Source organism: Streptomyces sp. NBC_01197 (genome assembly GCF_036010505.1).
Taxonomy (GTDB): Bacteria; Actinomycetota; Actinomycetes; order Streptomycetales; family Streptomycetaceae; genus Streptomyces.
Genome location: NZ_CP108569.1, coordinates 3,865,237 through 3,922,073, shown reverse-complemented (window position 1 = coordinate 3,922,073; position 56,837 = coordinate 3,865,237). Strand labels below are relative to the sequence as shown.

Below are 56,837 nucleotides of genomic sequence, written 5' to 3'. Positions count from 1 at the left end.
GTCCGGGTCACGCACGTAAACCGACTGGGCGCGTCCCCGGGCGCCGAACCGCTCACCGGGGCCGTCCACCACGGTGAACTCAGCCAACTCTCCCGCCTCAATGGCCTGTCGCCAGTCGAGCGGCTCGACGACCAGACAGATGTGGTCGACATTGGCACCACCGACTACCCGGCCCGGTCCGTTCCCAGAGCTCTCCGGCGCACGGACGATATCGATGATCGTCTCAGGACTGACCCGTACGGACGGAAAGGGCACTTTCCCCGCACGCCACTCCTCCACCCTGACTGGTTCGAGACCGAGCGGGCCGCAGTAGAACTCAAGAGAGCGCTCGACATCGGCGACGCTGAGGACAAGGTGGTCGAAGCCAGTCACACGCACGGGAACTCCTTCTCATGACGGCCCATGAACGGCATCTCATGAACTCCATCTCGCCTGGTGTGCCCCTCTTTCCACTCAACATAGTGCGCACCGGGCAAGCGGATCAGCGACCGCTCCGCGCCACTCGATTGACCTCCGCACTGCCCAAGGCATGCTCGCCTGACCCCCGTTACCCGGCCACTGCAACCACCGTCTGCGCCACACTCTCGAGCTGGTCACATGATGGAGGGGAATCACCCGTGCAGAAACAGACAGAGCCAGGAAATAGCTGCATACATCTACCGAATGGACCGGCATCCCCCATACCTGCCGTGTGAAATCACTGCGAGCGACGAGAAATCAGCGACTGCGAAATCCTGACGCGCGCCGAATGAGTCCACTGCCGCGACGCCAACAGACCGGTAAGTACTAACAGACCGCCGTTTCGGTATGAAGAGAGGGCGACCGCTTTCCCGCTCTCGTATGCTGACCGAGTCATGCCATCAGAGAGTTTCCTCCGGGCCCGCAGACCGGAGCAGAAGCAGCAGCGGCGCGAGAGCATTCTCGCGGCCGCCCGCCGTCTTGCACTGGAACACGGGGTACGGCGGGTAACCCTGGGCAGCGTCGCCGACGCCGTGGGGCTCGCCAAGTCCAATGTCATCCGGTATTTCGGGACCCGCGAAGAGATCTTCCTGGTGCTCGCTGCAGAGGACTGGCAGGAATGGCGGAATGAGGTGGTCGCGCGGCTGGACGCGGGTGAGGAGGCCATCGGCGCGCTCGCCGAGAGCCTCGCCGAACGGCCGCTCTTCTGCGATCTTCTCAGCCAGACCGCGACGATCCTGGAACACAACATCTCGCTCGAAGCAGCTCGTACCTTCAAGCACACCGTGCTCGCCGCCATCTCCTCGCTCAGCGCCCAGATCGCGCGAGCCCGCCCCGGGCTGACCGAACACGAGTGCACCGACCTGGTGTCGACCGCCGGTGCTCTCGCCGGCACCCTCTACCCGATGGCCACCCCGTCGCCCGTACTGGCCGAGCTGTACGCCCAGGAGCCACAACTCGCAGCCGTCCGCCCCGCACTGCTCCCGACGTTGCGGCGCACCCTGACCGCGCTGGCCGCCGGGCTGCCCGCCGTGCGCTGAAGCCCCCTCTACCGGCACCCGAACGCCACACCGGCGTTCGTGGTGCGCGGTCGCGCGGAAAAGATCCCGGGTGACCACGACACGCATCAGCGCAACACACCGCACCGCCGGCGCCATCGCCGCCTCCGCAGCCCTGGCCTCCCTGGCCCTGGCCTCCCTGGCCCTGGCCCCTCTGGCTCTGGCCTCGACAGCCGCGCCCGCCACCGCGGCCCCGCACCCCGTACGCCCCGATCCGGCAAGGCAAGCCGCACAGCTGTCCCGGGAGCTGGTACGGGCGTCGTCCGCGCGGGGCGCCTACCGGCAGCTGCTGAAGTTCCAGTCGCTCGCCGACGCACACCACTCCACGCGCGCCGCCGGGACGCCCGGCCACGACGCGTCGGCCCAGTACGTCCACGACACCCTGCGGAAGGCCGGCTACCGGGTCTCGTACCAGCCCTTCCCCATCACCTACATCGAGACCCGGGCCGAGAAACTGGCCGTCGTCACGCCCGCCCCGCGCGAACTTGCGGTCTCGGCGCTCTCGTACACCAGGTCCACCCCGGCGGGCGGGACCACGGCCGCACTCGCCGTCGTACCGGTGGACACCACCACGGGGTGCGAGCCGGCCGACTACGCCGCGGGGGCGTTCACCGGCAAGATCGCGCTGATCCGCCGTGGCGGCTGCACGTTCACCCAGAAGCAGAAGGCGGCGGCCGGTGCGGGTGCGGTGGCGGCGCTCATCTCCAACAACACCGTGGGCACGCTGTCAGGCACCCTCGATTCCCCCAAGGGCGTGAAGATCCCCACCGGCGCCATCTCTCAGGCCGACGGCGCAGCGCTGGCAGCCCAAGCGAACCGCGCCGCTGCCCGACCGCACACCAATCCCAAGCCCAACCACGGCCCCAGCCCAAACCCCGACACCACCCCCAACACCAAAGCGGTGACCGTCTCACTGGAGATCCGTCAGCTTCAGGAGCGGCGCACCACCCGCAACGTCATCGCCGAGACCAGGGGCGGCGACCCGGCCCACACCGTGATGCTCGGCGCCCACCTGGACTCGGTCACGGCCGGACCCGGCATCAACGACGACGGTTCCGGCTCGGCCGGCCTCATCGAGGTCGCCCAGCAGCTCGCCGGCACCCGCCGTCAGCCCGCAAACAAGGTGCGGTTCGCGTGGTGGTCGGCGGAGGAGCTGGGGCTGCGCGGCTCCGAGGCGTACGTCAAGAGCCTCACCGCCCCGCAGCGGAAACAGCTCGCCCTCTACCTGAACTTCGACATGATCGCCTCACCGAACTACGCCCAGCTCGTCTACGACGGCGACGACTCGGATACCAAGGGCGCCGGGCCGGGTCCGGCAGGGTCCGGTCCGCTGGAGAAGGGGATCACCGGCTTTCTGGACCGCAGACATGTGCCGCATGAGGGCACGGACTTCGACGGCCGTTCCGACTACGGCCCGTTCATCGCTGCGGGCATCCCCTCGGGCGGCACCTTCACCGGCGCGGAGGAGATCAAGACCGCCGCACAGGCCAGGAAGTTCGGCGGGAAGGCGGGAGTCGCGCTCGACGCCTGCTATCACCTGGCGTGCGACACCCTGAAGAACATCAACATGAAGGCGTTCGGCATCAACATCGCCGTCATGGCCGACGCCGTGGGGACGTACGCATCCGACGTGCGTTCCCTGACACGGCACACGGGCACCGCGCATCGGGCGTCCGCACCGCGCACCGCAAGCGCCGGCCACGAAAGGCCCGCACCGCGCACGCACCAGCCCCCTGGGAGCCCGCACCGCGCGCACACCCGGCCGCCTGAGAGCCGTCACGGAACGGTCGGCCAGCGCCTCCCGGACTGAGTGCACCAAGTGCAGGAACAGTGAAGGCAAGGTGCCCATCCGCAATCTTGGCCACAGGGTCACCGGAGGGAGTGGTTCCGATCCTGGTTCACTCCCGATTCACTCCCGATATGTCACCAGATAAGAGCTTTGGGCCGCGATGCCGCCGCCCCACCGTGGCTGCGCCCGGAGGCGCTTCCCCGGTAGGCTTTCCGTGTGATCTTCAAGCGCATCGGAAGCGGACGCCCGTACCCCGACCACGGCAGGGAATCCACCCGCCAGTGGGCGGATGTAGCGCCGCGCCCGGTCCGGCTGGACCAGCTCGTGACCACCAAGGGCCAGCTGGACCTGGAAACGCTGCTCGCGGAGGACTCCACGTTCTACGGGGATCTCTTCGCGCACGTAGTGAAGTGGCAGGGCGACCTCTATCTGGAGGACGGACTGCACCGGGCGGTACGAGCCGCACTCCAGCAGCGGCAGGTCCTGCACGCGCGCGTTCTCGACATGGGCTGACGACTCACAGACGAGCGGGGCCAGGCCCTCCGGGGCCAAGCCTGCGGGACCAGCCCCTCGGGACCTGGCCCTCTGACGGTGCGCAGACTCCGGCAGCCGATGGCTCCCGCCGACTCACAACCCCGCCGACGCACAACCCTCGGCGGGGGCCGGGAATCCACCCTGGCCAGAGCCGTTTACTGGTCCTTTTGGGGCCATTTTCGCCCATCCGGCGGTCATCAGATGATCGTTCAGTTCGCATCGCTGCCCGGCCGCACTACGCTGCGCTCATGAGCATGCTCACACCCCCCGGCATGGGCGGAAAGTACCGCATCACGGGCGACAAGTACCCGAGGATGCACCGCCCCCGACGGCGTGGCCGACTCGTTTTCGGGATCGTGGCCGCAGTCGTCGCCCTCGGCCTGGTCGGCTGGGGATCGCTGCAGCTCATCCACCTCTTCACCGGCGGCTCCCACAAGGCGTCGGCCGCGGGCCAGCAGCACGACTGCAAAGCCGGCGCCTCGGCCGCCTCCACCGCGCCGCCGAAGGCACTGCCGAAGCCCGCGACGATCAAGGTCAACGTCTACAACGCGACCCCGCGCGGCGGGCTGGCCAAGTCCACCGCCGACGAGCTCAAGAAGCGCGGCTTCACCATCGGCAAGGTGGGCAACGCCCCCGCCGCCTTCGACAAGAAGGTCCCCGGCACCGCGCTGCTGCTGGGGTCGGCCAGGACCCCGGACGCGTCGTTCTCCGTACTCGGTACGCAGGTCAAGGGCGCCACGCAGAAGACCGACACCCGGAAGACCGGCGACGTCGACCTGATCATCGGCACCGGCTTCAAGGCCCTGGACACGAAGCAGGACGCCGCCAAGGCGCTGACCGTACTGGCCCACCCCCAGCCGACGCCGGCCGGGAAGTGCTGACGCCGTGAACTAGTGCCTCACCCCGCCCCCGCCCCGAAGCCGGAGTCGGGGCCAGGCCCGGGCCAGGACCGAATCCGGAGCCCCGGACCCGGAGCACCGGACCCGTAGCCCCGGCGCGCGACGCTGCTACTCGGCAGACCCGTACATCCGGTCGCCCGCGTCGCCGAGCCCCGGCACGATGTAACCCTGCTCGTTGAGCCGCTCGTCGACGGAGGCGGTGACCACCGTGACCGGCGTGCCCGCCAGTTCGCTCTCCATGACCTCGACACCCTCGGGCGCGGCGAGGAGCACGACGGCCGTGACGTCGTCGGCGCCGCGCGCGATCAGCTCGCGGATCGCGGCGACCAGTGTGCCGCCGGTGGCCAGCATCGGGTCCAGGACGTACACCTGACGCCCCGAGAGGTCGTCGGGCATCCGTGACGCGTAGGTGGACGCCTTCAGCGTCTCCTCGTCACGGACCATGCCCAGGAAGCCCACTTCGGCGGTCGGCAGCAGCCGCACCATTCCTTCGAGCATGCCGAGCCCCGCCCGCAGGATCGGCACGACCAGGGGCCGGGGGTACGACAGCCGCACGCCGGTGGTCGCCGTCACCGGGGTCTCGATGTCGACCTGCTCGGTGCGCACATCGCGCGTGGCCTCGTACGCGAGCAGGGTGACCAGCTCGTCGGCGAGGCGCCGGAAGGTGGCGGAGTCGGTGCGCTTGTCGCGCAGCGTGGTGAGTTTGTGCGCCACCAGCGGGTGGTCGACGACGTGGATACGCATACGACAACGGTAACCGGGCCCCGGACCGGCCCGCGCTGGCATCAACCCGCCCGTCGGAGGGAAGGCGGGCCGGTACGGAGGTGGTGTGGCCGATGCCCGAGTCCGAGCCCGCGAACGCGGCCCGCAGCAAGGCCGGCGAGAAGCCGGCGGGCCGATCCGCTTACGAGGCGGAGAACCGGCCGGAGAACGGGCCCGCGTACGAGCAGCAGAGTGCGCCCGCGCATGAGCCGGGCGCACGGAGCGGGCCCGGCGGCGCGGGCGAGGCCGGCGACCAGGAGAGCGCCGCCGACCGGCGGCGGCGCCGTGCGCGGTTTCTCCGTGAGCTGAACGAGGCCAAGGAGTTGCGCGACCGCGTGCAGCCCAGGCGCGCCAAGGTCGCCAGGCTGCGACATGCCATGCGAATGCGTACGTTCCGCTGGTAGCGGCGTACCAATGTTTTACCGGCTCCCGGAAGCAACACGCAGACCTGAGCCCGAAGACCTCTCGCGAACGCCATGTTTCTGCCACGATTCCCACTGGGCGGCGCACAGCGCCCCTTTCGATTGGCACCCCTAAGACCAGTGGGAGAGTCACGGTGTACTTCGCCGCACTGCTCGCGCGCACCGAAGACGGGTGGGAAGCGAGCGACACGGAGCTCGACGATGTGGAAACCCTCAGTGATCTGACCGATCTCGCCCGGGAAGTCTCCGGGGACGAGGACACCGTCCTCGTCTTCATCGAACAGGAGGGCGCCTGGTTCGGCGTCGTCCGGGTCGACGGCGAGGACGATCCACGGATCTACGTCTCGGACGCCGCAGCCGCAAGCCGTTCCTCGTACGGAGAGATCCTGCTCACCGACGAGCTGATGGGCCGGGACCCGCAGGACCCGGACGCCCTGGAAGAACTTGTCGATCTCGACGGTACGGAGGACGGTGAGCTGGAGGAGGACGGGGACGACCCGGCCGACGAGAGCGAAGCCGTACCGCCGGGACCGCTCGGGGACATCACGATCCTCGCCGACCTCGGCGTGACGGAGAAGGAGCTCCTGACACTCGGCCCCGACGCACTGGCAGACATCGCCGACGCACTGGGCGCCGCCGAGGTCCTGGAAACCGTCCGCTGACCTACCCCAGGTGCCCGGCTGACGTACCCAGTACCCGGCCGCCCCCACCCCAGGTGCCCGACAGCCGGACCCACCGGTGCCGGTACACCGTCATCGGGCACACCATCGAACAGACGAGCAGATGACCGATCCCCTACGTGATCCCTGGGCCGCGCCGATGCGACTGGCCCTGGCCGAGGCCGCGCAGGCGGCGGTGGCCGGCGATGTGCCGGTCGGCGCCGTCGTGCTGGCCCCGGACGGCACGCCGCTCGCGGCGGGCCACAACGAACGCGAGGCGACGGGCGACCCGACGGCACACGCCGAGATCCTGGCGGTCCGCCGGGCCGCGGCGTCGCTCGGCGAGTGGCGGCTGACCGGCTGCACGCTCGTCGTCACGCTGGAACCCTGCACCATGTGTGCGGGCGCGATCGTCCAGTCGCGGGTGGACCGGGTCGTCTTCGGCGCACTCGACGAGAAGGCCGGAGCGGCGGGCTCACTCTGGGACGTCGTACGGGACCGCAGGCTCAACCACCGCCCCGAAGTAGTCGTCGGGGTGCTCGCGGACGCGTGCGCGGACCAGCTGACGTCCTTCTTCCGCGACCGCTAGCGGCCCCTCCTGCCCCCTTCCCGAAGGCCGATTTCTGACCACGGCCGACCTTGGGCTAAGCTCTCTCTCGGTAGCGTGTCCGAGCGGCCGAAGGAGCTCGCCTCGAAAGCGAGTGTGGGGAAACTCACCGAGGGTTCAAATCCCTCCGCTACCGCTCTCACACCCTCCTGATCTGCGGAAACGCAGTCAGGGGGGTGTTTTGCGTGCGGCCCCGTGGCCCGGTCGGCGTCCCGTCTATGGGCGCGAGGCGCGGAAGGTGCGCCGGTACGCCGACGGGGCGACCCCGGCCTCCGCCGCCAAGTGCCGCCGCAGCGAGGTGGCGGTGGCGAAGCCGACCTCGTGGGCTACCCGTTCCACCGGGAGGTCGCTGGACTCCAGCAGGTGCCGCGCCCGCCGCAGCCGCTGCTGGGTCAGCCAGCGGACGGGGCTCAGACCTGTCTCCTCCCGGAAGCGCCGGGCGAAGGTACGGGTACTCATCGCCGCGTGCGCGGCCAGCTCGTCCAGCGACAGCGGCAGGTCCAGTCGCCGCAGCGCCCAGTCGCGGGTCGGCCCGGTACCGGTTCCGCTCGTCGGCGGCAGCGGCCGCTCGATGTACTGGGCCTGCCCGCCGTCCCGGTACGGCGGCACGACGCAGCAACGGGCGACCTGGTTGGCTACCTCGCTGCCGTGGTCCTGGCGCACCAGGTGCAGGCAGACGTCGACACCGCTCGCCGCCCCCGCGGCGGTCAGTACGTCACCGTGGTCGACGAAGAGCACGCCGGCGTCGAACTCGACCCGGGGGAACAGCTCCTGGAAGTGGTCGGTGAGCGCCCAGTGGGTGGTGGCCCGGCGCCCGTCCAGGAGACCGGCGGCCGCCAGCAGGAAGGCGCCGGTGCAGATGGACACCAGACGGGTGCCGGGGCGGACGCGGGACAGGGCGGCGAGGGCCCGCGGGTCCGGGGCGGTGGCCGAGGCCCGGGAGATCGCGTACGGCGGGATGACCACGGTGTCCGCCTCGGCCAGCACCTCGGGACCGTGCCCGGGGGTGATGGTCAGGTCCGAGTCGGTGCGCACGGGCTGCCCGTCCACGCTCGCGGACAGCACCTCGTAGCGGCCGTCGGCGGAACCCAGGATCCGGTGCGGGATGCCGAGTTCGAAGGGATAGACGCCGTCGAGGGCGAGGACCACGACCTTGTGAGCGCCGGGTCGCAGGTCCGGGCTCATCCGGCCGTCCATTGCGGCCGCGCGGTCGGCGAAGTCACGGGCCCAGGAGGGCGCGGCGGAGGCGGGGCGGGCGGCAGGGGTTTCGCAGGCGCCGGGGGCGCGACGGGCGGCAGGGGCGGCGGGCATGGCAAGAATGTATCGGATGATGACCTTCTTGCCATCGCCCCGGCCGGACCGTACGGCAAGGATCAAGGCATGACTTCGACGGACACCCCTGACAAATTCAACTCCCCGGACCCGGCGGCCGCCACGGACTCCACCGGCCCCGCCGCCCCGGGCGACGCCCCCGTGATGCTCGCCCTGCACCAGACAGTCCTCGGCGGCCCGGAGGTCCTGCAGCTGACCGAGCTTCCGCGCCCCGCGCCCGGCCCCGGGGAGATCCTCGTCGCCGTGCACGCGGCCGGACTCAACCCCACCGACTTCAAGCACCGCGCCCTGAGCATGTTCCTGCCGCCTCCGCCACTGACCCTCGGCTGGGACGTCTCCGGCACCGTCGTGGAGACCGGCTTCGGCGTCGCCCTCTTCCGGCCCGGTGACGAGGTGTTCGGCATGTTGCCCTACCCGTACGGGGCCGGCTCCCACGCCGAGTACGTGACCGGACCCACCCGCGCCTTCACCGCCAAGCCCGCCGGAATCGACCACGTGCAGGCGGCCGCTCTGCCACTGGCCGCGCTCACCGCCTGGCAGGCCCTCGTCGACACCGCGGGCCTCCGGGCCGGGCAGCGGGTGCTGGTCCACGCCGCGGCAGGCGGTGTCGGTCACCTCGCCGTACAGATCGCCAAGGAGCGCGGCGCCCACGTCACCGGGACGGCGAGCGCCCCCAAACATGACTTCCTGCGTGGCCTGGGCGCGGACGCCTGCATCGACCACCGCTCCGAGGACTTCACCGACACCGAGGAGCGTTACGACGTCGTCCTCGACTCCCTCGGCGGGGAGACCGCCACCCGCTCTGTCGGCGTGCTCCGCCCCGGCGGCGTCCTCGTCTCGCTGCTGCCGGGCACCGATGACACCCGGGCCGCGGCGGAGAGGGCACAGGTCCGCGCAGTCAACCTGCTCGTTGAGCACGATCAGGCCGGCATGCGCGCCATCGCCGAACTCGCCGACCGGGGCAAGCTCCGTGCCCACGTCTCCGGCACCTTCCCCCTCGCCGAAGGCGCCCGCGCCCACATCCGGGGAGAGACGGGCCGCACCACGGGCAAGCTCGTCATCACGGTGCGCTGAGGCGGGCCGGCTCGGGGGCCGCCACGGCGCCGACCAGCGGCATCGGCGCCTCGTGGGCCCGCGCCCGTACGTTCGCCGTACGGGCGCATCCCAGCGTTTCCGGTCATATCGCCGTCGCGTGTCACGGCTGCCCCACTCCCGTGTCACAGGAGTGTCTTGGTCAGCTCCCTCCGTGAACCCGACCGGTGCCACCCGTATCGGAGTAGGAAGAACGGCCTGCCTGGCAGGGAACCTCGAACCTACGGAGAAGCACATGCGCATCCAGAAGATCTCGGTCCTCACTCTCGTCGCCGTGGCCGCCGGACTCTCACTCACGGCCTGCGACAAGGGCAGCGACAGCTCCAGCGCTCCCGTCGGCTCAAGCTCCAGCACTCCGAACCATTCCGGTAGTTCTGACAGTTCAGGCAGCCAGAGCCAGGCCGGCCCGGCCAAGTCCGAGTCCGCCGTCGGGGTCGGGACCAACGTCACCAACAAGGCCGGCTCCGGCGCGGCGCCGGGCACCGCGCATGCCCCGGGCAACGCCTGCCGGACCGCGAACCTGGGGTTCACCACCTCGGGCGGCATGGCGGAGGGCGAACTGATCGTCAACCTCAAGAACACCGGCGCCGCCACCTGCACGCTGCACGGCTTCCCGGGTGTGGACCTCAAGGGCCGTACCGGCACCATCAGCGCCGCCCGCAGCAAGCTCGCCGCGCACGATGTCAGCGTGGCGCCCGGCCAGGAGACCCGCTTCACCCTGCACTACCCGCCGAACAACACCGGCGGCTCCGGTGTCACGTTCACCAGCCTTGTGGTCACGCCGCCCAACGAGACCCACGCGCACACCATCGCCCAGGCCATCAACATCCCCGCCAGCCAGTCCGGCCCCGCCGTCTCCGTCGACCCGGTCGGCGCGGGAAAGTAACCGTCGCCGCCCGGACCCGGCTCCTCTGCTCCACGACGCGGTCCCACCGCGTACGGTCCCATCGCGCACCACCCCACCGTGTCCGGCCCCACTGCGTACGTTCCCGCCTGGACGGAACCGTGCGCGCCGGGCGGGGAGCCGTATGCCGGGGGCTGATCCGACCCGCGTGCCGTGAGTGGGTGCGGCTCGTATGTCACGGGCGGGTGCGTCCCGTGTGCCGCGAGCGGGTGGAGCGGTGACGCGTGCTCAGGCCCGCGCACACCGGCCCTTGATCCCCCGGCGCCCCGTCCGGTTAGACTCTCGCGACTGCTCAGGGACCCCAGGGGAAGCAGGGCCGAACGGTGCCAGTGAAGAAGATCATTCTCTACATAGCAGTCGTCTTTGTGCTGTACACGATCATCACTTCGCCGGCCAGGTCCGCCGACCTCGTGCAGGTAGGGTTCGAAGGGGTCTCCAACGCAGCGAAAAGCGTCGGCAAGTTTATGACCGAACTGGTGAGCTGAGCCCGTACATCCGTTCCGTAAGGAGTGTCCCTTGATCCGCCACTTGGTCCTCTTCAAGCTCAACGAGGGCGTCTCACGTGACGAACCCCGGGTCGTGGCCGGCGCCAAAGCGTTCGCGGAGCTCGGCGGGCTGATCCCGGAGGCGGAGTTCTGGGAGTGCGCCTGGAACATCAGCGACCGGCCCATCGCCTACGACTTCGCGATCAACTCGGCTGTCCAGGACGCCGACGCGCTGAAGCGCTACATCGAGCACCCCGCCCACCAGGCGGCCGTCGGGCAGTGGAGCGAGTTCGCCACCTGGGTGATCGCCGACTACCCCTTCTGAGTAGATCCCCGCGCCACCCCTGAGTCCTGCTTGAGCCCTTCGGGCGTACGGCTCCCCATCGTTTCCGGTGGGGAGTTTTTTGGCGTTCAGGCAGGTTTAGCGCCCCTTTTTACGTCAACACGACGTTATGAGGTGCTTGCACACAGTGCACATGTCTTGTGATGCTATGACCGCTTTTGACAGATGAGTTGACCAAAAAGGCGATGAAAAAGGGGTGGCGTGACCGTGCCGGCCAGTACTGCGCCTGAAGTACCGCCCCAGACCGCCCTGCCCCAGAACAGCCAGACCCCGGCCTCACAGACCCAGACCGACCAGACCCACACCGACCAGCCGCCGACCGCCCAGCCCCAGACCGGCCACACCCCGGGCAGCCAGACCCAGACCACTCAGACCCGGAGCAGTCAGCCCCAGACCACTCAGGCCACGGTCGAGGAGACCCCGGCCGCCAAGACCCGGGGTGCGGACACCCGGGCGCTGACCCAGGTGCTGTTCGCCAAGCTCAAGGGGGTCGAGCCGGGCAGCGCCGAGCACACCAGGGTGCGCTCGGCGCTGATCGAGGCGAATCTGCCGCTGGTCCGGTACGCCGCCGCCCGGTTCCGCAGTCGCAACGAGCCGATGGAGGACGTCGTCCAGGTCGGCACGATCGGGCTCATCAACGCCATCGACCGGTTCGACCCGGAGCGGGGGGTGCAGTTCCCCACCTTCGCGATGCCGACCGTCGTCGGCGAGATCAAGCGCTACTTCCGCGACAACGTACGGACCGTCCACGTCCCCCGGCGGCTGCACGAACTCTGGGTGCAGGTCACCGGGGCCACCGAGGACCTCACGACGATGCACGGACGGTCCCCCACGACGGCGGAGATCGCCGAGCGGCTGCGCATCAGCGAGGAGGACGTCCTGTCCTGCATCGAGGCGGGCCGCTCGTACCACGCGCAGTCGCTGGAGGCCGCCCAGGAGGGCGACGGACTGCCCGGGCTGCTCGACCGGCTCGGTTACGAGGACCCGGCGCTGGCCGGAGTCGAACACCGCGACCTGGTCCGGCATCTGCTCGTCCAGCTGCCGGAGCGGGAGCAGCGGATCCTGATGCTGCGCTACTACAGCAATCTGACGCAGTCACAGATCAGCCAGGAACTGGGCGTCTCCCAGATGCACGTATCAAGACTGCTGGCCAGAAGCTTCGCGCGGCTCCGATCCGCAAACCGGATCGAGGCGTAACCGGTACGGGTGATCCTCACCTGAAGCAGAAATGCCCCACACCCCCTCTTTCCAGCGCACATTTGTCGACTTGGCGCTACAGCGTGTTGCCGACATGTGACATTCTGCTGGAACCGCGTTTGCCGCAGTCCACCCTCCGGTATTCAGGTGGAGGCTGCGTTCCTCCGACGGGAGCGTCCGCCGCGACCGTCCGCGACCTCAAGGGGGTGGCATGTCCGCAGAACAGGGCAGCTCGAAGGTGCTCACGAAAGACGCACCGGAGACACTCAGCTCCGAATTGCCGAGCTCTGGCGCCATCGACACCCGCACTCTGTCCCGCTCCCTCTTCCTGCGGCTCGCCATACTGGCCTCCCAGGAACCGGACAGCCCGGAGCGCACCTACGTACGGGACACGCTGATCGAGCTCAACCTGCCGCTGGTGCGTTACGCGGCGGCCAGGTTCCGCAGCCGGAACGAGCCGATGGAGGACATCGTCCAGGTCGGCACGATCGGCCTGATCAAGGCGATCGACCGGTTCGACTGCGAACGCGGCGTCGAATTCCCGACGTTCGCGATGCCGACCATCGTCGGCGAGATCAAGCGCTTCTTCCGCGACACCTCGTGGTCGGTGCGGGTACCGCGCCGCCTCCAGGAGCTGCGGCTCGCGCTGACCAAGACCAGCGACGAACTGGCCCAGAAGCTCGACCGTTCACCGACCGTCCCCGAACTCGCCCTGGCTCTGGGCGTCTCGGAGGAGGACGTGGTCGACGGGCTCGCGGTGGGCAACGCGTACACCGCGTCCTCGCTCGACTCGCCCTCCCCGGAGGACGACGGTGGCGAGGGGTCCCTGGCGGACCGTCTCGGCTACGACGACACGGCGCTGGAGGGAGTCGAGTACCGGGAGTCGCTGAAGCCGCTGCTGGCCAAACTGCCCCAGCGGGAACGGCAGATCATCATGCTGCGGTTCTTCGCCAACATGACCCAGTCGCAGATCGGCGAGGAGGTCGGCATCTCCCAGATGCATGTGTCCAGGCTGCTCACGCGGACGCTGGCGCAGCTGCGCGAGGGCTTGATCGGGGAGTAGGCGCAAGCCGGCGGAAACGGCGGCAGGAACAGGCGGGGCTCGGCCGTTCACGGGCCCCCGCCGGTTCTTCCACCCCCCGTCGGCTTCCTAATTGACGGGCCGTCAGACACACTGGCGCGATGCGACGCCAGCACGCGGCCATCGCCGCCACCGCAACGGTCCTCTGCCTGGGCGGCCTGGTGGCCGCTCGCGCGGGCGGCACGGCGCACCACGGCTACGCCGCCGTCGGCGCAGCGGGCGCCGGGCAGGCGCCCACCACACCCGTACCGCCCTCCGGGAAGGTCACCCTGACACCCCTGGACGGGCCGGGAGCGGCCGCGGGGCACAGCGCGGGGAAGCAGCCACCCGGACCGGGTGGCTCCGTAGCCGGAGAGGGCGCACAGGGCTCCTCCGCGCCCGGCGGAGCCAACCCCGGGAACCTGCCACCGGATACGGCCCGAACAGGAACCTCGGGCGGCACAGCGACATCAGGCGCCTCGCGGACACCGGGCGGGCGGGCCGGATCGGACGGATCAGCCACCCCGGGCGCACCCGGCCATACCGGAGGCAGCTCCTCCACTCCGCCCAAGTCCGGCTCAGGACGCGGCTCTTCGGGGGGCTCCGGATCCGACGGCGGTTCCGGTTCCGGCAGCACATCGCCCGCCCCGCCGGCGGGGCCCGCCGTACTCAAGGTCGTCGGCGCCCTCGACCGCGCCGCGACGGACAAGCGCTGGTGCGAGAAAGTGACCGTGCGCTTCAGCAACACCGGTGGTTCCCCGGTCGCTTCGGGCACGGTCACTTTCTCGACGCACATCATCGGCGGGCTCGGAGTGGACTGGGCGACCCGGACGTCGACTCAGCCGGTGCCGGGGCCGCTCGCCGCCGGTGCGGCCAAGTCGAAGACGTACACCGTGTGCGTGGACGACTGGCGGGTGCCGCTGGGGATGCACATAGAGACCCAGAAGGTCGCCGTCAGCTGGAAGTGACCCGGCGCAAGCGACCCCGGCGGCCCGGCCGACCTCGGCGGCCCTCGTGGCCCTGGCGGCTCCGGCCGGAGTCACTCCGCTTGAAGTGGCCCCGCACCGGCCGGAGTTCCGGACGCGCCGGGGTCTCGGTGGAGCAGGAAACGGGACGGTCAGCCCAGCGCGAGGAACGCGACGGCGGCCAGCACCACGATCACGGCGATGACCCCGGCGATCACGCCGATCCTCGGGCCCGACTGCTGCGGAGCGGCCGCGGGCCGGGCGGCGCCCTGCGGTGCGCCGTCGTCGACAAAGGCGCGGAACATCTGAGTGCTGCCCGCGGGGTCGTGGTTGCCCTCGGGGCCTTGGGGCGCTTGGGGGTTGTGTGCCATGACGCAGGACCCTAGCGAACCCTGCGGTTCCGCCCAACCCCCGGGCGAAGGGCGACACCTTTCGAACACCCTTCCGTCACCTCACTGAACTCACACTTGCAAACATTTTAAGGTTCCTTTACTTTTCCTGGCGACATTTAATTTGCCTGCAGCAACCAACGGGTTTAATGTTGCCTGGAGCAACAACATGGAGCGTTCACAGGAAGCCCACAGGGAGGTGTCCGTGGCAGCGCAGAGTCAGTACGAAGAACTGGCCAGGCAGCTGAGTGCCATCGGCGCCGTCCAGCGCGGCCTCTCCCGCATACTCCCGCCTGAATGCCCGACCGGATCAGCCGCCGCGCTGTCCCTGCTGGGCCGGCACGGCGAGATGCGGATGAGCAGGCTCGCTGAATTGCTCGCCGTGGACATGTCGGTGACCAGCCGGCATGTGGCCCACGTCGCGGAGCGCGGCTGGATCGAGCGGTCCCCGGACCCCGCCGACAAGCGCTCCCGCATCCTGCGGCTCACCCCCGCAGGCAACGACATGCTCGGCGTCCTCGCCGATCGATACATCGACTCTCTCGCTCGCACTCTCAGCGACTGGTCCGACGACGAGGTCGGGCAGCTCAACGCGCTCCTGGATCGCCTGCGCGCCAGCTTCGGCGACTGCCGGGCCTGGACCGGACACCACGAGCAGACCCGTGCGTCTGCCTAGGACCACCCAGAACCGCGTAAACCCTCATAAATACTCACGTTCCATTGCAAAGACCCGCATTGGTCTGCATAGCTCCACAAAGACCTCCGTAGATCTGCACAGACTTCGTAGATCTGCACAGACCCGCGTATCACCCGCGTATCACCGCGCGTAAGTAGAGACAGAGGAATTCCATGGCTACGACCACACCGGCCGGTGTGCGGGGCGGCCACGCCAAGCACGGGGGCGGTCACGCTCCCCACGGGGGGAATCCCGCCCCGGCTGACAGTGCGCCGATGACGCACCGGCAAATCATGGAGGCCCTGTCGGGCCTGCTGCTCGGCATGTTCGTCGCGATCCTGTCGTCGACGATCGTCACCAACGCGCTGCCGAAGATCGTCTCCGATCTGCACGGCAGCCAGTCCTCCTACACCTGGGTCGTGACCGCGTCCCTGCTGGCGATGACGGCGACCACCCCGCTCTGGGGCAAGCTCTCCGACCTGTTCAGCAAGAAGCTGCTCGTCCAGATAGCACTGATCATCTACGTCCTGGGCTCGGCCGCGGCCGGTCTCTCGCAGAACTCATCGACACTGATCATCTTCCGCGTCGTCCAGGGCATCGGCGTCGGCGGTCTCTCCGCCCTCGCGCAGATCGTCATGGCCGCGATGATCTCCCCCCGTGAGCGGGGCCGGTACAGCGGTTACCTCGGCGCCACCTTCGCGGTCGCGACCGTCGCGGGGCCGCTCCTCGGCGGTGTGATCACGGACACCAGCTGGCTCGGCTGGCGCTGGTGCTTCTACGTCGGTGTGCCCTTCGCGGTCATCGCGCTGATCGTTCTGCAGAAGACCCTGAAGCTTCCCGTCATCAAGCGCGAGGTCAAGGTCGACTGGGGCGGCGCGTTCTTCATCGCCGCCGCGGTGTCCCTGCTCATGGTCTGGATCACCTTCGCCGGTGACAAGTACGACTGGATGTCCTGGCAGACGGCCGCCATGGTCGGCGGCTCGGTCGTCCTGGGGCTGCTCTTCATGCTCGTCGAGTCCAAGGCGAGCGAGCCGATCATCCCGCTGCGGCTCTTCCGCAACCCGACGATCACCCTTGCCTCCATCGGCTCGCTGTTCGTCGGTGTCGCGATGTTCTCCGGCACCGTCTTCTTCAGCCAGTACTTCCAGCTGGCGCGCGGCAAGTCGCCGACGATGTCCGGTGTGATGACGATCCCGATGATCGGCGGTCTGTTCATCTCGTCGACCATCTCGGGGCAGTTCATCACCCGGACGGGCAAGTGGAAGATCTGGCTGGTCAGCGGTGGTGTGCTGGTGACCGCCGGGCTCGGCCTGCTCTCCACCATCCGGTACGACACCACGTACTGGCACGTGGCGGTCTTCATGGCCCTGATGGGTCTCGGCATCGGAATGATGATGCAGAACCTGGTGCTCTGCACGCAGAACCAGGTCTCCCAGAAGGACCTCGGTTCGGCGTCCTCCACCGTCTCGTTCTTCCGCTCCCTCGGTGGTGCGGTCGGCGTCTCGGCGCTGGGCGCGGTGCTCGCCAACCGGGTCACCCACTTCGTCACCGACGGCCTCCACGACCTGGGCCCGAAGGGCGCGGCGCTGGCCGGAAAGGGCATGGGCGACGGATCGGTTCCCGACATCGGTGCCCTGCCGCAGCCACTGCGCTCCATCATGGAAAGCGCGTACGGCCACGGCGTCGCCAACGTCTTCCTGTACGCCGCCGCCTGTGCGCTGCTCGCGTTCCTGGTGACGCTCTTCATCAAGGAGGTACCGCTGCGTACTCGCGCCGTGGGTGCACCCGACCAGGAGGTACCCGCCGCAGCCGCTTCGGCAGCGGTGGCGGAGACTGTCCCTGTCAACGCCGTTCCGGCCGGCTCTCTGCCGGCCCCCGCCACTCCGTACGGAAGTGGCCCGACCACTGAGGAGACGATGCCGATGCAGTCCGCCCCCACCCCAGGTATCACTATCCACGGTGTCGTCAGGGGCGCCGAGGGCGCACCGGTCGGCCAGGCGGCCGTCACGCTGATCTCGCTGGCCGGGCGCCAGCTGGGCCGCGCGGTAGCGCAGGGTGACGGCGGCTACGCGGTGGACGCGCCGAGCTCCGGCTCGTACGTCCTGATCGCGTCCGCCGACGGCTTCCAGCCGCAGGCCTCCACCGTGTCCGTCGGGGACGAGGCGCTGTCGTACGACATCCTCCTCTCCGGTACGAGCGGTCTCGCCGGATCCGTGAAGTCCGCCGACGGCGGCAAGGCCGTCGAGGGCGCGATGGTCGTCGTCACCGATGTGCGCGGCGATGTGCTGGCCACCGGCACGTCCGGTGCGCAGGGCGAGTTCACCTTCAGCGAGATGATCCCGGGTTCGGTGACCGTCGCGGTGAACGCGACCGGCTTCCGGCCGATGGCCCTGCCGGTCGACGTCGGCGGCCAAGGTGTCACCCGTGTCGAGGTCGCGCTGGAGTCCGGTTCGCTGGTCCAGGGTGTCGTACGCGGTGGAGCCGACCGGCGCCCGCTGCCCGACGCCAGGGTGACGCTGGTGGACGCCGCGGGCAACGTGGTGGCCACGGCGACCACCGGGAGCGACGGAGCCTACGGTTTCGCCGACCTCAACTCCGGCGAGTACACGGTCATCGCGACGGGTTACCCGCCGGTGGCGGGCTCGTTGACGGTCGCGGGAAGCGGCATCGACGGACACGACATCCAACTGGCCCACCCGGGCGAGTAGTCACCAGGCTGCCCCAGCGGATGCGGGGCGCGGAGGGGCCTGTTCATACCGGCCCTTTCCAAGCCCCGGACGTGGTGGTGACGGGCAGGGGACGGCCCGCCACCACCGCCCGGGGCCCACTTTTTTGAAGGAGAGAGAACGGGAATGGGACTTCGCGCACAGGTACGGACGCGCGACGGCTGGGCGGTCCAGCACGCCGTGGTGACCGTGACCGACATGACCGGTGCCCAGGTACTGCGAGCGCAGGTGGACGAGGACGGCACGGTGAGCGCCGACGCGGCCCTGGCCCCCGGCCCGCACACCGTGATCGTGACGGCCGTCGGCTACGCGCCCGCCGCGTCCACTGCCTTCGTCACGGCGAGCGGCCGTGCCGACGTCGGCACGGTGGTACTGGCCAGGCAGGGCGGCGTGGAACTCCCGCCGCCCGGCACCTGGACGCTGGACCCGGCGCACTCGTCGGTGGGCGCGGTCGCCCAGCACCTGGGCATCTCCAGCGTGCACGGCCGGTTCACGGAGTTCGTGGGCCGCATCGAGATCGCCGAGGACGTCGAGAAGTCACGCGTCGAGGCCGTCATCGCGACGGCCTCGATCGACACGGGCAACGGAATGCGCGACGGCCATCTGAAGTCCGCGGACTTCCTGGACGTCGAGAGCTACCCGCAGATCACCTACAGCAGCACCGGGATCACCCCCGCCGGACCGGACCGCTGGACGGTCCACGGTGAACTGTCGCTGCACGGTGTCGCCCGCGAGGTCGACCTGAACCTGAGCTACCTGGGTACGGGCCCCGACCCGTGGGGCGGCGTGCGCGCGGCCTTCCACGCGACGGCCGAACTGCGCCGCGAGGACTTCAGGATGAACTACAACCAGGTCGTCCAGGCGGGCATCTCGGCCATCGGCACCACACTCAAGGTCGAGCTGGATATCCAGGCCGTCCAGGGCGACTCGCTCCCGACCGCGTAACCGGCCGCACCGGCCAACCACCGGACCGCACGGTCCTCGTGGCCCCCGCCCGGCTCCCTCGGCGCCCGCTCCTTGCGCGCGCCGCGGGGCCGGGCGTTCCGCTGCCCGGGACGGGTGGCCGGGAGTGACCGGGAGCGCCCGTGTGCTGCCGGGCCCGTCCGTGCGGGGCGACGTATCGTGCAGCCATGGCACCCAACATCGCGACCAACACCCCCGTGGAACTGCCCGAACTGCTCGACTTCGTACGCCCCAGGCACCGGGCGATCCTGCTCACCACCCGCTCCGACGGCCGCCCCCAGGGCTCTCCGCTGACCTGCGGGGTCGACGACGCGGGCCGGATCGTCCTGTCGACCTACCCCGAGCGCGCCAAGACCCGCAATGTCCGGCGCGACGCACGGGTGAGCGTCATCGTGCTGTCGGACGAGTGGAACGGCCCATGGGTCCAGGTCGACGGAGCGGGCGAGGTCATCGACTCACCGGACTCGGTGGAGCCGCTGGTGGAGTACTTCCGCAACATCTCCGGCGAACACCCGGACTGGGACGAGTACCGCGCCGCCATGGTCAAGCAGGGCAAGTCGATCATCCGGATCACCCCGGAGCGGTGGAGCCCGATCGCGACCGGCGGCTTCCCGGCGCGGCTGGCCGAGGACAGCTGACGGCGGCCTCGGGGAGGTCCGACTCGGGGGGGGCTCGGGGGCCTTCTCGGGGCGCTCCCTGGGCCGGCTCCCCGGCTCGCCCCGGTTGCCCGCTCATCGCCCGCGTTTGGCCTCGATGCCCGCGATCAGCAGGTCCAGGGCGAAGTCGAAGTCGCGCTCCCGCATTTCCTCGACCGTGTCACCGCCGCGCGCCGCCATCAGGTCCTGGGCTTGCTCGAACGTCCGGCGCAGGGAGGGCTGTTCGCTCATGCCGCCCATGGCGTGCTGGTGGTACTCGTCCTGAGTCATCCCGGCCCGCGCACAGCGGTCCCTGAAGTGGCCCTCGACGGTGCCGAATCCGTACACGAACTGGAAGACGGCGGCCAGGCCGCCGGTCTGACCGCGCAGCGGCAGATCGGCGCTGCGCATCACTTCTTGGGACGCCGCGGCGAACTTCAGCGCGTGCGGGCCGATGTTGAGGAATACGCCGACGAGCGGGGAGACCCAGGGGTGGCGCACCAGAACGCTGCGGTATCCGGCGGCGAGGCGACGCAGCTGAATGCGCCAGTCGGACCCGGTCTCCGTCCCGCCCTCCGTCCCGCCCTCCGTTCCGTCTGGCCCGACCTCGCTGCCGCCAGGCCCACTCTCGGTGCCGTTGTCGGTGCCCGTGCCTGTCGCGGTGCCCGTGCCCGTCTCAGTACCGGTGCCCGTCTCGGTGCCGTCCACCGTTCCCGGCAGCACCAGTTCGCCCATCACCGCGTCCAGGGCCAGTTCGAGGAGGTCGTCCTTGGTGTCCACGTACCAGTAGACCGACATCGCAGTGACGCCCAGTTCGGCGGCGAGACGGCGCATGGAGAACTTCGCGAGGCCCTCGGAGTCCAGCAGCCGGACCGTCGCCGCGGTGATCTTGTCCAGGTCGAGCCCGGCCGGCTGATCCGTTCTGCGGGGGCGCGTCACCTTTCCGCCCAGCCAGACACTGGCCCGCGCGGGACCCTTCGCGCGGTCGGCCGCAGTCACCATGGCGCGCCTCCTCCGGAACGTGTGGATCCACCGGTACCGGTACCGATGTTAGGCCGCTGCTCCCGGTGCATCTGCCCTCTCGGCACGCCGGAGGAGCACAGCGGCGAGCAGCCCGCCCGCAAGTACCGCTGCGGCGCCCACCAGTTGGCTGGTCTGCAGACCTGAGGCAAAAGCATCCGCGACCCGGCTGCGCTCGCCGGGGCCGTCCGTGGCGGCGAGAGCAGCCGGCAGTGAGGCCGCGCCCAGCGCCGCGGGGAGCAGTGCGGCGAAGCGGGAGTTGAGTACGGCGCCGAGCACCGCGACACCCAGGCCGTTGCCGAATTCGGCCAGGGTGCCGTTGACGCCCGCACCGACCCCGGCCTTCTCCGGCGGGATCGCGCTCATGATCGCGTTGGCCATCGCGGGCATGGCGAACGCGATACCCCCGCCCATGACCACAAGACCGAGCAGCATCCCTGGATAGCTGTCACCGCCGAGCAGCGCGATGGCCACCAGACCGGCCGCGAGCGCGGTCATCCCGGCGGCGATGGTGCCGGGCGTACCCAGCCGGGGCAGCAGTTTGGCCGAGACCCCGGTGAGGTTCAGCACCACGATGGTGAGGGCCAGGGGCGCGGTCCGCAGCCCCGCGTCCAACGGCCCGTACCCGAGGACGAACTGGAGGTGCTGGGTGAGCAGGAAGAGCGAGCCACCCATGCCGAAGGCGACGAGGACCGCCCCGGCGACGGCGCCGACGAAGCGCTGGTTGCGGAAGAAGTGCATGTCGAGCATCGGGAACGGGATGTGCAGCTCCCAGGCGACGAACCCGGCCAGGAACACGATGCCGATGACGGCCGCGACGAGGACATGGGTGGAGGCCCAGCCGTGTGCGGGGCCCGAGATGATCGCGTACACGACCGCGGTCATGCCCACCGTGGAGAGCAGCGCGCCGAGCAGGTCGGGGCGGTCACCGGCCGGGTTCTTGGACTCCGGTACGAGGCCGACGACCGCGGCGAGCGCGATGACTGCCACCGGGATGTTGACCAGGAAGATGGCGCCCCACCAGAAGTGGTCGAGCAGCGCTCCGCCGATGAGCGGTCCTGCCGCGAAGCCGAGTGAATTGACCGTGGACCAGAGGCCGATGGCCTTGACGCGCTCGGTGTTGTCGAAGATCTGGACGACGACGGCGAGGGTGGTGGTCATCAGCAGGGCGCCGCCGATACCCATGCCAGCGCGGGCTGCGATCAGCTGCCCGGTGGACTGGGCGAGCCCGGCGACGAGCGACCCGGCCCCGAAGAGCGTGAGGCCCGCAATCAACATCTTCTTGCGGCCGTACCGGTCGGCGGAGCTGCCGGCGGTGAGCAGCAGACCGGACTGCACCAGCGAGTACGCGTTGATCATCCACTGGATGTCGGCTGTGGACGCGCGCAGATCGCGGGTGAGTGAGGGGATCGCGACGTTGAGGACGGTGTTGTCGAGCAGCACGGTGAGCTCGGCGAGACAGATGACGCCGAGGATCACCCAGCGCTGGGGGTGTCGGGTGGTGGCGCTCTCGTGCTCGGCGGCGGTGGCCGTCATGCCGGGCTCCTGATCCGTGGGCGGGGTGGGCGGGGTGGGTGAGGAAGTCGTCGAGCCGTGGAGTCTGGGGGCGTGGAGTTGTGGGGTCATGAGGTCGTGAAGTCGTGAGGTCGTGAGGTCGTGAGGTCGTCGTGGAGTTCTACACCGTAGAGGAATACCTTCTACGGTGTAAACGCGTTTTGCGCCGAGCCGCTTTCGGGTAGCTACGTCCGATGAAGCTGACTGCTCGTGTTGCTGAAGTGCTTCTGGTCTCAGGTGTCCTCGCCGCGACGATCGCGCCCCCGGCGCAGGCACATGCCCCCACTCGCGCCCATACCCGTGACGTCCCGCTGCGGGTCGCCTCGTACAACATCCATGCGGGCGCCGGGATGGACAACGTCTTCGACCTCGACCGGCAGGAGGCGGCCCTGCGCGCGATGCACGCCGACGCGATCGGGCTCGAGGAGGTCGACGTCCACTGGGCGGCGCGCAGCGAGTGGCGCGATGTGGCGGGCGAGCTGGCGAAACGGCTCGGGATGCAGGTGTACTTCGCCCCGATATACAGCGTCGACGGGCGGGAGTTCGGGGTGGCGGTGCTCTCGAAGTACCGCATCCTGAAGGCCGTGAACCACGAGATCACCCGCCTCTCCACCCAGGACCCCAATCCGGTCCCTGCGCCGGCCCCCGGCTTCGGTGAGGTCGAGCTGCGGGTGAAGGGCGTACCGCTGCACGTGTACGTGACGCACCTGGACTACCGCGCCGACCCCTCCGTACGGGTGAGCCAAGTCGCCGATACCCGCCGCATCATGGGGCGGGACCGGAACCGGAAGGTCCTCCTGGGCGACTTCAACGCGACCCCGGACGCACCCGAGCTGGCGCCGCTGTGGCGCGATCTGACGGACGTGGAGCCGGGCGCACCGACGTTCCCGGCCCTGAAACCCGTGGAACGGATCGACTACGTGGCGGTCTCGCCCGGGGTGGCGGTGCGCGGCGCGGAGGTGCCCGACACGCTCGCGTCCGACCATCGGCCGATCGTGGCGGATCTTTCGCTGCGACGGTAGGCGAGGCGCGGGGAAGCAACAGGAAAGGGGTGGGGCGGGGAGATCCTCTCCCCACCCCACCCCTCCTTCCCTTCGCGTACCGGCTGCGTTCCTCAGCCGCCGGAGGTGTTCGCGCCGGCCTTCACCTGCGTCAGGTCGTACAGCGTCGCCGACCCGACCGTCACCTTTACGAACCGTCCCTCGACCCAGGACGTGATCTTGGAAGCGGTACCACTGCCGGATCCGCCGCGGCCCATTCCGCCGCCCATTCCGCCGCCTGCGACGAAGTAGTGGATCTTCCCGTCCGTCACGTCCTTCTTGAACTGCGTGAGCGTGGGTGAGGGGTCGCTGCCGTTGAAGCCGCCGATCGCCATGACCGGCTTCTGGGTCGCGAGCTGGTAACTCGCGGCGTTCTGCGAGCCGATGGCTGCGGCCATCCAGGTGTAATCGTCGGCGTGCGCACTGATCTTGGTCTTGACCTTGGCGCTGACCTGCTGGCCGTCGAGAAGACCGCCCATACCGCCGCGGCCCCCGAAGCCGCGCTCGGCCATCCAGCCGCCCGGTGCGCGGCCCGTCCGGCCCTGGCCGTTCTGCGCCTGGCCTTGGCCCTGGCCGCTCCCCTGCCCACCGGTCGGCGGCTGTCCCAGCCGGCCGCCCGGGCCATTACCCGGGGCCTGACCGGTCTGCCCCGCCTGACCGGCCTGCCCCGCCTGACCGGCCTTCCCGTTGGGCGTCTGCCCCGCCCCCGGACCGCCCCAGCCACCGCCATCCCGGCCGCCCCGACCGGGGAACCCGCCCATGCCACCCATCCGGCTCGCGCCCGCCGGACCCGCCGTCACGATCGACCCGGTGTGTCCGGTGTTCAGCGTGGACACCGTGTACGCGAAGGGCGCGGCCAGCGAAGCCACCAGCCCCACGCCGGCGGCGCTCAGCGCGAACCTGCGATTCAGCCGGCCGGCCACCGCCAGGCCGAGCGCCGCGGCCAGCCCCACGACCAGCACCGCCCAGCGCAGCCAGGGCAGATAGTCCGGCGTCCGGCCGAGAAGCACGTACGCCCAGACCGCGGTCGCCGCGACCACGACGCCCAGCACCGCCGACCACACGAACCGGCCGCGTTCCTCCCACAGGACCGTGACGCCCATCCCTACGAGGGCGGCGAGGTAAGGCGCCAGCGCCACCGTGTAGTACTGGTGGAAGATCCCGGCCATGAAGCTGAAGATCAGCAGGGTCATCAGCAGCGCACTGCCCCACACCAGGAACGCGCCGCGCGCGGTCTCCGTGCGCCTGGCCCGCCAGGTGATGACGATCCCCGCGACCAGCAGGATGAGGGCGGCAGGCAGCAGCCACGAAATCTGGCTGCCGATCTCGGAGTTGAACATCCGGTCGAGGCCGGACGCACCCCAGCCGCCGCCCCCCGCACCCCGACCGCCGCCGCCACCCCCGACACTGCCGGTCTCGTCGCCGCTGATGCGGCCGAGCCCGTTGTAGCCGAAGGTCAGCTCCAGGAACGAGTTGTTCTGCGAGCCCCCGATGTACGGGCGCGATGACGCGGGCCACAGTTCGACGACCGCCGTCCACCAGCCGCCCGCTACCAGCATCGCCCCCGCGGACAGGCCGATCTGGCCCAGCCGCCTGCGTACCGTTGTGGGCGCGAAGACCCCGTACACGACAGCCAGCGGCGGCAGGATCAGGAACGCCTGGAGCGTCTTGGTCAGAAAGGCGAAGCCGATCGCCACGCCCGCCCACACCAGCCACTTGGTCCGCCCGTCCTCCAGCGCACGCAGCACGAAGTAGACGGTGACCGTCATCAGCAGCGCGAGCAGCGCGTCGGGGTTGTTGAAGCGGAACATCAGCGCGGCGACCGGCGTCGTCGCCAGCACCACGCCTGCGATGAGCCCGGCCACCGCGCTGAACCGGCGCCGTACCGCCGCATACAGCACCGCGACCGTGCCGACGCCCATCAGCACCTGCGGGACGAGGATCGCCCACGAGCTCAGCCCGAATATCCGTATCGAGAGCGCCATCGGCCAGAGTGCGGCCGGGGGTTTGTCGACAGTGATGGCGTTGGCCGAGTCGAGTGAGCCGAAGAAGAGGGCCTTCCAGCTCACCCCGCCGGCCTGGGCCGCCGCGGAGTAGAAGGAGTTGGCGTATCCGGAGGCGCTGAGGTCCCAGAGGTAGGACACGAAGGTGAGCAGCAGCAGCCCGAGGAACGCGGGCCGCACCCAGCGCGGGTCCTCGGCACGCCCGCGCCACAGCCGGGCGGTGCGCGACAGCCCGGAGGGTGGCGAGATAGCCCCCGGGATCTGATGGGTACGGATATCGGCGGTGGTCATCGTGCAGTCCTCGGGTCGTCGGTGCGCCGCTCGGGGAACACCCAGGCGCGGAAGAGCAGGAAACGCAGCACCGTCGCTGCGAGGTTGGCCGCGATCAGCACCGCGAGCTCGGTGCCGTGCGAGGGGTCGTCGGACGCCGCGCCGAGCGCGGCGAGGGACCCGCTGGTGAGGGCGAGACCGATCGCGAACACGACCAGCCCCTGGGCCTGATGGCGTACCGCGCTGTCGCGCCCGCTCACACCGAAGGTGAGTCTCCGGTTGGCGGCGGTGTTGATCAGCGCCGAGACCAGCAGGGCGCCCGCGTTGGCGAGCTGGGGGCTCACCCCCGTACGGAACAGGGAGTACAGCAGCAGATAGAGCAGCGTGGAAAGCGCACCGACGACGCAGAAACCGACCAGCTGACGGGCCAGCCCCCCGGGCACGCCCGTCAGTTCGCGGTCGCGCGGATCGTCGCCGAAGGGGCGCGCGAGCCGGTCGAGCGGGAGCGCACCGACGCCCAGCGCGCGCCCCACCCGCCAGACGCCCCTGAGATCGTCCACGGCAGTCCGCACGATGTGCACGGTCGACTCCGGGTCGTCGACCCAGTCGACCGGCACCTCATGGATCCGCAGCCCGGCGCGTTCGGCGACCACCAGCATCTCGGTGTCGAAGAACCACCCGGTGTCCTCGACCATCGGCAGCAGCCGCTGCGCGACATCCCGGCGGATGGCCTTGAATCCGCACTGGGCATCGCTGAACCGGGCGGAGAGCGACGAGCGCAGGATCAGGTTGTACGCGCGCGAGATGAACTCGCGCTTGGGACCCCGCACCACCCTCGAACTCCGCGCGAGCCGGGAGCCGATGGCCAGATCGGAGTGCCCGGAGATCAGCGGAGCCACCAGGGGCAGCAGCGCGTTGAGGCCCGTGGAGAGATCGACGTCCATATAGGCGAGGACGGGGGAGTCGGACGCGGACCAGACACTCCGCAGTGCCCGCCCGCGCCCCTTCTGGTCGAGCCGGACGGCCCGCACCTCGTCCAGCATGGCATCGAGTCCCGCGGCCACCTCGGGGGTCCGGTCGGTGCTCGCGTTGTCGGCGATCGTGATCCGGAAGCTGTACGGGAACGTCCCGGCGAGATGGTCGCGGAGCCGCAGCACACACGGTTCGAGGTCCTTCTCCTCGTTGTACACGGGGATCACCACATCGAGCACCGGGGCGTCGGCCGCCGTCACGGGGAGATGCTCCCGTGCCGGCAGGGTGCCCGGAGAAGTGTCGGTTCGCATACCGACGACACTCGCCAGCGGCGCTGTCACCCCTGTGTGGTCAGCCTGTGGTGGAGCTGTGAGTCGGGGGGTGCGGGGTGGGGCGAGCCGTGGGGGCGGCCGGAGCCGTGGGTACTACCGGGACCGCCGGATCCCCCGGGTGCCCCAGAACTCCCGACGGCCCCGGATGCCCCGCAACCGCCGCCACCCCCGGCAGCCTGACCACGAACTCCGTGCGGCCCGGCGCGCTCCGTACGGTCACCGTCCCGCCGTGCCCCACCACGACCGCCTGCACGATCGCGAGCCCGAGCCCGGTCGAACCGGCATGCCGCGACCGTGAGGCGTCCCCGCGGGCGAACCGTTCGAAGACGTACGGCAGCAACTCGGCCGGAATACCCGGGCCGTCGTCCAGCACCTCCACCACCACCCAGCCCCCGTCCCGCCTCACCCGTGCGGTGACGGTGGTGCCGGGCGGGGTGTGCGTACGGGCGTTGGCGAGCAGGTTCACCAGGACCTGCTGGATGCGGGCCCCGTCGGCCGGCACCAGGGCGGGGTCGTCGGGCAGTTCGAGCCGCCAGGTGTGATCCTGGCCCGCCGCGCGCGCATCACTCACCGCGTCGACCACGAGCGGGGAGAGATCGGTGCTCTCGTACGTGAGCGGTGACAGATCAGTGCTCTGGTACGTGAGCGGGCGTCCCGCATCCAGTCGTGCGAGCAACAGCAGATCCTCCACCAGACCGGTCATCCGCCGGGCCTCGGACTCGATGCGGCCCAGCGCGTGCCGGGTGTCCGGGCCGGTCTCCTCGCCGCCGCGCCGGGTGAGCTCGGCATAGCCGCGGATGGAGGCCAGCGGGGTCCGCAGCTCATGACTGGCGTCGGCCACGAACTGCCGTACCCGCGTCTCGCTCTCCTGCCGGGCGGCCAGCGCCGAACCCACATGGCCCAGCATCCGGTTGAGCGCCGCGCCGACCTGCCCGACCTCGGTCCGCGGATCGGCCTCGGCGTCGGGGACCCGTTCCAGCGGGGCCACCTCGCCGCTGTGCAGCGGGAGTTCGGAGACCCGGGTCGCGGTCGCCGCGACCCGTCTGAGCGGACGCAGCGCCACCCCGACCAGCGCGGTCCCCGTGATGGCGGCCGCGAGCAGCCCGGCCGCCGTGACACAGACCTCGACCACGATCAGAGTGGTGACGGTGGACTGGACACCGGTCAGCGGAAAGCCGAGCACAAACGTGCCGCTGCTGGAGGAGATCGCCCGGAAGTCCCCGAGGCCGGGGAGGGAGACGGTGTGCGGATACCCGTCCCTGGGCACCGATTCCAGTGCGCCGAGCTGGTCGTCGCCGAGTGGCGAGCTGTCGGGCCGGGCGCCCGGTGTGGCGACGCTCTTCACCCCGTCGACCAGGCCGTCACCGCCGACGGCGGTGCGCCCGCCGACGGTCCCGATCGGCAGCCCGGGCTGCTGGACGATGGAACGGTCGCCGCCCATCGGGTCGTGGTCGGGCCGCTGGGCCGCCGCCACCAGCTGCTTGTCGAGCTGCCGCTCCAGATTGGAGTGCATGGCGATGGTGGTGACCGTACCGATCACGGCCACCACCACGGCGATCAGTGCCACGGCCGAGACGACGAGCCGGGTACGCAGCGACCAGCGCCGCCGCACCGACACCGGTCACTCCCCGGGCTTGATCAGATATCCGGCCCCGCGCCGGGTGTGGATCATCGGCGAACGCCCCGCGTCGATCTTGCGCCGCAGGTACGAGATGTAGAGCTCGACCACGTTGGCCTGGCCGCCGAAGTCGTACGACCACACCCGGTCGAGGATCTGTGCCTTGGAGAGCACCCGGCGCGGGTTACGCATCAGGAAGCGCAGCAGCTCGAACTCGGTCGCGGTCAGATGGATGTTGGTTCCGCCCCTGGTGACGTCGTGGCTGTCCTCGTCGAGGGTCAGATCACCGACGGCGAGTGTCGACTCGCTGCGCTGAGCGCCCGTACCCGAGCGGCGGATCAGCCCGCGCAGTCTGGCCACGACCTCCTCCAGGCTGAACGGCTTGGTCACGTAGTCGTCACCGCCCGCCGTCAGGCCCGCGATCCGGTCCTCCACGGCGTCCTTGGCGGTCAGGAAGAGCACCGGCACATCGGGCAGCTCGCGGCGCATCCGGCCGAGCACGGCGATACCGTCCATGTCGGGGAGCATCACATCGAGCACCACGGCATCGGGCCGGAACTCCCGCGCGGCCCGCACGGCTCCGGCCCCGTCACCGGCACTGCGGACCTGCCAGCCCTCATAGCGCAGCGCCATGGAGAGCAGCTCCGCGAGCGAGGCCTCGTCGTCCACGACGAGAACGCGCACCGCGCTGCCGTCGCGCCTGCACATTTCGGTACGCCCCTGGGGCGAGGTCGTAGTCATGGGCCCAGCCTCCGAGCGACCTCTGAGAGCCCTCTTTCCCCAACCTGTGAAATTCCTGAGAAACCGCCGCCACCGAAGACGGCTCTGCCCGGCACACCCCGCCGGGCCGGGACACTCCGCCTCCCAGCCGGGGCTGTCCCGCCGGGGTGGGGCTTTCCCACCGGGGTGGGGGCCCCTCAGCCGGCCAGGGCTGCCCCGTCCGGGCCGCTGCCCCCTCCGGGCCAGGACTGCCCCATCCGGACCGGAGCTGCCCCAACGCCCGCTGCTGCAACAGCTCGCGCTGCCCGTCCGCCCGGGCCGACGTACGGTCGCCGGGACTGACGTACGGTCGCCCGGGCCGGCTGACGTACGGTCGCCACATGCGGATCCTCACCCTGTCGGGCAGCCTGCGCGCCCGTTCGACCAACGGCGCCCTGCTACGTGCGGCCGTGGCCCTGGCCACGGCCGAAGGGACGGCCGTCACGCCGGCCGAGATCGGCGGGCTGCCGCACTTCAACCCGGATCTCGACGGCGAGGGCGCCGTGCCCCCGGCCCAGGTGACGGCCCTGCGGAAGTCCGTGGCCGAGGCGGACGCGGTGCTGATCGTGAGCCCCGAGTACGCGCACGGTGTGCCCGGCGTACTGAAGAACGCCCTGGACTGGCTGGTCAGCAGCGGCGAGTTCATCGACCGCAGGGTTGGTGTGATCACCGCGTCACCCAGCCCGACGGGCGGCGACTACGCCAACACCCAACTGCGCGAAACCCTGCGGATGATGACCGGCAGCGTGATCGATGAGGCCTGCCTGATGGTCGGAACCATCGGCGCCAGGCTCGACCGGGACACAGGCGAGATCACGGACCCGGAACTCGCGACGCAGCTCAGGGCAGCGCTGAAGGCACTGACAGCGCCCTGACCAAGCGGCCGACCCAAACCAGCCCGAGTCTACCCAAGCCAAGCCGGGCCACCACATAACCAGCCCGAGATCAGGCCATACCACCCCCTCACCACTCACCGCGCCCCACTCTCAGAACAACCCAGGCTGCTCCACCTCCGGTTCCGCCGGGGCCGCTCGCACCGGCACCGTCACCCCCGCACCGGGTTCCGCACTCGTCAGCCCCCAGCCGGCCATCAGCCGCGTATCGAGGACGATCACCGCACCGTCGTCCCCGGCGAGATGCAGGTCAGGCCCTGCGGCAGCCACCAGTCGACCGGCTACGGTCCCGCCCGCCACCAACTCGCTCACCGCCCCCGAAGGGTCACCGAGTCCCGCCAGCCCGAACACCTCCCCGTGATCGGCCACTTCGCACTCCAGCCGCTCCAGCGAATCCGGCCAGCCGGACAGCGCGACTGCCTGGGCGTGCACCGCCCGTACCTCGGCCGCACGCTCCCCCCGACCGGGCAGCCGGGCCCGTACCGCCCGCTTGTCCGCGTACGGAATCCGGTCCGGCACACCCAGCGCCGTACGCAACAGCTCCTCGGTCCGCCGTGCCGCCATCAACGGCCCCCGCCCCAGCCAGCTGAAAGCCACCGCCCCCTGCTCTCTCAGCCGCGCCGGGCCTCGCTCCTCCGCCGTGATCCCCACCTTGACCATCCCGGCCCCGAACCAGGCGAGGTAGACGCGGTAGACCCGGGGATCGTCGGCGATCGTGTCGGCCGCCACCGAGTGCGCCCGGTCGAGCCGGGCGCACTCCGCGCAGCGCGCCTGCGTACCGCGCCCCGACACCCGTGCCCGCACCGGGCAGGCATGACCCCGCGCCCCCACACACGTACGCTCCCCCGACACCTCGACCTGGAAGCCGACGTCCGTCCCGTACACAAGCGGACTGGCCCGCGCCCGCCCCTCCCACACAAGCCGGGGGCCCTCGTCCCCCCACCGCAGCCCACCGGAACGCCACATAGCTCCCGCACCCCCCTCCCCTGATCCCACCGGCGCACGGACGGCGAATCCGCGTCACTCGCAGCATGACACCCACCACTGACAGTGGCCCCTCACCCGGCGCTGAGGCGGCACGCACACCTCACTCGCACACCTCAGGCGAGGACGTAGACCGGCGAACCGTCCGGAGCGCACCCCGACTGCCGTATGCATCCGCGCCGCAGCAGATGCCGGACACAGTCCTGGACCCGGGCGGGGGACAGACCAGTACGCGTGGCGATCTCCTCGGCGCTGCACCGAGCAGCGCCCTGAACGAGACCGGGCGCCAGCACGGCCGCGACCGTACGGATGTCCTCGGTGATGACCAGATCCCTGTCCTGCCAGCACGCGAGCAGCTCCTGAGGCGTGCCGGCCGAGGCGGCAGCCGCGAAGCCACCCGGCTGCGCCCGCTCGGCAAGCCGGTCCAGCGAATCGGCGATCCGGTGGAAGGCCTGGGCCAGCAGATCCTGCCCCCGATTGGCCTCGCGCAGGAGCAGATGACGCTCCGCCTCCCTGACCGCACACGCCTCCTCAGCCCGGATACTCCGCTCCTCCAACCGCACGATCGCGTCGACGATTTCCTCCGGCATGACGTAGGCGGCACGCAGACCGTCGGGCTGGACGGGGGCCGGAACGAGTTCGTACGCACCATCACGCTGCACCGTGGCCACCACGTCGGCCACCCATCTCCTGAACGGCGCGCACTCGTGCTTCGTACAGCCGTTGACGAGTTGGACAAGTCCGGCGAGCGACACCATCTTCATGGACTTCTTGAGGCCGTGACCAGCAATTCTGCGCGAAGCGTCTGCCCCGTAGACACCTCTGGCGAGATCGCCGAGGCTCTGTCGGCAGTCCGGGGAGACATGCCACAGCAGGGCCTGCCGGGTGTTCGTGTACCCAAGGTTCCTTGCGACGTCCACCGCCGGAAACCAGTGCGCCCCGTCGGGCAACGTCAGCCGCCGCACCCGCGCGTCTGTCGCCGCGTACACGAAGTCGCTGACGTCGACCGCGTCCCGGCCGTGGGCCACCGGCTCGTCCTCCGGCGTGTCCTGCTCGCGCATCGAGCACCACCTCCGCCCCGGAACGTAGCCGCAGGCATATGCAACTCCCCCCGACTCAAGGCAAGTTCACTCGATAGGCGACAGGAACCCCCGGCTCCACAGCGGCCGGGCGGCCGCTGTGCTGAAAGCTGCCGCCTGCGACACTCCGAGTGTGACGACGACAGACACAGCTGGGGTGATCCGAGAGCACCTGCGAGCCTTCAACGCCCGCGACCTCGATGCTCTCCTGGCAGGCTTCACCGAAGATGCCCTATGGGTGACCGGGACGACGACTGTGCGAGGCCGTGCCGCGCTCGCCGAATTCTTCCGTGACGCCATGGAGGGACTGCTTCCCACGCTGACCGTGCAGAACCTTGTCACCGAGGGCAGCGAAGCTGCCTGCCGGATGACCGAGACACTGACGTTCCAGGGCGACGAGCAGACCTTCTCCATCGCCGCTTTCTACCTGCTCCACGACCGGCGGATCGCGTCGGCAAAGATCTACCGCGAGGGCAGTCCCGAGCTCGGTTGACACAAGTCCGATTTGCGGCGCTCCGCGCGGGCTGCGCCGGTGCGCGCCCACCTGACTCCGCTGTCGTACGTCTCGTACGAGGGGGTCCGTGCGGCTCTACATCGCCCCTCACCTCGGCGCGAAGCGGCGGCTCGACAAACTCAGCGTCCGGGACGTGCGCGAGTGGCTGACCAGCTGGGCGCCACCTGCCAGTGCTGTGCGGACCCTCGGGCTCGCCGCGGTGCGGTGCTGGGGCTGCCCTGGAACGATCGGCAAGCTGTCCGACGCCATGAGTGGTACCGGCTGACAGCGATCAGTGCGGTTGCTGCACTTCGCTGCTTGCACGTACGACAAAGCCCCCGCCCGATTTCCCTGGCGGGGGCTGTGACCTGCTGTGCACTCGGCAGGATTCGAACCTGCAACCTTCTGATCCGTAGTCAGATGCTCTATCCGTTAAGCTACGAGTGCTTGGCGTTCCGGGCTTTTCTGCCCCGTCGGCGTTGCGAGAACAACATTACATGACCTGTGGCGTCAGGTGAAATCCATTGGCCGCATCCCTGCTGAGCTGCGAAGACACGTCCTACTGTGCCCCTGCGGACACCGCCGTGGGACGACTGAAGCCCCGTCCATCGTGGACGGGGCTTCAGTGATCCAGCTGGCGGAGGCGGAGGGATTTGAACCCTCGATGGGCCGTAAAACCCAAACCGCATTAGCAGTGCGGCGCCATAGACCGGACTAGGCGACGCCTCCAGCACACCGACACAAGTCGCGCGAGCGCGAAGTGGTGCGTGCAGATGATGACACAGCCTTGCGGGCCGTCACCAATCGCGCCCCACGGTACTAGGCCGTGGGGTGGCAGAGCAAAGTCGTTCGTGTCGCGCAACGCCCGGCGCGCAGGAGCGTTAGGGAGGCAGGGGCACCCGCCCCTGAGCCGTACCGCTGACCCGTATCCGCTGACCCGCGTCTGCCGATCCGTATCCGCCGTCCTTATCCGTTGACCCGGATCGGCGGACGTCCCGGATCTGCTGATCTCCCGATCTGCTGATGTCCCGGGTCGGCTGGTCCGTTCTGCCGAGGAGTTTCGTCATGAGGAGTCACGTCATGCTTCGCCGCCTCGCTCTCCCCGCCGTCGCCTGTCTCTCCGCGCTGGCCGCCGCCCCCGTCGCGACCGCCGCCCCCGCGGGCCCTGTCGCGACCACCGCCCCTGCCGCCACCCCGCTCCCCGCCCCCGGAACGCACCCCGGCCACCGGCTTCCCGGTCCGTGGGTCCGTGACCGGCTCACCATCACCGTCGCCGATTCCGGCAGCCCCGCCGCCGACGGCACCCATCGCCTGGTCTGCTCCCCCGCCGGAGGGACACACGCCTCGCCGCAGCAGGCCTGCGACCGGCTGGACCAGCTCGCCGCCGAGCGGCGGGCGCCGTTCGCGCCCGTTCCCGCCGGCATGATGTGCACGATGCAGTACGGCGGTCCGGCCACCGCGCACATCACCGGGGTCTGGCGGGGACAGCCCGTCGACGCGATGTTCCGGCGTACGAACGGGTGCGAGGTCTCCCGCTGGGACGCCCTCGAACCCGTCCTTCCGCACACCGTCGGCTGAGGCCTCCCCAGCCGTTCTTCCACACAACCTTGGTGAGAGCTCCCCCTCATCCGCCGATGTCCGGAGCGCCTGCCTTTAGACTTCCAGCAGTGACACGCCATGGCCCGAGGGGCAAGATGGGCCAGGTTGTCAGCAAGGTGCAGTAGTTCAGGGAGGAAGCGTCGTCGTGAGCAGCAGGCCATCCCGAGGCGCTGCTCGCCTCGCAGCCATACTTGACGCCCTCCCGGACGGGCTGTTGCTCGTCAATTGCAACGGAACGGTCGTCAACGCCAACTCCATCGCCCTCGAAGCCTTCGAGACGCCGGGCACGGCGCTTGTCGGCCGTGGGCTGCTCGATCTGCTGCCGGAGTTCGACTCCCGGCTGATCCCGGGCTCGATGCGGCGGCCCGAAGGCGCGGACGAGCAGGGCAGGACCAAGCCGACGCGTATGCTCGCGCGGCGTACCGACGGCGCGGAGTTCCCCGTCGAGGTGACCAGCGCGAATCTGGAGGACGGCCGGGAGGCCTACGACTCCTACAGCGGGGGATTCACCGGTGACGAGCTGCTGATGCTCGTCGTACGGGACCTGTCGGGTGCCGTCGACACGGAAGCCGAACTGGCGCGTTCACAGCGGCAGACCGAGATGATTCTGCGCGCGGCGTCCGAGGGTGTCGTAGGGACCGACACCGACGGACGCGTCGTGCTCGTCAACCCCTCCGTCGCGCAGATCCTCGGCTTCCGGGCGAGCGACCTCGGCGGCAAGGAGCTGCATCCGCTGGTGCAGCACTCCCGCGCCGACGGTGAACCCTTCCCGTACGACGAGAGCGCCCTCGCCGACACGCTCAGGTCCGGGCGCAAGCACCGGGTGCGCGGGCAGGTGCTGTGGGCGAAGGACGGCAGCCCGGTGCCGGTCGACCTGACCACGGCGCCGGTCCGGGACGGCGAGCAGCTCGTCGGCGCGGTGCTGACCTTCGCGGACCGGCGCCCGTACGAGAAGCAGGCGAAGCAGCACGCCGCCGAACTCCGGGCCAAGGACGAGCGGAACGCCGCCGCCGAGGCGCGGCACGCGGACGAGCTCGCGGCCCGGGACAAGAAGCACGCGGCCGAGTTGTCGGCGCGGACGGAACAGTACGAGGCGCTCGAAGAGCGGCAGCAGCAGCTGACCGCGGTGCTCGGCGACGCCCTGCGCGGGCCGCTGGAGGAGCTGCGGGCCGAGCTGGGCACGCTCGCCGCCGACCCGGCCGGCCAGTTGTGGCCCGAGGCCAACCAGATCCTGCATCATCTGGCCGCCGGTTACGCGCGGATGACCACGCTCGTCGACAGCGTGCTCGGCTTCCAGCGGCTCGCCGCCGGAACGGAGGAGCTGACCAGGACGAAGGTCATGGTCGACACCGTGGTGGCAGCGGGTGTGGAGGGCGCGGTCGAGCTGATCGGCCCCGGCCGGGTGCAGTTCGCGGTGCACGCGCCGTCGATAGAGGCCGAGGTCGACGCGGGACGGCTGGCGAGCGCTCTCGCGCATCTGATCGCGGACGTGGCCGGCGTCGACGCCACGGGCAAGGCGCGGGTCGCCGCGGGCGGCGCTTATGTGGACTCGACGATCGTGGTGGCCGCAGCGCAGCGCGGCAAGGTCGTACGGATCGAGGTGCGCGGGCCGTTCGGCGGCGGCGACCCGGTGCACGAACCGATCGTGCGCGGGATCGTCCGGGCGCACGGCGGCGTGCTCCAGACCCATGAGGTGCCGGGGACGACCGGCAGTGCGTACGTTCTGGAGCTGCCTCTCGGGGGTGGCTCGGGGACGGTGGATCCGGCTGCCGCGGCATCGGAGGCGGTCGGCGGTCCTGCGCCCGATCCGACGGACCAGTCGAACGCCACATCGGGCGGCGGACGGCGCCGGGGCAGGCGTTCTTCCACCGATGCCTTCCTGGAGGGCTCCGGCGGCGCCGGGGGCGCGAGCCCGGCAGACGCCACGGGTGCCGGTGCCCCGGAGCCGCCCACGGGGCGCCGCAGGGCGCGCCGTGGGGAAGCGGGTCCTGGTGCGGCTCCCGCACCTGTTTCCGCAGCCGGTCCTGCGGCTCTTCCCGCACCGATTCCTGCTCAGTCGTCGGCTCGGTCGGCTCTGTCAGCTCGGTCGGCTCCTGCTCCGGGGGGTACTGCGGGTGCGGCTCCGGGAGCGGCCCGTACGGACGGGTCAGGCACGGGCGCTCCGGGCGCAGGCCGCCCCGGCCCGGTGATTCCCGCGCAGGAGAACGGCACCGGTGACGGCGGGTCGGGCCGCAGGCGCGGACGTACGGAACTGTCCGGCGGGGCCGCGGGTTCCGAGGGCGCCGTACCTCCAGCGGGAGGATTGCCGTCAGAGGGCTCCGTGGTGACCTCCGCCGAGAACGCGCGGGCGAACGCGCCGGGGCACCCGCAGCGCGGGGCGACCGTGCCGCCGCAGGGCGTACCGGCGGAAGCGTCGGTGCCCACCGGACGGCGTGCACGGCGCGCGGAGGGCGTGCGCGAGATCGAGAACGCCCGCCCCGCCCTGGGACCCGCGCCTGCCGGACCACAGCCGGGCGTCTCGGCCCACGGCCAGCCGGGCCAGACCCAGGCAGGCCACACCCAGACAGGACAGACACCGCCTCCCGGCCGCCGGGCGCGCCGGGCTCTCGCAACAGCTTCGGCCTCAGCGGCCGCGGAGGCCGAGCGCCCGCGTACGCCGTTCGCGCTTCCCCCCGCGGACGCCGACCGGGGACAGGGGCAAGGGCAGGGACAGGGGCAGGGACACGGACAGGGGCAGCCGCAAGCGGGGCCCGTACAGGGGCCGTCCGACGGTTCAGTCGGTTCAGTTGGTTCGGTTGGTTCGACGCCGGGCGGCCATGACCCCGTACGGGCGGCCGGGCCCCCCGGCACCGACCCGCTCGCGCCGCAGCACCACCCGGGGGCGAGCGAGGAGCAGCCGAAGGACGGCACGCTGTACGCGTCGCCCGAGGGCTGGCCCTCCGTCACCGAGCGGCCGACAGCCGACGAGGCCACGGCCCAGCCGCTGCCCGCCGAGGAGCCGTTGCTCGCGGACAGCGCGCAGGGACGCGCAATAAGCGTACGGACACTCGGTCAGGGCGTGCCGTTCGCCGAACAGATCGCAGCACAGCAGAACCAGCCCCACTCGCTTGGTTCCGGCCGACGGCGCAAGCTCGCGGCCCCGCCGGAGGGCGAACGCCCCGAACCGGCGGCCCGGCCGCATCCGCAGACCGCCGGCGAGCAAGGGGGACCCCAGCCGAGCCGCTCCCCGCAGGGCCACACACCGCAGGGGGCAATCCAGCACGGGGCGAATCAGCACGGGGCGAATCAGCAGGGCCAGATGTCCCCGTCGGCTCCAACCTCCCAGCAGGTCCCGCTTCCCCCGCAGGCTCAGGCCTCCCAGCAGGCTCAGCAGCGTCTCTCGCCCCAGTCGGAGGGTCGTTCGTACGCCATAGGCGCCCCCGACGAGGGGGCGGAGGGGCCCGAACCGCTGGACGGCCCCGGTGGCGCCGTGGAGGTGGCCAACCGGCCGCAGCCGCAGCCCGTCGACGACGAGCTGCCTCCCGAGCCGCTCGACAACCCGCGCCGACTGCTCGTCTGGCCCGCGCCCGACGTCTCCACCCAGCAGGCCCTGAGCGACCGCGGCTACCGCCCGGTGATCGTGCACTCCCGGGAGGAGGTCGATGCCCAGATCGCCGCGTTCCCCGCAGCGCTCTTCGTCGATCCGCTGACCGGGCCGATCACCCGTAAGGCGCTGCAGTCACTGCGTCAGGCGGCGGTGGCCGCCGAGGTGCCCGTCCTGGTGACGGCCGGACTCGGGCAGGCGACACGGGAGGCGGCCTACGGGGCCGATCCAGCCGTCCTGTTGAAGGCGCTGGCCCCGCGCGACACCGAGCAGCACCCGCCGCGCGTCCTGCTGATCGAAGAGCACGAGGAGATCGCGCTTGCCCTGACGGACACGCTGGAGCGGCGCGGGATGCAGGTGGCCCGGGCCGGCACGGACGCGGAGGCCGTCGCCCTGGCCGCCCAAATGCGGCCGAACCTGGTGGTGATGGACCTGATGCAGGTACGCCGCCGACGCGCCGGGATCGTCGACTGGCTCCGCGCGAACGGGCAGCTGAACCGCACTCCGCTGGTCGTCTACACCTCGGCCGGAATGGACGCGTCCGAACTGTCCGGGCTCGCCTCGGGCGAGACCGTGCTGTTCCTGGCGGAACGCTCCACCAGCACCGAGGTGCAGGGCCGGATCGTCGACCTGCTGGCGAAGATCGGCACCAACTGAAACGGAGCCAGTTCGTTCTGAGCCGACTCGTTCTGAGCCAGTTCGCTTTGGACCAGTTCGCTTTGGGCCAGCTCGATCTGAGCCAGAGCAGGCTGGACCGGAGCACGCCGGGCCGACGTCGGCGCCGACCCTGGACCGGGCCGGCGCCGACAGGGGCACCGTCAGGGGCGAGGGTCAGAGCTGGGTGGTGTCCAACTCGCCGTCCGCGTACTGCTTCCTGAGCACCTTCTTGTCGAACTTCCCGACCGACGTCTTCGGCACGGACGGCACGATCGCCCACCGCTCCGGCAGCTGCCACTTGGCGACGGACCGTGCGAGGAAGGCCCTGAGCTCCTCGTACCCGGCGCTCTCGCCCTCCTTCAGTACGACCGTCGCGAGCGGCCGTTCGCCCCACTTCTCGTCCGGGACGGCAACTACAGCGGCCTCGGCGACCGCCGGATGCGCCATGATCGCGTTCTCCAGGTCGACGCTCGAAATCCACTCTCCGCCGGATTTGATGACGTCCTTGGCGCGGTCGGTGAGCGTCAGGAAGCCGTCCTTGCTGATCACACCGACATCGCCGGTCTTCAGCCAGCCGTCAGCGCTGAACTTGTCGGCGGGCCGGAAGTTCTCGCCGCCCGCGCCGCCGTAGTACGCACCGGTGATCCACGGCCCGCGCACCTCCAGCTCACCGGCGGACTCGCCGTCCCAGGGCAGGATGTCGCCGCCCGGCCCGGCCAGCCGCGCCTCGATACCGGCGGGAAAGCGGCCCTGGGTGACGCGGTACGGCCACTCTTCCTCCGGGCTCAGCCCGGCCGGCGGGTTGGACGTCGTCCCCAGCGGTGAGGTCTCCGTCATGCCCCAGGCGTGGCAGAGCCGGACGCCCAGCTTGTCGTACGCCTCCATCAGCGCCGGCGGGCAGGCGGCGCCGCCGATGGTGACCCGCTTCATCGAGCTCAGATCCCGCGGATGGGCGGTCACCTCGGCCAGCAGCCCCTGCCAGATGGTGGGCACCGCCGCCGCGTGCGTCGGCTTCTCCTGCCCGATCATCTCGGCGAGCGGCGCGGGCTGCAGGAAACGGTCGGGCATCAGCATGTTGACGCCCGACATGAAGGTCGCGTGCGGCAAGCCCCAGGCGTTCACGTGGAACTGCGGCACGACCACGAGCGTCGTGTCCTGGTCCGTGAGCCCCATCGACTGGGCCGAGTTGACCTGCATGGAGTGCAGGAAGATGGAACGGTGCGAGTAGACGACACCCTTGGGCTCGCCGGTGGTGCCCGAGGTGTAGCAGAGGGCGGCGGCCTGACGTTCATCGATTTCGGGCCAGTCGAACCGCGTCGGGCGGCCCGCGATCAGTTCCTCGTACTCGTGCACGGTCGCCGAGGTCCCCGCGAGCAGTGAGCGGTCCCCGGGGCCGCTCACCACCACGTGCTCGACGGTCGGCAGGTCCGGCAGCAGCGGTGCGAGCAGCGACAGCAGGGAGCCATTGACAATGATCACGCGGTCGGCCGCGTGGTTGACGATCCAGTTCAGCTGCTCGGCGGGGAGCCGGATGTTGAGGGTGTGCAGAACGGCACCCATGGAGGGAACGGCGAAGTACGCCTCGACGTGCTCGGCGTTGTTCCACATGAGTGTCGCCACCCGCTGGTCCCCGTCGATCCCCAGCTCGCCGCGGAGTGCGTTGGCGAGCTGCACGGCGCGTGCGCCGGTCTCGGCGAAGGAGCGGCGCTGCGGTGCTGCGGCGTCGCCGGTCCAGGTGGTGATCCGGGAGGCCCCGTGCACCAGCGTTCCGTGGACGAGCATGCGGGTCACTGTCAGCGGTACGTCCTGCATCGTGCTCAGCACGGCGTCCTCCTGGAGGGGCAGCGTTGGCTACGCATGGGTAATGTGTCGCAATTCTGCGCACATACCAATCGGTATGTCACTACCCGTCGTCAGGAAATCCGCCGACGCCTCCCGCCCCGTCCTGCCTTGCACCGCCCCTGCACGTCCCTGCGCTGCTCCGGTACTGCTCCGGTACTGCGAGGGTCCGCCATGCCGTGCCCTGCTGGGCGGGCTCAGTGGGCGGGGGACAGCTCAGGGTCCTCGCGCAGCTTGCCGAGGGCGCGGGAGACCGCGCTCTTGACCGTACCGACCGAGACCCCGAGCACCTCGGCGGTCTGCTGCTCGCTGAGGTCCTCGTAGTAGCGCAGCACCAGCATGGCCCGCTGCCGGTCGGGGAGCTTCATCACCGCGTGCCACATCGCGTCGCGCAGCGCCTGCTGCTCGGCCGCGTCGGGCGCGGGCGCGGTCTCCGGCTCGGGCAGGTCGTCGCAGACGAACTCGTCGACCTTGCGCTTGCGCCACTGCGACGTACGGGTGTTCACCAGCGCCCGCCGGACATAACCGTCCAGCGCGCGATGGTCCTCGATCCGCTCCCACGCGACGTAGGTCTTGGTCAGCGCGGTCTGGAGCAGGTCCTCGGCATCACTCGGATTGGCGGTCAGCGAACGGGCGGTACGCAGCAGAACGGGCCCCCGGGCCCGCATGTAGGTGGCGAACGACGAGTACGGCGTCGCCACCTTCGCTGCGCTGGTACAGACTGGCGTGGTCATAGCTCCACGCTAGGAGCCGGACCCCCTTGAGCAGATCGCCCAGAGGTGCCGAAGGCGAATCCCCCTCAGGTTGTAGGAATGGTGGTACCCCCACCTCCTGAAGGTGGAGGGCGGCCCTCCCCCTCGTCGGGGTTCCGGTGCTGGACCGGGGAAGGACCCGGGAAGGATTGCGGGGAGGGCGCCGGGAGAGGGCGGTCGTTTCGGTCCGGCACGTTCGTTCGCTAATCGGCGATACGGGCCACCGGGGCGTCGACCCGGTTCCGGTCGATGTTGAGCTCCTGGCCGCCGTGCTCCTCCGTCACATCGCCCGCGTACTGGTGGATCCGAAGATGCGGCGACCAGTCCTGGCTTCGCAGGGACGGCTCCCCGGTCACCGAGGGCTGATCGTTCCAGCGGGCGAACCACATCACCGACGGCAGGTCCGACGTGCCCGCCCTGCGCTCCGCCCCGAGCTGCGCCACCCCGGAGTCCGCGCTGCTGTAGAAACCGGAGACGTATCCGAGACGCTCCACCTCGCGGTCCCAGGAGCGGATGAAGGAGAGGGTGGTGGCGGCGCAGTCGCTGTCGCCCTGGTCGTACGCCTCCATGTCCAGATAGAGCGGTGAGCCTTCCACCATGCCGAGCGCTCGGGCCCGCTCGACCGCTTCGTGCCCCTCGTCCGTTCCCTGGCCCCCCGGGTCGTCGCCCATCGTGACCTTCCGTTTGCCCTCGGCCGCCACACACGGCGACTGGGAGCCGACGAACACCGGCAGAACCTTCCAGCCCATCCCGTACACGCTGGACACCCAGTTCTTGCTGAGCTCGGGCTGGTTGGGGCAGCCCCGGCCCCGGCCGCCGTAGTAGACACCGATGCTCCGGTACTGGGACGACTTCCAGGCACGCATGGTCGCGAGGGACGGCGTGACACAGGTGTCGAACCCCCAGCCGTCGAACTGATCGGTGTCAGCGGCGGCGGGCGAGGCCGGCGTTCCGGCGCCTGTCCTGCCTACGCCTGCCCTGCCTGCGCCTGTCCTGCCGGTCTGCGCACCCGGCTCGGTACCAGTCTGCGCACCCGGCTGCGGGCTGGTCTGCGCGCCCGGCTGCGGGCTGGTCTGCGCACCCGGCTGCGGGCTGGTCTGCGCGCCCGGCTGCGTACTGGTCTGCGCACCCGTCGCTGTACCGGCCGGCGTTCCCGGCAGGGGAGTGGTGACGTCCGGTGCGGCGTCGGCTGCCGGAGCGGCGAGCGCCAGGAGGACAGCTGCGCCCAGAAGATGGGACAAGAACATCTTTTGTCGTTGCATAGGCGCAGTGAACGGTCCGCCGGCCCGGACCACCCAATGCCCACGCCGCAGTGTCAGCCGTCCGTGCCGAGGATGAGCCCGGATGTGGGTACGCCGGTACCTGCGGTGACGAGGGTCGTGGCCGCACCGGATATCTGGTTCACCGATGTGCCACGCACCTGCCGTACGGCTTCCGCTATGCCGTTCATGCCGTGCAGATACGCCTCCCCGACCTGGCCCCCATGGGTGTTCAGCGGAAGCGCGTCCTCCGCGACGAAGGCCGCTGCTTCGCCCGGCTTGCAGAAGCCGAACTCCTCCAGCTGCATCAGCACGAACGGAGTGAAGTGGTCGTAGAGGATGCCCACGTCGATGTCGGACGGCCGCAGCCCGGAGGTCTGCCAGAGCTGCCGTGCCACCACGTTCATCTCGGGCAGCCCGCTGAGATCGTCCCGGTAGAAACTGGTCATCTGCTCCTGTGCCCGGCCCGCTCCCTGCGCCGCGGCCACGATCACCGCCGGAGGACGGCGCAGATCACGGGCGCGCTCGGCGCTGGTGATGACGATCGCCTGCCCCCCGTCGGTCTCCTGGCAGCAGTCGAGCAGCCGAAGCGGCTCCACGATCCACCGCGAGGCGGCGTGATCGGCGAGGGTGATCGGCTTCTCGTAGAAGTACGCCGCCGGGTTACGCGCCGCATATCTGCGGTCGGTCACCGCGACATGGCCGAACACCTCGGACGAGAGACCGTATGTGTGCAGATAACGCTGGGCAGCCATCGCCACCCAGGAGGCCGGTGTGAGCAGCCCGAACGGCAGCGCCCAGCCCAGCGCGGCTCCCTCGGCCGAAGGCTCCCTGTGCTGGACCCCTGAGCCGAACCGCCGCCCGGAGCGCTCGTTGAACGCCCGGTAGCAGACGACTACGTCGGCCACTCCGGCAGCGACGGCGAGTGCGGCCTGCTGCACCGTGGCACAGGCGGCGCCGCCTCCGTAGTGGATGCGGGAGAAGAAGGAGAGCTCCCCGATCCCGGCCGCCTGGGCAACCGTGATCTCGGGGCTGGTGTCCATGGTGAAGGTGACCAGTCCGTCCACGTCGGCGGGGGTGAGTCCCGCGTCGTCGAGGGCCGTGTGGACCGCTTCCACGGCGAGTTTGAGCTCGCTGCGCCCGGAATCCTTGGAGAACTCGGTTGCCCCGATCCCTGCGATGGCGGCCTTCCCGCCGAGCGCATCGCGCCGTTCCCGGCTCATACGGCCACCCCGCTCCCGGAATCCGCACCGGAGCAGACGCGGGTGCCGCAGTCGGCGCGGGTGTCAGAGCCAGAGCCGGTGTGCACGGCGACGTCCGCATCCGCATCCGCGGCCGTTCCCCCCTCCGCGCCCGAAGCCGTGACTGTCACGGTGCCTGTGACGTGCCGGCCCTTCCCGTTGGTGCCGATGATCCAGACCTCCGCGTCGTCCCCCTCGACCGCGGACACCGTACCCGTCAACACCATCGTGTCCCCCGGATAGTTGGGAGCCCCGAGCCGGATCGCGACCTTGCGCAGTCTGTATCCGGGGCCGAAGTGGTCGGTGATGAATCTGCCGACCAGCCCATTGGTCGTCAGGATGTTCATGAAGATGTCCGGAGAGCCCTTCTCCTTGGCGGCCTCGGCATCGTGGTGCACGTCCTGGTAGTCACGGGAGGCGACGGCTCCCGCGACGATCAGGGTGCGGGTGACCGGGATCTCCAACGGCGCCAGTTCATCGCCGACTCTCATACCGGCTCCTCCATCTCTGCGGTTCCCGCACAGCCGTCCACGAGCAACGTGCCCAACTCGTCCAGCACTTCGCTGCCGCAGCCCAGATACGCGTCGAGCTGCCGCCCCCAGAGAAAATGCCGGTGTGCTGGGTATTCGAGGTCGGAGCCCAGCCCGCCGTGCAGATGCTGGCCCGCGTGCACGACCCGCTTGCCCGCCTCCGACGCCCACCACGCCGCGGTGAGCGCATGGGTGACGAACGGCAGTCCCTCGTCGTGCCGCCAGGCCGCCTCATACGCCGTGACCCGTATCGCCTCGGTGTCCATGTACGCGTCCGCCGCCCGCAGCAGCACCCCCTGGTTGGTGGAGAGCGGCCGCCCGAACTGCTCACGCTCCGAGGTGTACGAGACGGCACGCGCGAGTGAACCCGCGCACACACCGGCCTGGAGCCCCGCGAACGCTATCCGCGCCACCGCCAGCACCTGCTGGTACGCCCCCGGGCCGCCCAGCGCCTCGGCCGGTGTCCCGGACAGAGTCAGCCGCCCTCCCGACCAGGGTGCGGTGCTCTCCACCGGCTCCGTCCGCGCGTCCGCCACCCGTACCAGCCAGAGCCCGAGGTCCTGGTCGGCGACCAGCACCAGAGTGGCGTCCCGCAGCCACGGCACGAATGGAACGCTCCCGCTCAGCATCCCGTGCGCGTCGGCACGTACGCCTCCGCGCGCCGGGACCGCACCCGTCGCGACCGCCGCCCCCTCCCGCAGCGCGGGCAGCAGCCTCCCGCGCTGCTCGGCCGTGCCATGGGCGGCCACCGCCAGCAGCCCGTACACACAGGTCGCGGCGAAGGGGACCTGGGCCGTGGTCCTGCCCTGCTCCTCCAGGAGCAGCACCAGACCGAGCAGCCCCGTCTCCTCGGCCGCCGCCACCAGCCCCGCCGCGCCCAGCGCTTTCCACAATCCGGCATCCGTCCCGGTGCCGGCCGCCGTCAGCCGCTCGTGCGTGGAGAGGTCCGCGAAGATGTGTGCGGCCAGGTCCCGCGCGGCTTCCTGCTCCTCCGTCGGTGTGAACTCCATGTCAGCCCCCGCCTCCCCTGAACACCGGAAGCTCCAGGTCCTCGTCCACGCGGAGGAACTCGAGGCTCACCGGCAGACCGACCCGCACCTTGTCGTACGCCACACCGATCACATTGCTCACCATGCGCACTCCTTCGGCCAGCTCGATCAGGCCCACCGCATAGGGCGGGTCGAAGGCCGGAAAGGCGGGATGGTGCATGACCACATACGAATAGACCGCCCCGGCCCCGCTCGCCTCGACCGTGTCCCACTCCGGCGATCCGCACGCGTTGCAGCCCGGCAGCCAGGGGAACCGAAGCGCCGAACAGGCCGTGCACCGCTGGATCAGCAGCTCGTGCCGGGCCACCCCCTCCCAGAACCCGGCGTTGTCCCGGTTCACGACCGGGCGCGGCCGCCTCGCCCCCGGCCTCCCGCCCCCGGCCTCCCCCACGCCCGTAACGGCCTTGCTGCCGAACCCCGTAGCTGCCGCAGCCGGTTTCTCCGTCCTCGCCCCGGGTGCGTACTTGAGGATCCGGAAACGGTGCGTCCCCGCCAGCTCACCGTCGGCCCGGACATCCATCCGCGTAGTGACGAAGTACCCGGCCCCCAGCGCGGTCTTCTTGCGCTCGGAGACCGACTCGATCACCGCGTCGAAGGTGATCCGGTCACCGGGCCGCAGATCCCGGAGATACTCCTGCTCGCAGTCGGTCGCGACGACCGCCGTGCATCCCGCACCGTCCAGCAGGGCGAACAACTCGTCATAAGCGGCGGTCCTGCCCGTGTGCCCCGAGAGCCCGCCCATCGTCCAGGCCTGGAGCATCGTCGGCGGCGCGACAGCCGGATAGGCCGGGTTCGCGTCCCCCATCACCTCGCACCAGTGCCTGATCATCGGCTCGTTGACCGTGTCCTTGCCCACCCCGGAGGTCGCGGCCGGGCGCCCCTCGTACACCTTCAACTGCTCGTACAGCAGTTCCTTTCCGTCCTTCCCGCTCGGCTCCGCGCCGCCGGCCGCCTGGCGATTGGCCACCCCACCGCCGGACGCCCCACCATTGACCGCTTCGCCCCTCACCACCTCACCGCTCACCTCTTCCGGCTCCTCATCCCGAGTCGCATCGTCGCGACGATCTCCCGCTGCACCTCGCTCACCCCGCCCCCGAACGTGTTGATCTGCGCGGCCCGGTTCATGCGCTCCAGCTCTCCGTCCCCGAAAGCCCCGGGAGCCCCCGCCCGGATCAACGCTGTCTCCCCCGCAATTTCCTGACACATTCGATACACCTCTACGGCGCTTTCGGTTCCCAGAAACTTGACCCCACTTGCATCCCCCGGCGCGAGAGTCCCGGCCCCGACGTCCCCGACCAGCCGCCAGTTGAGCAATCTGACCGCCGCGAGCCGGGCGTGCACCTCCGCGAGCCGCGCCCTGACCCACGCGCGGTCGGCCGGCCGTGCGCCGGTGTCCGGTTCGGGTGTGCGGGCGTACGCCAGGACCTCCGCATAGGCGTCCTCCGCCTGCATACCGATCGCGGCCAGCGCCACCCGCTCATGGTTGAGCTGGTTGGTGATCAGCTTCCAGCCGGCGTTCTCGGCACCGACCAGGTTCCCCGCGGGCACCCGGACCCCGTCGTAGTACGTGGCGGTCGTGGTCTGCCCGCCCACCGTCTCGATCGGGGTCCACGAGAAGCCGGTGGCACCGGTCGGCACCAGGATGATCGAGATGCCGCGGTGCTTGGGCGCGTCCGGGTCGGTCCGGCAGGCGAGCCAGATCCAGTCGGCGTTCTGGGCGTTGGACGTGAAGATCTTCTGTCCGTCGATCACCCACGTGTCACCGTCCCGCACCGCGCGCGTGCGCAGCGAGGCGAGATCGGTACCGGCCGACGGCTCGCTGTAGCCGATCGCGAAGACGACGTCGCCGGTCAGTATGCGCGGAAGGAAGTAGTCCTTCTGCTCGGGCGTCCCGTACTTCATCAGGGTCGGTCCGACGGTGTTCAGTGTGACCATCGAAACGGGCGCACCCGCGCGGTACGCCTCGTCGAAGAAGACGAACTGCTCATCGGGCCCGCGGCCCTTACCTCCGTACTCGACGGGCCAGCCGAGCCCGAGCATTCCGTCGGCGCCGATGCGCCGCAGCAGCGCCCGTTGTTCCGCAGGGGGTGCGCCGGCGCCCGGAGAGGAGCCGCCGCCAGGCCCCTGGCGCATCACTTCACTGAAATATGAACGGAGTTCGGCACGGAGTTCCAACTGCCGTTCCGTAGGGGCGAGGTGCACGTCGGCGGCCTCCCGGGGCGTCCGGATCAGGGTTTCTGACTGTCCGTCAGTTACCTGTCCGGTGTCAAGACCGGAGCCTTGCCACAACTGCCACCGCAGCACGCGGAAAACCGTCCGGGCGGCGGCGCCTCAGCACCGTCGCCCGGACCGTCATTCACCCCTTGCGGTACTCGTGCGGTTGCCGCACGACCCCCACTGCCCCGACCCCCATCGGGCCGTATGTCACCAGAGCCTGGTGAAGTTCACCGTGTAGTGGGCCTGGTCGATCGACGTGAACGCCGAACCGTTCACACTGGCCGTGCTGTTCTGGTTCGACGCCCCGGAGCCGGTGGCAACCTGCTGCGTGGTGGTCGAGTTGCCATTGTTGTTGTGCCCGACGCCACTGCCGACGACCCCGGCAACACTGGCGTTGGATCCGCTGCCCGCGACGGCGCCGTTGTCCGCGGTCGCCACACCCGTGAAGAGGGCCGCGGCCAGCGGCAGGGCGGCGACGGCGGCAAGGACGCGAACGGTACGGATGTGTGCCATGTCATTTCCTCCAGGAACCAGAAGTGCGGCTGTTTCCGGGGTGGTTGGCCGACCGCCCCGGTGAAGTGGTTCACGACTGTCGCGAGATCAGAGTTGCCCACCGGACCCCCGCTGAACCAGCCTGGAAGGCCTGATTCCCTCGCAAGCGTGACGTTAAGTCGATAAACCCCTAACATGTCACGAACCTGCGCAACGGCCGGCCCCCCACACTCAGAGCCCGGGCACCCCAGGAGGCGAAGCGTTCCTGCACTTCTTCCGGACCGGTCGCGAAAGAGCCCTCCGCCCCACTGTCTTCATTCGAACGCTTGCACGATAATGAACGCATGGCCGCCACCGACAGGCACCCCGCCGCCCTGGCCCTCACCCAGGCGCTCTCCGCCGCCGAGCTCGGGCTCCCCGTCATCCCCCTGTCCCGCACAAAGCTCCCGGCGATCCCCTCGCCGCACCACGGGGAGGCCGCCCCGGTCCGCTGCCGCGGCGCCTGCGGCCGTACGGGGCACGGCGTCCACGACGCAACGGCCGACCCCACAGCCGTACACGCGCTGTTCGCCGCCGCCCCCTGGGCCACCGGCTACGGCATCGCCTGCGGCCGGCCGCCGCACCATCTGATCGGCATCGACCTCGACACCAAGGCGGAGACCGACTCCACTGCCGCTCTGCAACGCCTCGCACTCAAGCATCTGTTCGCGATCCCGGCGACCGTCACCGTGCTCACCCCGAGCGGCGGCAGCCACCTCTGGCTGACCGGACCACCCGACAGGGTCGTCCCCAACTCGGTGAGCCGGCTCGCTCCCGGCATCGACGTCCGTGGCGCCGGCGGTTATCTCGTGGGGCCCGGTTCACTCACGGCCCACGGGGTCTACCGTCTCGCGCCCGGCGCGGCACATCTCGCGCCCGCGCCCTGTCCTCGTGCTCTTCTCCGTCTGCTCACGCCTCCCGCGCGTTCCCAGTACCCCACCGGCCGGCCCACTCAGGGCCATGGCCTGGTGCACTTCGTACTCGCCGCCCATGAGGGGCAGCGCAACATCCGTCTGTTCTGGGCTGCCTGCCGCGCTTACGAGAACGGTTTCGGCGACCGACTCGCCTACCAGCTCACCCACGCGGCTGCCCGTACCGGACTCACCGAGCATGAAGCCCGTGCCACCATCGCCTCGGCAGCCCGCCTGACGATGCCCGCACCGCGATCGGTGCGGCTTGTTTGACCTGTGTGATCTGTGCGGCCTGCGTGGCCCGTGCGGCCTGCGTGGCCCGTGCGGCCTGCGGCTCGAAAGAACCCACGGCAGCGGTCGCACGATCAGGCCGGCTGAAGAACCGCTTCACCGACCGCCGCGTCCGTGACCGCGTTGTCCGACGAAGCGTCGACGTCGAGCGGGAGGTGCCGCGTGCTGGGCGTGGACCCGTGTGCTTCGGCGCGGATGCGCTGCTTGATGGTCGGGGGCAGCGCACGGTCCTTGGGCAGCGCCCACCAGGCGACCTGCGCCGGTTCGACGGTGACCGGCGCAGGTGCCGGCGCGGGAGCGGGTGCCGGTTCCGCGGCATCCGGAGCCGTTCGTACGGCAGGGACACCCGTCGTACGGACGGTGCGGCCCGTCAGGTCGGCGGGGACCGGGGAGGAGGCCCCGGCAGAGACGGCAGCGGTGGCGGAGCGAGCCGAAGTGGAGAATCCGAGCATCGCGATAAGCGCGAAGAACGCGGTGCTGAAGGCGGCCCACACCTTCTTGGCCTGGCTGGTCATGACGGCCCCTCATTTCTGTGATGTGAAGCGGTTTTTACGGTGGGACGTTCTACGTACTTTTCACATGATGCGGATGGGGCCCGGACAGACAGGGATCAACGCACAGGAAGTGGTGTTCTTCGGATGAACACCACCCGGTTGGCCCCTCCCGGCTGGGCGGATTTCCGCTGACGGGTTCCGATGGGGTGTCAGGTGTGCGTGTCAGGCGAAGGAGCGTCATGTCCCAGGCAACGGATCCCGGCCCCCGGAAGCGCCTGCGCCCCCGCGGAAAGGCCACCCGCGCGGTGCTCGCGGCCCTCCTGGTCTGCGTCGGAGCCCTCGGCTGGTCCGTGAGTGGCGCCCTGACCTACCCGGGCGACGACAGCACGGCGGCACGGCTCGCGGGCTGGGCCCGCGAGCACCACCTGGGCGTTGTGGTCGACAAGCTGGAGAACATCAGGTACGACCTCGACCCACCGAAGGTCGGCGGCGCCCTGTCGGCCGATGCCCAGGCCCGCATGAACCAGACCGCGGCCGCGCAAGCGCCCCCGCGCGGCGCCCACTCCGAGGTACCACTGCGCAACCCGATGCGCCCGATGGTCTCACCGGCGCTCAAGGGCGAAGGCGTCTACCGCACGCTGGCAAGCGACAGCAAGGGGCGGCCGATCGTGCAGGGGACGTACGTGCGGCCCGACGCGGAGCACACGTCGTACGAGGCGGCCGTCGCCTGGATCAGCACCAAGAACGCGCGCTTCCAGCTCCACCCGGGCGTACGGGAGCCCGGCGGCACCTTCTCGGTGCCGCCGAACGTCCCCAAGGGTCAGCGCACCGGACTCGTCGCCACCTGGAACGGCGGATTCAAGATCACCGACGGCGGCTCCAACGGTGGCTTCTACCTCAACGGCCGTACCGCCGGATCGCTCCGAAACGGCGCCGCTTCCGAGGTCTTCTACCGTGACGGTTCGTTCAAGCTCGGCGTCTGGGGCCGCGACGTACGGATGACACCGGACGTCGTCGGCGTACGCCAGTGCCTGGAGCTGATGGTCGACGGCGGGAAGGTCGTCCCGGACATCGACAGCGACTCCAAGTGGGGAGCCACCGACCAGAGCAAGATGTTCGTGGAGCGCTCGGGCGTGGGCGTCACCGCCAAGGGCGACGTCATCATGGTGGTCGGGCAGGCACTGACGGCCCACACGCTGGCGGACCTGATGCAGCGCGCCGGTGCCGTACGCGCGATGCCGCTCGACATGAACCGCGCCTGGCCCTCCTTCATGAGCTACAACGGCAAGGCCGACCCCGCCGACCCGAAGCCGACGAACATCCTGGACTTCGAGAACCCGCCCGAGCGCTACTACAACCAGGCGACGCGGGACTTCGTGGCGGTGTACTCGCGCTGAGGGAGGACGGCCGTCTTCCTCCGGTTCCCCCCACGCAGCCCAGCCGAGACCAGCTGCCGGGCGCGAATCGGGCGTCATCCTAGACTCGCGGCGTGAGCAGCGGGAACGAAAGCGAAGACAGCGATGCCATCGAGGACGAGGCCTTGGAAGCCGTGGGCGCGCTGGCGGAGCCGGTGCGGCGCAGGCTGTACCGGTACGTGGTCGCGACGCCGGGCGCGACGAGCCGCGACGCGGCAGCCGAGGCGGCCGGTGTCTCCCGCTCCCTGGCCGCCTTCCACTTGGACAAGCTGGTCGAGGCCGGGCTGTTGGCCGTCACCTACCGGCGGCTGTCCGGGCGCACCGGGCCGGGAGCGGGCCGCCCGTCGAAGCTGTATCTGCGAGCGCCGGGCGAGCGGACGGTTTCGCTGCCGCCCCGTTCGTACGGCTCCGCGGGCCGGCTCCTCGCCGAGGTGGTCGACGGCGCCGGGCTGGACCGGGAGTTGCAGTCGGCTGCGCGGGCGGCGGGGGCCGCGGAGGTTCCGGCCGGCGCGGACGGTCCCGTCTCGGTGGAGGACGATCTCGTCGCGGTGCTGCGTTCGCGCGGCTACGAGCCCTACCTGGACGGGACGACCGTCCGCCTGAACAACTGCCCGTTCCACGCCTTGGCGGACGAATTCCCGGCGCTCACCTGCGGGATGAACCTGGCGTACATCGAGGGTCTGCTGCCCGGCTGCGCCGGGGGCGAGGACTGGACGGCCGCAATGGACCCGCTGCCGGTGGGGTGTTGCGTCGCCTTGACTTCTAAAACTAATAGAGCTTGACGGTAGAAAGCCCGGGCCGCCATGCTGTCGTCATGACCACCTATCAGCTGGCCCAGGTCAATGTCGGACGCATTACCGGCCCGCTCGACGGGCCCGTCCTGGCGGACTTCGTAGCCCAGCTCCCCGAGATCAACGCACTCGCCGACAACGCCGACGGATTCGTCTGGCGGCTGGTCGACGGCGGCGGCGCGGACTCGACGAGTCTGCGACCGGACGGGCATGACGACATGCTGTTGATCAACTGCTCGGTCTGGGAGTCGGTCGAGACCCTCAAGGAGTTCACCTACCGCAGCGACCACTTGCGACTGCTGAGCCGCCGCCGGGAGTGGTTCGAGCGGATGTCCGAGCACCATCAGGCCATGTGGTGGGTCCCGGCCGGCCACCGGCCCACCGTCGCCGAGGCGATGGAGCGCATAGCGCGGCTACGCGAACACGGCGAGAGCCCCGAGGCGTTCACCTTCCGCACGCCCCACCCCGCACCTTCGCGGCAGACGGCCCCGCAGATCTCCGGTCCGCACGCCCCCTGACGGTCGGGCAGCGGTCAGGCGGAAGGGGCGCCCCGCGAACGGGGGCGCCCCTTCTGACCTGCAAGCGGTGGGTGTGGGATTTGAACCCACGGTGACTCTCGCCACGACGGTTTTCAAGACCGTTCCCTTAGGCCGCTCGGGCAACCCACCCCGCATCACCCCGTCGGGGTGATGCGGGAAACAGACTAGCGCGTCAGCTGTCGCCCTTGCGCTGGCCCAGGGTGACCTCGACCGTGTGCTCCTTGCCGCCCCGCTTGTAGGTGAGCTGGACCTTGTCGCCCGGCTTGTGCGTCCAGATCGTGCCGATCAGGGTCGGGCCGCTGTCGATCGCCGTGCCGTCCAGCTTGGTGATCACGTCGCCCGGCTTGAGACCGGCCTTGGCCGCCGGGCCGTTGGCCGCGACCGAGGCCGTGCCGCTCGCGCCCTGGTCGGAGATCTTGGCGCCGTTGCCCTGCTCGTCCATCGCGACCGTGGCACCGATCACCGGGTAGACCGGCTGACCGGTCTTGATCAGCTGCTGGGCGACGTTCTTCGCCTGGCTGATCGGGATGGCGAAGCCCAGGCCGATCGAGCCGGCCTGCGAGTCGCCGCCGAGGCTGCCGCTGCTGGCCGACTGGATGGCCGAGTTGATGCCGATGACCGCCCCGCGGTCGTCGAGCAGCGGGCCGCCCGAGTTGCCCGGGTTGATCGAGGCGTCGGTCTGCAGGGCGCTCATGTACGAGGCCTTGCTGCCCGAGCCGTCGCCCGAGGCGACCGGGCGGTTCTTGGCGCTGACGATGCCGGTCGTCACCGTGTTGGACAGGCCGAACGGCGCACCGATCGCGATCGTCGAGTCGCCCACCGCCACCTGGTCGGAGTTGCCGAGCTCCAGCGGGGTCAGCCCGGAGGGAGCGTTCTTGAGCTTGACGACGGCCACGTCGTAACCCTGCGCCCGGCCGACCACCTCGGCGTCGTACTTCTTGCCGTTGGAGAACGTCGCCGTCAGGGTGCCCCCGTCGGCCGCCTCCGCCACCACGTGGTTGTTGGTGAGGATGTGGCCCTGGGTGTCATAGATGAAGCCGGTGCCCGTGCCGCCGTCGCCGTTGCCGCTCTTCGCCTCTATGGTCACCACGCTCGGCAGCGCCTTGGCAGCGATCCCCGCAACGGTGTTCGGAGAGCGCTTGACCTCCTGCGCCTTGCCGGGCGCCGACACGGTCGTCGAGCCCGTCGCGTTGTCGCTGTGCTCGGCGGCGAAGTACCCGATGCCGCCGCCGATACCGCCCGCGACCAGCGCCGCGACGACCACCGCTGCGATCAGACCGCCCGCGCGCTTCTTCGGCCCGGCGGGCGGAGCCGGGACGGGCGCCCCCCATACGGGGCCGCCGCCTTCCCCGTATCCGCCGTTGCCGCCGCCCCCGTACGCGGGAACCGACGGCGGCGGCGGGGGCCAGCCGGCGTCCGCGGCCCGGGCGGGCTCGGGCGCGTCGGCGGGCACCGGCCCGGGGAGCTGCGCAGTGGCTTCGGTGGCGGAAGCGGGCGTGCCCTCAGGAGCGGCAACCGGCACGGGAGGTGCGGACGGGGCGGGTGGTGCGGTCTCGGCCGCCGTGCCCTCGGTGCCCTCGTTCTCGGTGCTCACAGCTCTTTCTCCTCGGTTCCACGTCGTCTCGGTCAGAGTCCCGCTGTGCAAGTGTCTGCGGACAGCTTTTCCCACAGCACGTCGGGGCACTGTAAACGGGAGCTGTGCATCTTCGTCGTATCAGTGGGTTGTCCCACTGAACTTCTCCCCGCCCACTCCCCGCACATCCTTTATTTCGGATGAGAAGGACGAGAGGGCGGGAAGCCCGCACCTTCACGCACCTGCCCGCGCTCTTCTGCACCCTCCTACCCCGCCACGGTGGCACCATGACGCGGTGACCCACGTACGACAGCACAGCATCCAGGTCGTCGCTCACCGAGGGGCGTCCGAGGACGCACCCGAGCACACCCTCGCCGCGTACACGCGCGCCATCGAGGACGGCGCCGACGCTCTCGAATGCGACGTGCGGCTCACCGCCGACGGCCATCTCGTCTGTGTGCACGACCGCCGGGTGAACCGCACGTCGGACGGCCGCGGCGCGGTCTCCGCTCTGGAGCTGTCCGATCTCGCCGCCCTCGACTTCGGATCCTGGCGGAACTGGAAGGACCCTGACGAGGCCCCGGACTGGGACCGGGAGAGTACGTCCGTACTCACCCTGGACCGGCTGCTGGAGCTGGTCCACGACTCGGGCCGCCGGGTGGAGCTGGCCATCGAGACCAAGCACCCCACCCGGTGGGCCGGTCAGGTGGAGGAGAAACTGCTCGCGTCGCTGGCCCGTTTCGGCCTGGACTCGCCCTCGCCGGGCGACTCGTCGCCCGTACGGATCATGAGCTTCTCGGCCCGTTCGCTGCACCGGGTCGCCGCCGCAGCGCCCGCCATTCCCACCGTCTATCTGCTGCAGTTCCTCTCACCGCGTCTGCGCGACGGCCGGCTGCCCGCCGGTGCCGGGATCGCTGGTCCCGGTATGCGGATCGTGCGCAACCACCCCGGCTACGTCGAACGGTTGCACCGGACCGGGCACCAGGTGCATGTGTGGACCGTGGACGAGCCCGAGGACGTCGCGCTCTGCGCCGAGCTGGGCGTGGACGCGATCATCACCAACCGCCCGAAGCAGGTCCTGTCCCAACTGGGTCGTCTTTAGCGACAGTTATTTCTGATTAGCCAGCTACGCCTTATAAGTCCTTTTTAATCCGGTTCAATCCCTATTAATGCTGTCACAGGGAGTGCACCGGCGCGTTCGGTCCGTATTCGAGCACGTCGAGTGCGTCACCGGGCCTCCTTTGGCCGGTTTCCGGTCCAGTACACCGGGGCATCCAATCGGTGGCGTGGGGGCAAAGGAGGTCTCGGGGGTGGCGTTGGTGGTGGCACAGGAAGTGCCCGCGTCGTCGAGCATGGCCGTACCCCATGGCCCTGCGGGCGTGGGAGAAGCGAGACGCCGGATGCGCGATCAGCTGCGCAGGACCGGGGTGTCCGACTCGGTCGTCGACGACGCCGTACTGATCCTTTCCGAACTGCTCAGCAATGCCTGCCGGCACGGCAGGCCGCTGGGCCGGACGGAGATCGGCGACGGCGATGTGCGGGCCGCTTGGCGCGTGGACAAGGCAGGCAGACTGACCGTGGAAGTGACGGACGGGGGCGGTCCGACCCGACCGGTTCCAGCCACTCCGTCGGTCACGGCACGAGGTGGCCGCGGACTCAACATCATCAGCGCGCTCGCTCAGGAGTGGGGCGTACGGGACAACGCGTCGGGCGAGGTGACCGTCTGGGTGCTCATCACCGAGGCGCGTCGTGAGGACTTCGCCGTCGGCGGGCCCGCCGACGGGCTGGACTTCCCGGCCCCGGCCGTGTCGGCTGTCGCGGGCTTCCCGGAGTTCGCCGAGGTCTCGGACTTCCCTGACGTCTTCGACGGAGTCGACTGATCCGGCGCCGGACGGGTGGGGAGCGGCGGTCCGGTCTCCGTGAGCCCCCGCGCGATCGGGCGGACATCCCATAGGCTCGCGCCACACACAGGACCAGCGCAGTCGGGAGAGAGCCGCACCATGGCGAAGAAGCGTCCTCAGACGAAGGCCCCTCACGGAACCAACGGGGCCCGCTCCGCAGGCGCCGCTGAGCACGTCCCCGTGGTCGGGGCCCGTGAGCCCTGCCCCTGCGGCTCCGGCCGCCGCTACAAGGCCTGTCACGGCCGGGCCGCCGCACATGCCGTGGCCGAGCTGGTCCAGCGCCCCTTCGAGGGTCTGCCCGGTGAGGGCGACTGGGTCGCGCTGCGCGAACTGGTGCCGGCGGCAACCGTGGAGCTCACCCTCAAGGGCGGGCTGCCCGACGGCGTGCCGTCCGTGACGCTCGCGACGGTGCTGCCGATGGCCTGGCCCGCGCTCCGGCGCGACGACGGCTCCGTCCTGCTCGGCCTGCAGAACGACACCCCGTCCGGCGACCTCAGCCGCGACCTGGCCGACACCCTCCAGCGGGCACTGGCCGCCGAGCCCGGTACGCCGGTCGCCGGTCAGCAGGCCGCCCCCGACGGGCCCCGGCTCCAGGACCTGTTGGACCCGGGCGCCCCCTTCGCCCCGGTGGTGCACCCCGGCTTCGAGTTCTGGGTGCCCGACTCGGAGAACGCCACCCCGGAGGTCTCCGC

At 70.3% G+C, this 56,837-nt stretch carries 51 protein-coding genes, 4 tRNA genes and 3 pseudogenes (2 of these 58 only partly in view); 32 read left to right on the top strand and 26 right to left on the bottom strand.

The window, feature by feature from the left end:
* A protein-coding gene (locus OG452_RS17860) for a VOC family protein (RefSeq protein WP_327296583.1) crosses the window boundary here: on the bottom strand, nt 1-378 show its 5' portion. 42 nt of this gene lie to the left of the window's left edge; only the first 378 of its 420 coding nucleotides appear in the window; its start codon is at nt 376-378; the stop codon falls past the left edge of the window.
* A gap of 476 nt (nt 379-854) precedes the next feature.
* Between OG452_RS17860 and OG452_RS17855 the strand changes: the two genes are divergently transcribed.
* The 4 genes from OG452_RS17855 (at nt 855) to OG452_RS17840 (ending at nt 4,721) form a co-directional block, all read left to right on the top strand.
* A complete protein-coding gene (locus tag OG452_RS17855) occupies nt 855-1,499 on the top strand; it encodes a TetR/AcrR family transcriptional regulator (RefSeq protein WP_327296582.1) in 645 nt (214 codons plus the stop codon).
* Between the two features lie 85 nt (nt 1,500-1,584).
* Nucleotides 1,585-3,327 (top strand): M28 family metallopeptidase, encoded by a 1,743-nt coding sequence (locus OG452_RS17850; protein ID WP_327299676.1) that lies wholly within the window; start codon nt 1,585-1,587, stop codon nt 3,325-3,327.
* Nucleotides 3,328-3,522: 195 nt separating this feature from the next.
* Nucleotides 3,523-3,819 carry a type II toxin-antitoxin system VapB family antitoxin gene (locus OG452_RS17845; protein WP_164262735.1) on the top strand — a complete coding sequence of 99 codons (297 nt, stop codon included), beginning with the start codon at nt 3,523-3,525 and terminating at the stop codon, nt 3,817-3,819.
* Between the two features lie 269 nt (nt 3,820-4,088).
* The gene (locus OG452_RS17840) at nt 4,089-4,721 is read left to right on the top strand and encodes a LytR C-terminal domain-containing protein (protein ID WP_327296581.1); all 633 of its coding nucleotides are present in this window, start codon (nt 4,089-4,091) and stop codon (nt 4,719-4,721) included.
* Between the two features lie 126 nt (nt 4,722-4,847).
* Here OG452_RS17840 and upp read toward each other — a convergent pair whose 3' ends face one another.
* Nucleotides 4,848-5,483, bottom strand: coding sequence for a uracil phosphoribosyltransferase (upp, locus tag OG452_RS17835; protein WP_327296580.1), 636 nt, complete (start codon nt 5,481-5,483; stop codon nt 4,848-4,850).
* Between the two features lie 92 nt (nt 5,484-5,575).
* Between upp and OG452_RS17830 the strand changes: the two genes are divergently transcribed.
* The 4 genes from OG452_RS17830 to OG452_RS17815 all read left to right on the top strand — a co-directional run bounded on the left by OG452_RS17830 (nt 5,576) and on the right by OG452_RS17815 (nt 7,325).
* Nucleotides 5,576-5,905, top strand: coding sequence for a hypothetical protein (locus tag OG452_RS17830; RefSeq protein ID WP_327296579.1), 330 nt, complete (start codon nt 5,576-5,578; stop codon nt 5,903-5,905).
* Nucleotides 5,906-6,057: 152 nt separating this feature from the next.
* Nucleotides 6,058-6,585, top strand: a complete 528-nt coding sequence (locus OG452_RS17825) for a tRNA adenosine deaminase-associated protein (protein WP_327296578.1) — start codon at nt 6,058-6,060, stop codon at nt 6,583-6,585.
* A gap of 121 nt (nt 6,586-6,706) precedes the next feature.
* Nucleotides 6,707-7,171 (top strand): tRNA adenosine(34) deaminase TadA, encoded by a 465-nt coding sequence (gene tadA / locus OG452_RS17820; RefSeq protein ID WP_327296577.1) that lies wholly within the window; start codon nt 6,707-6,709, stop codon nt 7,169-7,171.
* Between the two features lie 69 nt (nt 7,172-7,240).
* Nucleotides 7,241-7,325, top strand: a tRNA-Ser gene (locus tag OG452_RS17815).
* 80 nt (nt 7,326-7,405) lie between these two features.
* On the opposite strand, the gene OG452_RS17810 is transcribed toward OG452_RS17815, so the two are convergent.
* Nucleotides 7,406-8,500, bottom strand: a complete 1,095-nt coding sequence (locus OG452_RS17810; RefSeq protein ID WP_327296576.1) for a GlxA family transcriptional regulator — start codon at nt 8,498-8,500, stop codon at nt 7,406-7,408.
* A 69-nt stretch (nt 8,501-8,569) separates the two neighbouring features.
* On the opposite strand from OG452_RS17810, the gene OG452_RS17805 reads away from it, so the two are divergent.
* From OG452_RS17805 to OG452_RS17775, 7 genes are all read left to right on the top strand, one after another.
* On the top strand, nt 8,570-9,595 hold the full coding sequence (locus OG452_RS17805; RefSeq protein WP_442810041.1) for an NADP-dependent oxidoreductase: 1,026 nt from the start codon (nt 8,570-8,572) through the stop codon (nt 9,593-9,595).
* Between the two features lie 253 nt (nt 9,596-9,848).
* A complete protein-coding gene (locus tag OG452_RS17800; RefSeq protein ID WP_327296575.1) occupies nt 9,849-10,499 on the top strand; it encodes a DUF4232 domain-containing protein in 651 nt (216 codons plus the stop codon).
* A 347-nt stretch (nt 10,500-10,846) separates the two neighbouring features.
* The gene (locus OG452_RS17795) at nt 10,847-11,002 is read left to right on the top strand and encodes a hypothetical protein (RefSeq protein WP_327299892.1); all 156 of its coding nucleotides are present in this window, start codon (nt 10,847-10,849) and stop codon (nt 11,000-11,002) included.
* 31 nt (nt 11,003-11,033) lie between these two features.
* The gene (locus tag OG452_RS17790; protein ID WP_327296574.1) at nt 11,034-11,327 is read left to right on the top strand and encodes a Dabb family protein; all 294 of its coding nucleotides are present in this window, start codon (nt 11,034-11,036) and stop codon (nt 11,325-11,327) included.
* A gap of 225 nt (nt 11,328-11,552) precedes the next feature.
* A complete protein-coding gene (locus tag OG452_RS17785; protein WP_405561872.1) occupies nt 11,553-12,542 on the top strand; it encodes a SigB/SigF/SigG family RNA polymerase sigma factor in 990 nt (329 codons plus the stop codon).
* Between the two features lie 211 nt (nt 12,543-12,753).
* A complete protein-coding gene (locus tag OG452_RS17780; protein ID WP_327296572.1) occupies nt 12,754-13,605 on the top strand; it encodes an RNA polymerase sigma factor SigF in 852 nt (283 codons plus the stop codon).
* Nucleotides 13,606-13,724: 119 nt separating this feature from the next.
* Nucleotides 13,725-14,570 carry a hypothetical protein gene (locus OG452_RS17775; protein ID WP_327296571.1) on the top strand — a complete coding sequence of 282 codons (846 nt, stop codon included), beginning with the start codon at nt 13,725-13,727 and terminating at the stop codon, nt 14,568-14,570.
* Between the two features lie 149 nt (nt 14,571-14,719).
* Here the strand turns inward: OG452_RS17775 and OG452_RS17770 are convergent, their stop codons facing one another.
* The gene (locus OG452_RS17770; RefSeq protein ID WP_327296570.1) at nt 14,720-14,938 is read right to left on the bottom strand and encodes a hypothetical protein; all 219 of its coding nucleotides are present in this window, start codon (nt 14,936-14,938) and stop codon (nt 14,720-14,722) included.
* A gap of 223 nt (nt 14,939-15,161) precedes the next feature.
* Here OG452_RS17770 and OG452_RS17765 point away from each other — a divergent pair, with 223 nt between their 5' ends.
* The 4 genes from OG452_RS17765 to OG452_RS17750 all read left to right on the top strand — a co-directional run bounded on the left by OG452_RS17765 (nt 15,162) and on the right by OG452_RS17750 (nt 19,959).
* Nucleotides 15,162-15,632 (top strand): MarR family winged helix-turn-helix transcriptional regulator, encoded by a 471-nt coding sequence (locus OG452_RS17765; RefSeq protein ID WP_327296569.1) that lies wholly within the window; start codon nt 15,162-15,164, stop codon nt 15,630-15,632.
* Nucleotides 15,633-15,805: 173 nt separating this feature from the next.
* A complete protein-coding gene (locus tag OG452_RS17760) occupies nt 15,806-18,340 on the top strand; it encodes an MFS transporter (RefSeq protein ID WP_327296568.1) in 2,535 nt (844 codons plus the stop codon).
* Nucleotides 18,341-18,484: 144 nt separating this feature from the next.
* Nucleotides 18,485-19,303, top strand: coding sequence for a YceI family protein (locus tag OG452_RS17755; protein WP_327296567.1), 819 nt, complete (start codon nt 18,485-18,487; stop codon nt 19,301-19,303).
* 185 nt (nt 19,304-19,488) lie between these two features.
* The gene (locus OG452_RS17750) at nt 19,489-19,959 is read left to right on the top strand and encodes a PPOX class F420-dependent oxidoreductase (RefSeq protein WP_266855329.1); all 471 of its coding nucleotides are present in this window, start codon (nt 19,489-19,491) and stop codon (nt 19,957-19,959) included.
* Between the two features lie 93 nt (nt 19,960-20,052).
* Here OG452_RS17750 and OG452_RS17745 read toward each other — a convergent pair whose 3' ends face one another.
* Both OG452_RS17745 and OG452_RS17740 read right to left on the bottom strand, forming a co-directional pair.
* The gene (locus OG452_RS17745) at nt 20,053-20,958 is read right to left on the bottom strand and encodes a TetR/AcrR family transcriptional regulator (RefSeq protein ID WP_327296566.1); all 906 of its coding nucleotides are present in this window, start codon (nt 20,956-20,958) and stop codon (nt 20,053-20,055) included.
* 48 nt (nt 20,959-21,006) lie between these two features.
* Nucleotides 21,007-22,512, bottom strand: coding sequence for an MFS transporter (locus OG452_RS17740; RefSeq protein ID WP_327296565.1), 1,506 nt, complete (start codon nt 22,510-22,512; stop codon nt 21,007-21,009).
* Nucleotides 22,513-22,724: 212 nt separating this feature from the next.
* Between OG452_RS17740 and OG452_RS17735 the strand changes: the two genes are divergently transcribed.
* Entirely contained in the window at nt 22,725-23,552 is an 828-nt protein-coding gene (locus OG452_RS17735) for an endonuclease/exonuclease/phosphatase family protein (RefSeq protein ID WP_327296564.1), read from the top strand.
* Nucleotides 23,553-23,644: 92 nt separating this feature from the next.
* On the opposite strand, the gene OG452_RS17730 is transcribed toward OG452_RS17735, so the two are convergent.
* Genes OG452_RS17730 through OG452_RS17715 form a run of 4 tightly spaced genes read right to left on the bottom strand, consistent with a single transcriptional unit; the run spans nt 23,645 to nt 29,506 of the window.
* Nucleotides 23,645-25,864, bottom strand: a complete 2,220-nt coding sequence (locus OG452_RS17730) for a glycosyltransferase family 39 protein (protein WP_327296563.1) — start codon at nt 25,862-25,864, stop codon at nt 23,645-23,647.
* Nucleotides 25,861-27,126 (bottom strand): bifunctional glycosyltransferase family 2/GtrA family protein, encoded by a 1,266-nt coding sequence (locus tag OG452_RS17725; RefSeq protein ID WP_327296562.1) that lies wholly within the window; start codon nt 27,124-27,126, stop codon nt 25,861-25,863. The genes OG452_RS17730 and OG452_RS17725 overlap by 4 nt, the downstream gene beginning before the upstream one ends.
* A 40-nt stretch (nt 27,127-27,166) precedes the next feature.
* Nucleotides 27,167-28,759 carry a HAMP domain-containing sensor histidine kinase gene (locus tag OG452_RS17720; protein ID WP_327299674.1) on the bottom strand — a complete coding sequence of 531 codons (1,593 nt, stop codon included), beginning with the start codon at nt 28,757-28,759 and terminating at the stop codon, nt 27,167-27,169.
* A gap of 9 nt (nt 28,760-28,768) precedes the next feature.
* Entirely contained in the window at nt 28,769-29,506 is a 738-nt protein-coding gene (locus OG452_RS17715; protein WP_327296561.1) for a response regulator transcription factor, read from the bottom strand.
* Nucleotides 29,507-29,865: 359 nt separating this feature from the next.
* On the opposite strand from OG452_RS17715, the gene OG452_RS17710 reads away from it, so the two are divergent.
* A complete protein-coding gene (locus tag OG452_RS17710; RefSeq protein ID WP_327296560.1) occupies nt 29,866-30,399 on the top strand; it encodes an NADPH-dependent FMN reductase in 534 nt (177 codons plus the stop codon).
* Nucleotides 30,400-30,510: 111 nt separating this feature from the next.
* Here OG452_RS17710 and OG452_RS17705 read toward each other — a convergent pair whose 3' ends face one another.
* Both OG452_RS17705 and OG452_RS17700 read right to left on the bottom strand, forming a co-directional pair.
* Nucleotides 30,511-31,383, bottom strand: coding sequence for a DUF2797 domain-containing protein (locus OG452_RS17705; RefSeq protein ID WP_327296559.1), 873 nt, complete (start codon nt 31,381-31,383; stop codon nt 30,511-30,513).
* A 134-nt stretch (nt 31,384-31,517) separates the two neighbouring features.
* The gene (locus OG452_RS17700) at nt 31,518-32,462 is read right to left on the bottom strand and encodes a BRO family protein (protein ID WP_327296558.1); all 945 of its coding nucleotides are present in this window, start codon (nt 32,460-32,462) and stop codon (nt 31,518-31,520) included.
* Nucleotides 32,463-32,613: 151 nt separating this feature from the next.
* Here OG452_RS17700 and OG452_RS17695 point away from each other — a divergent pair, with 151 nt between their 5' ends.
* On the top strand, nt 32,614-32,973 hold the full coding sequence (locus tag OG452_RS17695; RefSeq protein WP_327296557.1) for a nuclear transport factor 2 family protein: 360 nt from the start codon (nt 32,614-32,616) through the stop codon (nt 32,971-32,973).
* Nucleotides 32,974-33,012: 39 nt separating this feature from the next.
* Nucleotides 33,013-33,192, top strand: a pseudogene (locus OG452_RS17690) (site-specific integrase); the annotation flags it as partial.
* Nucleotides 33,193-33,347: 155 nt separating this feature from the next.
* Here OG452_RS17690 and OG452_RS17685 read toward each other — a convergent pair.
* Nucleotides 33,348-33,420: transfer RNA gene (locus OG452_RS17685), tRNA-Arg, on the bottom strand.
* Nucleotides 33,421-33,608: 188 nt separating this feature from the next.
* A tRNA-Ser gene (locus OG452_RS17680) sits at nt 33,609-33,702 on the bottom strand.
* Between the two features lie 351 nt (nt 33,703-34,053).
* Here OG452_RS17680 and OG452_RS17675 point away from each other — a divergent pair.
* Nucleotides 34,054-34,551 (top strand): SSI family serine proteinase inhibitor, encoded by a 498-nt coding sequence (locus tag OG452_RS17675; RefSeq protein ID WP_327299673.1) that lies wholly within the window; start codon nt 34,054-34,056, stop codon nt 34,549-34,551.
* A 166-nt stretch (nt 34,552-34,717) separates the two neighbouring features.
* Nucleotides 34,718-38,812: a PAS domain-containing protein gene (locus tag OG452_RS17670; protein ID WP_327296556.1), complete on the top strand. Its 4,095-nt coding sequence runs from the start codon at nt 34,718-34,720 to the stop codon at nt 38,810-38,812.
* Between the two features lie 174 nt (nt 38,813-38,986).
* Here the strand turns inward: OG452_RS17670 and OG452_RS17665 are convergent, their stop codons facing one another.
* From OG452_RS17665 to OG452_RS17625, 9 genes and pseudogenes are all read right to left on the bottom strand, one after another.
* Entirely contained in the window at nt 38,987-40,636 is a 1,650-nt protein-coding gene (locus OG452_RS17665) for a long-chain fatty acid--CoA ligase (RefSeq protein WP_327296555.1), read from the bottom strand.
* 212 nt (nt 40,637-40,848) lie between these two features.
* Nucleotides 40,849-41,385 carry a SigE family RNA polymerase sigma factor gene (locus OG452_RS17660; RefSeq protein WP_327296554.1) on the bottom strand — a complete coding sequence of 179 codons (537 nt, stop codon included), beginning with the start codon at nt 41,383-41,385 and terminating at the stop codon, nt 40,849-40,851.
* Nucleotides 41,386-41,606: 221 nt separating this feature from the next.
* On the bottom strand, nt 41,607-42,644 hold the full coding sequence (locus tag OG452_RS17655) for a DUF1906 domain-containing protein (RefSeq protein ID WP_327296553.1): 1,038 nt from the start codon (nt 42,642-42,644) through the stop codon (nt 41,607-41,609).
* A gap of 74 nt (nt 42,645-42,718) precedes the next feature.
* Nucleotides 42,719-43,885, bottom strand: a complete 1,167-nt coding sequence (locus OG452_RS17650; RefSeq protein ID WP_327296552.1) for a lipid-transfer protein — start codon at nt 43,883-43,885, stop codon at nt 42,719-42,721.
* 128 nt (nt 43,886-44,013) lie between these two features.
* Nucleotides 44,014-44,394 (bottom strand): annotated as a pseudogene (locus OG452_RS17645) (MaoC family dehydratase); the annotation flags it as partial.
* A complete protein-coding gene (locus OG452_RS17640; RefSeq protein WP_327296551.1) occupies nt 44,391-45,443 on the bottom strand; it encodes an acyl-CoA dehydrogenase family protein in 1,053 nt (350 codons plus the stop codon). The gene OG452_RS17640 and the pseudogene OG452_RS17645, both read right to left, overlap by 4 nt.
* 1 nt (nt 45,444) lies before the next feature.
* On the bottom strand, nt 45,445-46,392 hold the full coding sequence (locus tag OG452_RS17635; protein WP_327299672.1) for a bifunctional MaoC family dehydratase N-terminal/OB-fold nucleic acid binding domain-containing protein: 948 nt from the start codon (nt 46,390-46,392) through the stop codon (nt 45,445-45,447).
* 110 nt (nt 46,393-46,502) lie between these two features.
* A complete protein-coding gene (locus OG452_RS17630; RefSeq protein ID WP_327296550.1) occupies nt 46,503-47,684 on the bottom strand; it encodes an acyl-CoA dehydrogenase family protein in 1,182 nt (393 codons plus the stop codon).
* A 222-nt stretch (nt 47,685-47,906) separates the two neighbouring features.
* Nucleotides 47,907-48,212 carry a hypothetical protein gene (locus tag OG452_RS17625; protein WP_327296549.1) on the bottom strand — a complete coding sequence of 102 codons (306 nt, stop codon included), beginning with the start codon at nt 48,210-48,212 and terminating at the stop codon, nt 47,907-47,909.
* Nucleotides 48,213-48,535: 323 nt separating this feature from the next.
* On the opposite strand from OG452_RS17625, the gene OG452_RS17620 reads away from it, so the two are divergent.
* Nucleotides 48,536-49,414, top strand: coding sequence for a bifunctional DNA primase/polymerase (locus tag OG452_RS17620; protein WP_327296548.1), 879 nt, complete (start codon nt 48,536-48,538; stop codon nt 49,412-49,414).
* Between the two features lie 92 nt (nt 49,415-49,506).
* Here OG452_RS17620 and OG452_RS17615 read toward each other — a convergent pair whose 3' ends face one another.
* Nucleotides 49,507-49,947 (bottom strand): DUF6344 domain-containing protein, encoded by a 441-nt coding sequence (locus OG452_RS17615; RefSeq protein WP_327296547.1) that lies wholly within the window; start codon nt 49,945-49,947, stop codon nt 49,507-49,509.
* A gap of 218 nt (nt 49,948-50,165) precedes the next feature.
* Here OG452_RS17615 and OG452_RS17610 point away from each other — a divergent pair, with 218 nt between their 5' ends.
* The 3 genes from OG452_RS17610 (at nt 50,166) to OG452_RS17600 (ending at nt 52,650) form a co-directional block, all read left to right on the top strand.
* A complete protein-coding gene (locus OG452_RS17610; RefSeq protein ID WP_327296546.1) occupies nt 50,166-51,323 on the top strand; it encodes a phosphodiester glycosidase family protein in 1,158 nt (385 codons plus the stop codon).
* Nucleotides 51,324-51,415: 92 nt separating this feature from the next.
* A complete protein-coding gene (locus tag OG452_RS17605) occupies nt 51,416-52,123 on the top strand; it encodes a helix-turn-helix transcriptional regulator (RefSeq protein ID WP_327296545.1) in 708 nt (235 codons plus the stop codon).
* Between the two features lie 32 nt (nt 52,124-52,155).
* Nucleotides 52,156-52,650, top strand: coding sequence for a DUF3291 domain-containing protein (locus OG452_RS17600; protein ID WP_327296544.1), 495 nt, complete (start codon nt 52,156-52,158; stop codon nt 52,648-52,650).
* Between the two features lie 65 nt (nt 52,651-52,715).
* On the opposite strand, the gene OG452_RS17595 is transcribed toward OG452_RS17600, so the two are convergent.
* A tRNA-Ser gene (locus tag OG452_RS17595) sits at nt 52,716-52,800 on the bottom strand.
* 43 nt (nt 52,801-52,843) lie between these two features.
* Nucleotides 52,844-54,265 carry a S1C family serine protease gene (locus OG452_RS17590; protein WP_327296543.1) on the bottom strand — a complete coding sequence of 474 codons (1,422 nt, stop codon included), beginning with the start codon at nt 54,263-54,265 and terminating at the stop codon, nt 52,844-52,846.
* Between the two features lie 274 nt (nt 54,266-54,539).
* Here OG452_RS17590 and OG452_RS17585 point away from each other — a divergent pair, with 274 nt between their 5' ends.
* The 3 genes and pseudogenes from OG452_RS17585 to OG452_RS17575 form a co-directional block, all read left to right on the top strand.
* Nucleotides 54,540-55,346, top strand: a complete 807-nt coding sequence (locus tag OG452_RS17585; protein ID WP_327296542.1) for a glycerophosphodiester phosphodiesterase — start codon at nt 54,540-54,542, stop codon at nt 55,344-55,346.
* 120 nt (nt 55,347-55,466) lie between these two features.
* Nucleotides 55,467-56,124 (top strand): annotated as a pseudogene (locus OG452_RS17580) (ATP-binding protein).
* A 120-nt stretch (nt 56,125-56,244) separates the two neighbouring features.
* On the top strand, nt 56,245-56,837 hold the 5' portion of the coding sequence (locus tag OG452_RS17575; protein ID WP_327296541.1) for a DUF5926 family protein. It continues 391 nt past the right edge of the window; 593 of the gene's 984 nt are visible here — the first part of the coding sequence; the start codon lies at nt 56,245-56,247; its stop codon lies beyond the right edge, outside the window.

Excerpts from the sequence above, each read along its gene's own strand:
- OG452_RS17700 (WP_327296558.1), bottom strand. The coding sequence starts at position 32,462 with ATGCGCGAGCAGGACACGCCGGAGGACGAGCCGGTGGCCCACGGCCGG.
- OG452_RS17775 (WP_327296571.1), top strand. The coding sequence starts at position 13,725 with ATGCGACGCCAGCACGCGGCCATCGCCGCCACCGCAACGGTCCTCTGC.
- OG452_RS17740 (WP_327296565.1), bottom strand. The coding sequence starts at position 22,512 with ATGACGGCCACCGCCGCCGAGCACGAGAGCGCCACCACCCGACACCCC.
- OG452_RS17755 (WP_327296567.1), top strand. The coding sequence starts at position 18,485 with ATGGGACTTCGCGCACAGGTACGGACGCGCGACGGCTGGGCGGTCCAG.
- OG452_RS17600 (WP_327296544.1), top strand. The coding sequence starts at position 52,156 with ATGACCACCTATCAGCTGGCCCAGGTCAATGTCGGACGCATTACCGGC.
- OG452_RS17760 (WP_327296568.1), top strand. The coding sequence starts at position 15,806 with ATGGCTACGACCACACCGGCCGGTGTGCGGGGCGGCCACGCCAAGCAC.
- OG452_RS17615 (WP_327296547.1), bottom strand. The coding sequence starts at position 49,947 with ATGACCAGCCAGGCCAAGAAGGTGTGGGCCGCCTTCAGCACCGCGTTC.
- OG452_RS17855 (WP_327296582.1), top strand. The coding sequence starts at position 855 with ATGCCATCAGAGAGTTTCCTCCGGGCCCGCAGACCGGAGCAGAAGCAG.
- OG452_RS17660 (WP_327296554.1), bottom strand. The coding sequence starts at position 41,385 with ATGACCACGCCAGTCTGTACCAGCGCAGCGAAGGTGGCGACGCCGTAC.
- OG452_RS17625 (WP_327296549.1), bottom strand. The coding sequence starts at position 48,212 with ATGGCACACATCCGTACCGTTCGCGTCCTTGCCGCCGTCGCCGCCCTG.
- OG452_RS17620 (WP_327296548.1), top strand. The coding sequence starts at position 48,536 with ATGGCCGCCACCGACAGGCACCCCGCCGCCCTGGCCCTCACCCAGGCG.
- OG452_RS17705 (WP_327296559.1), bottom strand. The coding sequence starts at position 31,383 with ATGTGGCGTTCCGGTGGGCTGCGGTGGGGGGACGAGGGCCCCCGGCTT.
- OG452_RS17780 (WP_327296572.1), top strand. The coding sequence starts at position 12,754 with ATGTCCGCAGAACAGGGCAGCTCGAAGGTGCTCACGAAAGACGCACCG.
- upp (WP_327296580.1), bottom strand. The coding sequence starts at position 5,483 with ATGCGTATCCACGTCGTCGACCACCCGCTGGTGGCGCACAAACTCACC.
- OG452_RS17730 (WP_327296563.1), bottom strand. The coding sequence starts at position 25,864 with ATGACCACCGCCGATATCCGTACCCATCAGATCCCGGGGGCTATCTCG.
- OG452_RS17715 (WP_327296561.1), bottom strand. The coding sequence starts at position 29,506 with ATGACTACGACCTCGCCCCAGGGGCGTACCGAAATGTGCAGGCGCGAC.
- OG452_RS17610 (WP_327296546.1), top strand. The coding sequence starts at position 50,166 with ATGTCCCAGGCAACGGATCCCGGCCCCCGGAAGCGCCTGCGCCCCCGC.
- OG452_RS17745 (WP_327296566.1), bottom strand. The coding sequence starts at position 20,958 with ATGGTGACTGCGGCCGACCGCGCGAAGGGTCCCGCGCGGGCCAGTGTC.
- OG452_RS17750 (WP_266855329.1), top strand. The coding sequence starts at position 19,489 with ATGGCACCCAACATCGCGACCAACACCCCCGTGGAACTGCCCGAACTG.
- OG452_RS17675 (WP_327299673.1), top strand. The coding sequence starts at position 34,054 with ATGCTTCGCCGCCTCGCTCTCCCCGCCGTCGCCTGTCTCTCCGCGCTG.
- OG452_RS17640 (WP_327296551.1), bottom strand. The coding sequence starts at position 45,443 with ATGGAGTTCACACCGACGGAGGAGCAGGAAGCCGCGCGGGACCTGGCC.
- OG452_RS17710 (WP_327296560.1), top strand. The coding sequence starts at position 29,866 with ATGCGGATCCTCACCCTGTCGGGCAGCCTGCGCGCCCGTTCGACCAAC.
- OG452_RS17840 (WP_327296581.1), top strand. The coding sequence starts at position 4,089 with ATGAGCATGCTCACACCCCCCGGCATGGGCGGAAAGTACCGCATCACG.
- OG452_RS17735 (WP_327296564.1), top strand. The coding sequence starts at position 22,725 with ATGAAGCTGACTGCTCGTGTTGCTGAAGTGCTTCTGGTCTCAGGTGTC.
- OG452_RS17650 (WP_327296552.1), bottom strand. The coding sequence starts at position 43,885 with ATGAGCCGGGAACGGCGCGATGCGCTCGGCGGGAAGGCCGCCATCGCA.
- tadA (WP_327296577.1), top strand. The coding sequence starts at position 6,707 with ATGACCGATCCCCTACGTGATCCCTGGGCCGCGCCGATGCGACTGGCC.
- OG452_RS17810 (WP_327296576.1), bottom strand. The coding sequence starts at position 8,500 with ATGCCCGCCGCCCCTGCCGCCCGTCGCGCCCCCGGCGCCTGCGAAACC.
- OG452_RS17725 (WP_327296562.1), bottom strand. The coding sequence starts at position 27,126 with ATGCGAACCGACACTTCTCCGGGCACCCTGCCGGCACGGGAGCATCTC.
- OG452_RS17805 (WP_442810041.1), top strand. The coding sequence starts at position 8,570 with ATGACTTCGACGGACACCCCTGACAAATTCAACTCCCCGGACCCGGCG.
- OG452_RS17830 (WP_327296579.1), top strand. The coding sequence starts at position 5,576 with ATGCCCGAGTCCGAGCCCGCGAACGCGGCCCGCAGCAAGGCCGGCGAG.
- OG452_RS17800 (WP_327296575.1), top strand. The coding sequence starts at position 9,849 with ATGCGCATCCAGAAGATCTCGGTCCTCACTCTCGTCGCCGTGGCCGCC.
- OG452_RS17770 (WP_327296570.1), bottom strand. The coding sequence starts at position 14,938 with ATGGCACACAACCCCCAAGCGCCCCAAGGCCCCGAGGGCAACCACGAC.